The 42,858-nt window shown below is 41.9% G+C and carries 30 protein-coding genes, 1 tRNA gene and 1 CRISPR repeat array (1 of these 32 cut by a window edge); of the genes, 11 read left to right on the top strand and 20 right to left on the bottom strand.

Annotated elements, in window-relative coordinates; translation table 11 throughout:
* Positions 1-433: 433 nt before the first annotated feature.
* From AAEY78_RS09275 to AAEY78_RS09255, 5 genes are all read right to left on the bottom strand, one after another.
* Positions 434-1,417: a hypothetical protein gene (locus AAEY78_RS09275; RefSeq protein WP_352339064.1), complete on the bottom strand. Its 984-nt coding sequence runs from the start codon at positions 1,415-1,417 to the stop codon at positions 434-436.
* 669 nt (positions 1,418-2,086) lie between these two features.
* Complete coding sequence (locus AAEY78_RS09270; RefSeq protein ID WP_352339063.1) at positions 2,087-3,142, bottom strand: Fic family protein; 1,056 nt, start codon at positions 3,140-3,142, stop codon at positions 2,087-2,089.
* A gap of 233 nt (positions 3,143-3,375) precedes the next feature.
* On the bottom strand, positions 3,376-3,969 hold the full coding sequence (locus AAEY78_RS09265) for a hypothetical protein (protein ID WP_352339062.1): 594 nt from the start codon (positions 3,967-3,969) through the stop codon (positions 3,376-3,378).
* The gene (locus AAEY78_RS09260; protein ID WP_352339061.1) at positions 3,950-4,846 is read right to left on the bottom strand and encodes a DUF1376 domain-containing protein; all 897 of its coding nucleotides are present in this window, start codon (positions 4,844-4,846) and stop codon (positions 3,950-3,952) included. The genes AAEY78_RS09265 and AAEY78_RS09260 overlap by 20 nt, the downstream gene beginning before the upstream one ends.
* Positions 4,830-5,186: a hypothetical protein gene (locus AAEY78_RS09255; RefSeq protein ID WP_352339060.1), complete on the bottom strand. Its 357-nt coding sequence runs from the start codon at positions 5,184-5,186 to the stop codon at positions 4,830-4,832. The genes AAEY78_RS09260 and AAEY78_RS09255 overlap by 17 nt, the downstream gene beginning before the upstream one ends.
* A gap of 138 nt (positions 5,187-5,324) precedes the next feature.
* Between AAEY78_RS09255 and AAEY78_RS09250 the strand changes: the two genes are divergently transcribed.
* Positions 5,325-5,975, top strand: coding sequence for a S24 family peptidase (locus AAEY78_RS09250; protein ID WP_352339059.1), 651 nt, complete (start codon positions 5,325-5,327; stop codon positions 5,973-5,975).
* 29 nt (positions 5,976-6,004) lie between these two features.
* On the opposite strand, the gene AAEY78_RS09245 is transcribed toward AAEY78_RS09250, so the two are convergent.
* From AAEY78_RS09245 to AAEY78_RS09235, 3 genes are read right to left on the bottom strand one after another with little or no spacing between them, the layout of a single operon-like run.
* Positions 6,005-9,361, bottom strand: a complete 3,357-nt coding sequence (locus tag AAEY78_RS09245) for a site-specific integrase (protein ID WP_352339058.1) — start codon at positions 9,359-9,361, stop codon at positions 6,005-6,007.
* An 11-nt stretch (positions 9,362-9,372) separates the two neighbouring features.
* Complete coding sequence (locus AAEY78_RS09240) at positions 9,373-11,709, bottom strand: hypothetical protein (RefSeq protein ID WP_352339057.1); 2,337 nt, start codon at positions 11,707-11,709, stop codon at positions 9,373-9,375.
* Positions 11,696-12,229 carry a hypothetical protein gene (locus tag AAEY78_RS09235; protein ID WP_352339056.1) on the bottom strand — a complete coding sequence of 178 codons (534 nt, stop codon included), beginning with the start codon at positions 12,227-12,229 and terminating at the stop codon, positions 11,696-11,698. The genes AAEY78_RS09240 and AAEY78_RS09235 overlap by 14 nt, the downstream gene beginning before the upstream one ends.
* Positions 12,230-12,557: 328 nt before the next feature.
* Between AAEY78_RS09235 and cas1f the strand changes: the two genes are divergently transcribed.
* The 7 genes from cas1f to cas6f all read left to right on the top strand — a co-directional run bounded on the left by cas1f (position 12,558) and on the right by cas6f (position 21,718).
* Positions 12,558-13,553: a type I-F CRISPR-associated endonuclease Cas1f gene (gene cas1f / locus AAEY78_RS09230; RefSeq protein ID WP_352339055.1), complete on the top strand. Its 996-nt coding sequence runs from the start codon at positions 12,558-12,560 to the stop codon at positions 13,551-13,553.
* Positions 13,554-17,042 carry a type I-F CRISPR-associated helicase Cas3f gene (cas3f, locus tag AAEY78_RS09225; RefSeq protein WP_352339054.1) on the top strand — a complete coding sequence of 1,163 codons (3,489 nt, stop codon included), beginning with the start codon at positions 13,554-13,556 and terminating at the stop codon, positions 17,040-17,042. It begins immediately after the preceding gene.
* Between the two features lie 276 nt (positions 17,043-17,318).
* Positions 17,319-17,552, top strand: a complete 234-nt coding sequence (locus AAEY78_RS09220) for a DUF2188 domain-containing protein (RefSeq protein WP_352339053.1) — start codon at positions 17,319-17,321, stop codon at positions 17,550-17,552.
* A gap of 96 nt (positions 17,553-17,648) precedes the next feature.
* Positions 17,649-19,028, top strand: a complete 1,380-nt coding sequence (gene csy1 / locus AAEY78_RS09215) for a type I-F CRISPR-associated protein Csy1 (RefSeq protein ID WP_352339052.1) — start codon at positions 17,649-17,651, stop codon at positions 19,026-19,028.
* Complete coding sequence (gene csy2, locus AAEY78_RS09210; RefSeq protein ID WP_352339051.1) at positions 19,025-19,996, top strand: type I-F CRISPR-associated protein Csy2; 972 nt, start codon at positions 19,025-19,027, stop codon at positions 19,994-19,996. Before csy1 ends, csy2 begins: the two co-directional genes overlap by 4 nt.
* A 75-nt stretch (positions 19,997-20,071) precedes the next feature.
* Positions 20,072-21,097 (top strand): type I-F CRISPR-associated protein Csy3, encoded by a 1,026-nt coding sequence (gene csy3, locus AAEY78_RS09205; protein ID WP_352339050.1) that lies wholly within the window; start codon positions 20,072-20,074, stop codon positions 21,095-21,097.
* 3 nt (positions 21,098-21,100) lie between these two features.
* The gene (gene cas6f / locus AAEY78_RS09200) at positions 21,101-21,718 is read left to right on the top strand and encodes a type I-F CRISPR-associated endoribonuclease Cas6/Csy4 (protein ID WP_352339049.1); all 618 of its coding nucleotides are present in this window, start codon (positions 21,101-21,103) and stop codon (positions 21,716-21,718) included.
* Between the two features lie 182 nt (positions 21,719-21,900).
* A CRISPR array of direct repeats spans positions 21,901-27,752; the repeat unit is 28 nt; unit sequence CTTCATCACCGCTCAGGTGACTTAGAAA.
* Positions 27,753-27,969: 217 nt separating this feature from the next.
* On the opposite strand, the gene AAEY78_RS09195 is transcribed toward cas6f, so the two are convergent.
* The 3 genes from AAEY78_RS09195 to AAEY78_RS09185 are packed head-to-tail and all read right to left on the bottom strand — an operon-like array spanning position 27,970 to position 29,677.
* Positions 27,970-28,257 carry a hypothetical protein gene (locus AAEY78_RS09195; protein ID WP_352339048.1) on the bottom strand — a complete coding sequence of 96 codons (288 nt, stop codon included), beginning with the start codon at positions 28,255-28,257 and terminating at the stop codon, positions 27,970-27,972.
* Positions 28,254-29,450, bottom strand: a complete 1,197-nt coding sequence (locus AAEY78_RS09190) for an Arm DNA-binding domain-containing protein (protein WP_352339047.1) — start codon at positions 29,448-29,450, stop codon at positions 28,254-28,256. The genes AAEY78_RS09195 and AAEY78_RS09190 overlap by 4 nt, the downstream gene beginning before the upstream one ends.
* An 11-nt stretch (positions 29,451-29,461) precedes the next feature.
* On the bottom strand, positions 29,462-29,677 hold the full coding sequence (locus tag AAEY78_RS09185) for a DeoR family transcriptional regulator (protein ID WP_352339046.1): 216 nt from the start codon (positions 29,675-29,677) through the stop codon (positions 29,462-29,464).
* A gap of 117 nt (positions 29,678-29,794) precedes the next feature.
* Between AAEY78_RS09185 and AAEY78_RS09180 the strand changes: the two genes are divergently transcribed.
* Positions 29,795-30,028, top strand: a complete 234-nt coding sequence (locus AAEY78_RS09180; protein ID WP_352339045.1) for a helix-turn-helix domain-containing protein — start codon at positions 29,795-29,797, stop codon at positions 30,026-30,028.
* A 217-nt stretch (positions 30,029-30,245) separates the two neighbouring features.
* Here the strand turns inward: AAEY78_RS09180 and AAEY78_RS09175 are convergent.
* Positions 30,246-30,322: transfer RNA gene (locus tag AAEY78_RS09175), tRNA-Val, on the bottom strand.
* Between the two features lie 237 nt (positions 30,323-30,559).
* Here AAEY78_RS09175 and AAEY78_RS09170 point away from each other — a divergent pair.
* Positions 30,560-30,787 carry a hypothetical protein gene (locus AAEY78_RS09170; protein WP_352339044.1) on the top strand — a complete coding sequence of 76 codons (228 nt, stop codon included), beginning with the start codon at positions 30,560-30,562 and terminating at the stop codon, positions 30,785-30,787.
* A 38-nt stretch (positions 30,788-30,825) separates the two neighbouring features.
* Here the strand turns inward: AAEY78_RS09170 and AAEY78_RS09165 are convergent, their stop codons facing one another.
* The 7 genes from AAEY78_RS09165 to epmB all read right to left on the bottom strand — a co-directional run bounded on the left by AAEY78_RS09165 (position 30,826) and on the right by epmB (position 41,442).
* Positions 30,826-33,039, bottom strand: a complete 2,214-nt coding sequence (locus AAEY78_RS09165; RefSeq protein WP_352339043.1) for a transglutaminase TgpA family protein — start codon at positions 33,037-33,039, stop codon at positions 30,826-30,828.
* A complete protein-coding gene (locus AAEY78_RS09160; RefSeq protein ID WP_352339042.1) occupies positions 33,036-34,067 on the bottom strand; it encodes a hypothetical protein in 1,032 nt (343 codons plus the stop codon). The genes AAEY78_RS09165 and AAEY78_RS09160 overlap by 4 nt, the downstream gene beginning before the upstream one ends.
* A gap of 94 nt (positions 34,068-34,161) precedes the next feature.
* Positions 34,162-35,139, bottom strand: a complete 978-nt coding sequence (locus AAEY78_RS09155) for an AAA family ATPase (protein WP_352339041.1) — start codon at positions 35,137-35,139, stop codon at positions 34,162-34,164.
* Between the two features lie 88 nt (positions 35,140-35,227).
* On the bottom strand, positions 35,228-35,836 hold the full coding sequence (locus AAEY78_RS09150) for a c-type cytochrome (protein WP_352339040.1): 609 nt from the start codon (positions 35,834-35,836) through the stop codon (positions 35,228-35,230).
* Between the two features lie 134 nt (positions 35,837-35,970).
* Positions 35,971-38,067: an EAL domain-containing protein gene (locus AAEY78_RS09145; protein ID WP_352339039.1), complete on the bottom strand. Its 2,097-nt coding sequence runs from the start codon at positions 38,065-38,067 to the stop codon at positions 35,971-35,973.
* Positions 38,068-38,312: 245 nt separating this feature from the next.
* A complete protein-coding gene (locus tag AAEY78_RS09140; protein WP_352339038.1) occupies positions 38,313-40,256 on the bottom strand; it encodes a cyclic-di-GMP receptor FimW-related protein in 1,944 nt (647 codons plus the stop codon).
* Between the two features lie 178 nt (positions 40,257-40,434).
* Positions 40,435-41,442, bottom strand: coding sequence for an EF-P beta-lysylation protein EpmB (gene epmB / locus AAEY78_RS09135; protein WP_352339037.1), 1,008 nt, complete (start codon positions 41,440-41,442; stop codon positions 40,435-40,437).
* Positions 41,443-41,681: 239 nt separating this feature from the next.
* Here epmB and efp point away from each other — a divergent pair, with 239 nt between their 5' ends.
* The gene (efp, locus tag AAEY78_RS09130) at positions 41,682-42,257 is read left to right on the top strand and encodes an elongation factor P (RefSeq protein WP_352339036.1); all 576 of its coding nucleotides are present in this window, start codon (positions 41,682-41,684) and stop codon (positions 42,255-42,257) included.
* A gap of 165 nt (positions 42,258-42,422) precedes the next feature.
* Here efp and AAEY78_RS09125 read toward each other — a convergent pair whose 3' ends face one another.
* Positions 42,423-42,858, bottom strand: the final stretch of a protein-coding gene (locus AAEY78_RS09125) for a GAF domain-containing hybrid sensor histidine kinase/response regulator (RefSeq protein WP_502943730.1). 1,328 nt of this gene lie beyond the right edge of the window; the window shows 436 of its 1,764 coding nt (coding positions 1,329-1,764); the start codon falls outside the window, past its right edge — the gene reads right to left on this strand; the stop codon is at positions 42,423-42,425.

Here is a 42,858-nt window from a genome sequence, read left to right as displayed (position 1 = left end):
CGCCTAACGCAAGTAAGATAGGTAATAGTGTGGCAGTTTTCAATGCTTGTCCTTCATAATTTATCAATATTGTTTAATAAGCAATTCAGAGCAGCGTGTCATTACTCGCCTATCTACTACCTCAAATAAAACTATTTTTCTCAAAAATTGTTAATAATTCGTTCAAACTCCGTGTGACTTTTTAAGCCAGCATAGAGAAATCAATCTCCACCGTTAACGCTTCATGATTATAAGCATCAATGAAACTAGATAGTATAAATGCTTTACCATCTTTTAGGGCATCGCAGCTTTAGAAAAAACCAATATCTACAAGCGAAGGTAGTTGATCTGTCGCCTTATATTTTCTGATCAGACGTGAGCTCTATATCGGTAATTATACAGGTCTTAGTACTCTTATATTTTTCCATGTAAATATGCTTTTATATTTATGAATTTACATTTTCATCATATAATCCCAATGAACATATTCAAGTGCACTATTCTTACCTTGATTGAAATAAAGATCGTTAAAATTCAAACTGCATGATTTAATTCCTACATTAGGAGGCTGTTGATTAGCTTCTTTACTGATCAAACGTGCTCTATAACAAGCTGCGTCATGATCAAAAATCTTGACTGCATCCGAAGATGTAAGACTAGAGTCATTACTCATTATTAGGTTTACAACAGCATCTCTTGCACCTATATCTGCTTTAGCTGCTATATAGGCATTACCTAAGTGTATACATTTACTAAAGAATTTAGATACGAGCTCTTCTCTATAAGCTAAATCATCCAATTTTTGTTTAGTGTGTGGCGTCTGAGTAGGCATACCAAATAAGCTAGCCATTTCATTAGGAATACCATTATCTATTATGCCCGACTCAGGAAGTGACTCAATATAGTCAACTATAGAGCAGGTTATGCAATTTACCCAATTAATAGCTGAGTCGTCGAATTTACCAGCAAGATAAGCAAATTCTGCTAAGGTCTTAAATAAATCAGAACTAGGGTCATCTAATAGTTCACAGTATTGTTTTAAAAGAATATACGCTTGGTTATATTCGCCTTTTAGTTTTAGATCTATCGCTGAACTGTACATCTGCAATATATGGGTAGATTCGTCCATACCTATCTCTAGCTTATCAAGATTAACTTCTGGAGTTAGTGCCTGTTCTTCATGAATTACCTTATCAAGTTTAATTTCTGGAATTAGCGCTTGTTCCTCATCAATGTTAATCTGCTCTTTCGTTTCGTCAATAATGCTCGAATCTTTTTTGCTAAATAGCAGAATAACAACACCTATAGCAACTATTCCAACTAGGAGCAAAAATATTGCTCCTTTGTGATCCCAGACCCAACCTAAAAACATAAATAAAAGCCACAAAAATATTAATCCCAAAACAAAAGTAGCAATTTTCTCGAAAACAGCCTTCATAAACACGCCTTGTTATTTAATATAATGAAAATCAGCTAAATCAATTTCTTCTACAAATGATGAGAAAGCTTATACTTGCTGTATGAAGCCGACACTATATATAGAAACAGCTTATTTATATATCAATATTTGCGCGTGTTGAGGAAGCTGTGTAAGCTCTATTCTGAGCATATACAACAACACTGGGAAGGTTCAATAGAATATGTTTTGAACAACCTTAGATTTTTCAACCAGTACACTGTGAAGTACACTACGATTATCCAAAAAACTCAGATTACTGGTATCACTTGCCTACAGCCAAAGATTCAAATCCTAACTAGAGAACCATATTCTTAGACTGTTTTAAAAATATCTTTTTGGGTATGCCCCACCAAGACCATTCATAGAACCCAAAAAACTAATTTAAAGACCATTCAAACAAGACTACTACAATAGAACTGCTCATACTAGACTTATTCAGATAAAGCATTAAGCACTTCTTGTCCTGAACTCATTATCATTGTATCTGTTGTACACTTTCAATTGATTTTAGAATACTCAATCACTCTGCAAAAAAATTCTGAAAGTAATATATAAGATTAATCTCTTAATTTGATATAGAAGCGTAAACTGCCATCTGCATTATAAACCGCCATAAGTCTTTTGAAGACTAATGTATTGAAATATGCATTAGATTGCTTCTATCTCATAACTGGTACTACGCCCTGAAGACTCAGACTTTTTAAGTATGCCCTTCTCAATCAAATCATTGATATCTCGTAGTGCGGTATCGATAGAACACTTGGTCATGGTTGCCCATTTTTTCGTGGTCAGCTTGCCATAAAAATCAGTGAGTAAAGTATTGAGCATAGTGACCTGCCAGGTATTTAAGGCATGCTGTCGATGTCTCTGCCAAAAATTAGCTTTATTGACGATGGTATTTGTGGTGGTTTGAACCGCAATCAGGGCTTGCTCTAGCGTTTGTAAAAACCAGACCAGCCAATCTGTGATATCCGTATCCCCTTTTTGGGTGCGCTCCAGTACTTTATAGTAATCGTTGCGCTGCTTTAGAATTTGCGCTGACATACTGTAAAAGCGTTGAGTACTGTCATCGCTTTGAGCCAGCACTCTTTCGGTAATGGCATGAGTCAATCGCCCATTGCCATCATCAAAGGGATGGATCGTCACAAACCATAAATGCGCGATGCCGGCTTTGATGACCAAATCTATATAATCCTGCTGATATGGCGGTGTATTAAACCAAGATAGAAACTGCTCTAACTCATCAAATAACCTATCAACACTAGGCGCAACAAAGTGAACCTGCTCACGACCATAACCACCAGAGACCACTTGCATCGGTCCTTGGCTGTCATCGCGGACACTGCCTGCTTTGATACGATAAAGCCCACTATAGCCGTCTGGAAATAACGCCCTATGCCACCCTAATAAATCATCCAATAATAAGGGTTGCTGATAGTGATAAGTGGCGTTGAGCATCATCTCTACCACCGCATCAATTTCACGGGTTGCTGTTGGCATAAACCTATTATCTATCCCTAAATGTCGGGCGACAGACGACCGTACTTGCTCATTATTTAATGCCTCACCCTCAATTTCTGAGGTTTTAACAACTTCTAAAGTGACCGCATCTAATTGCGCCTCGACATTCAGATCAAACCCTAGCGTTTGCAGCTTACCCAGCAAACGTCCTTGTAAGAGGCGCACACGACTGACGAGTGGCAACTTTTTTTATCTGACCACTGCCACTCGGTCCAAGTTGGATGTTCATGGATATAGGTCACGTATTTCATATTTTTCTCAGTAAATGCAGAGAGTAAAGTCTTAATCCCCTTATATTATGCAGAGAAAAACCAAATAAGACAATAAATCAGCTTGAAGAATAAGATTGCAGATATAGCAGGACAATTATTATTTTATCTCATTAGGTTTCATATAACTTCACTCAGAAATTAAAACTAAGCTTTAATCCTATGCTTTCTTCTAAACTTATCCAAAAACGCATCAACACTAGCCGCCATCGGACTATCATCAGCCATCGGTATATGCTTGTGCGTGATTTGTCTGGACTGTGGCATGGCAAAGTCAGTGCCAGTTGTATGCTCGTAACACACTTTAGGATATTGCTGCTGCCAGCGTTTATACGTGACCGTTTCAGGCTTACTTTTTAGATCCCAAAATCCTACTCGACGCGCGGTTTCATATACCACGGCATGGTTATACTTTTGATTCACTGCGGCATCCGTATATGCTTGGTGCATATCCGGATAACACGGATTATTTACTGGTGCTAATGCTAGTAAATCACGGGCTGAGCTTGGTGGCCATTCCTCGAATAATGAACGCTCTTTAGCCTGTTGCCATTGCTCAGCGGTGGGTTGCATATACAGAATTACTTTTGCCCACAATGCTGCCTTTTGAACAGGATAGTTTTTGACAGGTGCTTTATTGCCAAAGTTTAGTTGCCATTCTCCAAACAGTCTTACTATCTCTTTGGTTAACTGACGTAGCCTCTGTTCATTGTCATAATTTTCAGCCTCGATCCATGGCATCAAAATAGCTGTCGACTTCATCATTACTGCGTTCGATGTAGCTGAGTGCACTGTCAAACGCATTTGGCTGACCGCTATCGGCTTTGTGGATGATTTTTTCATGTGGCTGTCCTTTTATTTTTGTATTGACGAGTTGGTATTGGCGATCATTAGTAATCCATGTCACGAGCACGTCACGTCGTCTATCATCAGTCAAAATGGGATTGTTTTTGAGTTCTTGTTCGGCATAATAGGTTTTGAATTTACTGATATGATTCTTATAGGTTCCAGAGTCTAATATGGATGCTGATGTGTGCTCACTTTTAAGTAATGCGTTTATCTCATCTAATGTTGGTGCTCGCCATTGTTTGATAGAAACAATACTTAAACTGCTGCTCATCTGAGAGAGAGAATCTTTATTAGATAATGATGAAGATAACGATAACGGGCATTGCTCAAGCATGCTATTAGTATTGCTTATGCATTGCTTAGACGATGCTTGATTATTGATTGTATTGTTCTCAACTTTGCTAGTGTCACTACCCTCTTTATCCCAACGAGCTTCGGCCGCTTTTTTACCACGCTCCGATTTCATTTTGCGATTTTTAGTTGCTGTCTCTTTTTTATCATCGAGATAACGACTAAATAATATATCGTCATCACTCTCAAAAATTTGAATACTCAAAAGCAGGGTAATAAAGGTTTTGCTTTTCGCATGTGACAGACCAGTAATAGCGGCAATGATTTTGTAATCATGTGGTATCACACCGTTTTTCCAATAATCCATCATTAATAAATAAAAGGCCCCTATTTGTTCAGTACTAAGGCGCGTGGTCATGGCCAACATTTCACCAATATAAACTGGTAGCCAAATGCCAACATCATCTGATTGATTCATCACTTCCTCCTTGATGAATCATTTGCGTCATAAAAAAATCGTCCGCACTATCAAAACGATCAAAGCTGTCTTTGGCCAGATGAAATAAGATGTCAATTTTGTGACGGTCGTAGCACTGCATATGACTGGGTACTACCTTTAGATCACATATCGCCAGTATTGCTGCAAACTGCACGAGACGACTGTCTGTCTGGCTACTGTCCAACCAACGACCAATGGTTGTGGTGTCAACATTAATGTATTGCGCCAGATGACAGCGCTTGTAAGCTGCAGCACCTTGCAAGATATGGGCTTGAATACTGCATGAGTATGCAAGCTGCTCTTTGGATAATGAATGCACAACGCCTCCAATATGGCTTAAATATTAATAAATAATAACAAACGATCATCATAATAACGTTATTACGATATTTTAACAACGCTAAAACGTTATAAATTTTTACCATAATGAGCGATAAGTAACGTTAAGAGACAAGCTATGCTAGATACAGTAGGTGAGAGGCTTAAAAAAGCACGTAAGTATGCAGGGATGACGCAAGTCGAGCTCGCTAAAGCAGTAGGAGCAAAACAAGGAGCAATATCAGACTTGGAGAACGGACGCAACCACAGTTCAACTAAGCTGGTGCAAATGGCAGTATGTACAGGTGTAGATGCGGAATGGCTGTCTACGGGCAAAGGAGAGATGATAAGTAAAGCAAAAAACAATTTATCTCATTCAAAAAACAATAATGTGATTATGTGCCCTATTTATAATTTTGAACAAACAAAAAAAGTTATCAGTAACGATAAGGTTGATAGCATTCTTTTTGAGCCCATTGTCAAACAAGCTAATGAAAACGCTTACTGGCTTATTTTAGACGACCTCAGCATGCAGCCCACCTTTATGGAAAGCCACTTAGTGCTTATTAATCCAGCGCTCACGCCTGAGCCGGGCGACTATGTGATTGCTATGGATGATGCTGAGCAGGTGTTATTTAGAAAATGGCGGGATTGTGGTTTTGATGAAAAGACGGGTCAACACCACACTCAGTTAATCGCTTATAATTCTGACTATCCAACTATAGATAGTAGGTTCGCTTCTTTTACAATCTACGGCGTCGCAACTGAGCATAGAGTTAAGCTAAAATAACTGTTATGGCGGCATAACAGTTAATATATTTACGGTGTACTCTTTGGCAGCTCTTTTATAATGGATAAGCCGTCATCTGTAATAAGCATCATATGTACAAACAAGCGAAGTAATGGCGAGAACTTCCATTGGGTTTTATTGCGTACAGACTTCCTATCATCTGGTGTGGCTATGCCGATATTGATGGTGTTTACATCGGCTTTGCTGATACATCGCATATTGTGGATGTCAATTAAATCAGCGTAGGGCTGGATTAAGATGTGACCGACAACCAGCCAGTTTTTAGCCGGTAGCAGCTGCTTGATAATAGCTATAAAACGTTGTAACGCTTGCGGCTCTTTGTTTGAAAAGGGCATAAATGCTCTGCTGCTAGACAGACGTTGTTGGCATATCGTCATAAACCATTGCCAGTCGTCCATTGAGGTGTGGCGCAATTGCTGGGCACTGTTTTGTAGTGAAGAAAGCAGCCTAAAGTCGCTTTGATATTGAATACTTAGCGGACTAATACCAGTAGCTTTGACAAAGCGAGGTTTACCATGTGTGGACATTATCGCGGCAACTTGTTGCGCTCGCTCAATGAGTATTTGCGCATTATACAAGTCAATATTGGTTGTGATTGCTGCTTGCTTTAGCGCTACACCTTCATCAATTTGTCGTAGCAACGACCAAACACGGTTCAATCCATAGCGCATAAATAAGCTATCAGATAGCGCCGGTGGCTCAATCAAAGGCGAAGTATCATCTATAAAAAACTGCGGTGAGGCGCGCTTATTATGAAAAATACTGCGCGACAATAATGCGCGAATACTGGGCAAACTCACGTCACCACTTTCAATTACAGCTTGGTTTTGTTTGAGCCGTTTATTATCAAAACCAGTAATATTGTTTATAACGCGGCTTGGCAGCTTGATATCAGCAACGCTTAGCGCATAGGTTGCCATCAATATTGCGACATGATTGTAGTATTCAAAACTGCGTTGAGGCGATAGATGTCCAATCACTCCCGATAAAGCATACCAACGATCTTGCGCGTTGATATGCTCACCAACCAAACCTGACTTAATACGGTAAATATCTTGCGCGTCATAATCGGTCAATGCCTCAACCAAATCGAGGTGACCATGTAGTACCAATGATAAATTACTGACTGCCGTATGCCGAAATGCATGGAAGGTATAACTAATCGTAACTTCATTTCCTGAAATATCTTGCAAAATACGCCGCAGTAATTGTAATGGCACATGATCATCAACTGGACTTTGTGCAGAGGATAAGGTAAATATAAAGTTATTGGGATTTGTGCCTATATTGCTTTGCACATACCTCACAAAAAACGCCAGCTCTTTGGGCTTTAATAGTGCAAAAATAAAAATGCGACGATTGCTACTAGCGTTTTTTAAGCTGCGATAGCTATTGTTGCGAACCACCACCGACGGCGTGGGTTCATCGAGCCCTTCTATATCGATATATCTGAGCCCGAGCAGCTCTTTTTTGCGCATACCGGTGCGATAGACTAGAATAAACATCAGTGCAAACATTTCACGCTCTAAAATATCCACCCCATTTAATATTTGCGTGATAATAGCGTCATATACCGGTGGCGATACTAGCTCAGAACGAACACGCCGACCACTCTTCTCATATGAAATCACTACAGCAGGAAAATCATAATTGACACAAGAAAAATTGTGCAAACGCTGTAACAGCTTGGCAGAATAAGAAATATCAGTATTACCACGAGCGACAGTTTTGTACTCTAAAATATCCTCATAGAGCATCTCAAACTCTTCTTCATCCCAGTTATCAATAGACTGACCCATCGTAAAATATAGCCATTCATAGCCGATACTTTTGACGTACTGTAATATAGAGGAGTTTTTTGGCGCTTTGGTTGGTTTGTCTTGTAAGAGCATCAATACCCAATCTAAAAATACCTGTTCGCTGACTGTTGTGTATTGCTGACACCGCTTTTTGATTCTCTCAATCAGCGTAGGCGGTGTGTGTTTTAGCTTTTTTTTCTTAAGACTTTCTACCAGCTTAAAATCTTTTGTAATAGCAGTAATCAGGTCTGAGCACCGTACTTTCTTACCGTGCTTACTCTGAGTGACTATGACTGTTTGCGGTTTTTTGGGTGCATTAATAGAAAGATTTAAGACTTCATCTAAATCATAAGTGCTAGCGGTATTTTTATAAACTGGGTTCAAAAATTGCTCAAAGCTATTTTTAGTCAGTCCTGCGGTATTTTGTCTACCACATAGCACTGCCACTGAAGCTTGATCGATATCAGCGCCATCTAGCATCTCCCAATAGTAACTGGCGTAAGACAACAGCTGGGTAAAGGTGAGCATAGGCAAACCAAGTGGCTCTGCCACTATCGCTAAGGTGCTCATCAGATATTTTTCAGCGCTTTTTTGTGGCGGTTGTGAGAACATCTCATTGCTATTTTCTTCACCATTTTGCTGATGATAGCGTATCAGCCAGCATTGACTCACCATATCAACAATAATTTGCTGTGTATTGTAGAGCTTATTACTGTTAGCATCGCGCTCATTACCATAATGTTTTTGTTCAAAGCGTGGCGCTACCAATATTCGCTGATTGATAAAAGGCTGATACTCTTTATTTAATAGAGCCCTAAACCAACCCTCCAACATCTGCTTGTCATTAATACCGCCATAAATAACGCCTGAAAACAGCAGCCAGCCTAAAATTTCGTCAGGGCTATAATCGATCGTTTGCTGCCAGTGGTCGTGTACAGCACGCACAAGTTTATTGACTTGCTTACCTCGTGTCACCCAATCAGCATTAATAATGAGTGAGTTTGATTTTGTAGGGAATGAGATGACAATATTAGGATAATAGTGCTCAATGAGCATGAAGTGCTTATTTTGATGGTCAATAAAGCGGTTGATGACTCGATATCCCTGTTGGACTAGCTTTTGTGTTCGACAGGTCTGCGCAATGATATCGTTCACATAAAGCTGGAACTCACTGTAACCTTGTGAATTCAATGGTTGTATCTGTTGATATAAATCCTGCTCAAATTGTTGCAAAGCCTGATCCCATCTCAGCCATCGCTCATCAATAACTATGCTGCGATAGCTGACCTTGATGGGTAAAAAAGAATGCTTATTGAATAAGTATGCCTTGCGTTGGTATTTTTTAGTAAGTTTTAGCTTATTCAGATTATCAGGATACGCTTGGCGCAACTGCTCCCATTTGGTTTGTAAAGTAGCAAATAATATAATCTCACGCCGCCTCGCCTCGCCGCTTTTATCAATGACTTCAGGGTAAGGGACATACTGCTTTTTTCTGCCATTAAATTTTGCTAAACCATTAATAATTTTAGGCAGCTCTATATTATCTATGAGTTTGGTAGATTTCATGACAGCGCCTTTTATCTATTTATAGTTATTTTATCTAAGCCAAGCCTAACCGAAATTTGCTCAAACGCCCTACTAACACTTTTTATCTGAGATTTACTTAACGAGGAAAAGCGCCCCAAGCCTTCTTGACGGGCTTTTTCATGACCAATCACAGCATTGATAAGCACCATATCAACCTCCATTTTCTCAAGCTGCGTGCGCACAAAATGACGCGTCCAATAAGGATTGGCATCGATAATTTGTTTGGTCATCTGATAGGCATCGCCACGTTTGATAATGGTTAAGGCGTCAAAATTTTCTGATAGCAATCTCAGTAGCGCCACATCATTACCCAAGCCAATCTCATCAATAGTCGCGCTAATCTCATGTTTTAGCAGATTGTTTAGCTGATAATCAACCAAGTAGTTTCTATAAGCTGTCAAACAATTCAACAGCGTGGGACATAATGGTATCAGCCTATGGTTCTGTACCTGCTTGCTCGGTTTGTCATTTATAACAAGCCAACCCATCTCAAGGTCAATATCACTCATATTGCCAATACCATTGTTTGGTCGTACACCAGTTAATAGACAAAATATAAACCAAACAAAAATACTGGTTCGATTAAAACGTGTATTTGCATCCACACTCTCATTAGCCCAAGCTTCCAAATTAGTCACTATTTCACGTACATAATCAGGCGTGAGCGCAGACCCTGAACCTACGCTATATTTATGCCAAGCGGTGATATAAGACACATCGAAATTATCGGCAATATTAAGAACACTTAACGCTGATTTATAATGAGCAAAAATATCTTCACTGCGGTGACTACTGTAGTACATAGCTGGCGCGTGCGGTGCTGGCGTGCGGCAAATAATATCCGCAATATGGCTATGACTGCCTGATGTATATCGAGAGAGGATGACATGTAATGCTGTTTCAATACGTTTTACTGACAGATACGGCAGTCCAATCGTGGCACGTAAATGAGTTAGATAATCCTGAATATCCTCGTTAAAGGGTAAGTCATATTCTAGTATGGTCTCGATAAGCCCTTGAGGCACTGGAATTTTAATCATATCAAACTGATTTTCGTGTTTACTATCGTCGAATGCCGCCACTCGTTTAGTGATTCCAAGTGAATGCTCGATGTAGCTGCGGTTAACCCCGATAATGAAAATCCTGGGGTGTCCAATATATCCTGATGTCAATAAAGAATTCACCGGTAATGCTGTAATCATAGACAGCAACAACACATTGGCGCAGGTGCGATGTAGGGTATTGGATGAGGATTGAGTGTCTTCGGCAAGCGCTGAAAACACTGCCTGATAGCTTGATTTCGGAAGTACACGAATATTTGAATTCAGCGCTAAATCCCGCTGTGAGATATGATTTTGCTGTAGTGATAAGTCTATATGTTGTAGTGGTACAGAGGTAAATGGTTTGATTGAGGGTTCGGTTAAATTCTCGTAGCTAAAAAATGGTGCTTCGTAGTGATCAATACTCTCTTCAAAGCTTGTTGTAAGCCCTTCATAGCTTTCAGTCAGTGGTGTATAAAATCGATGCTGGATGGGTGGTTCTTTATTATACAACCCATAATCATTTTCTTCCCAATAACTGCTCTCGTCATTCTTTTGTTGCCAGAAATACTTTTCTGCAAGATTAATCGGTTTAATGTGCTTAGCTGGTTTTATTTTTATAAATTTTTTAAAATAATGAGCGTATTGATAGGCTGCTATGATTTTACTGATTTGACTAATCAACGGCGTGATTTGTGCTTCTTTTTTAATATTACTCTCAAGTTCACGCTCTAATGGTTCTAAAATACCTTTTAATGATGAGAGTATATGAGCAATGTTCATCTCTGGATTATCAGCCAGCTCATTCCAAATCCATGTGCGCTTAGGAGACTCTGAAAACTGCGCCAGTTTAAACTGCATGAGTATATTGTTGGTATGGGTTTTTTTATTATGATGTATAAGCACAACGGCAGTATGCATACTAATCGCTAACCATAGTAATTTTTGCTGTAAACACTGTTTTTGATGCTTAACTGCTATGTCTTGCATCAGAATAAGCAGCTGCATGATAAGCGGCTTTTTTGCAAGCGCTGATTTGCTAATTTTCATATCGTAGTATGAAACTGGTCGGGTTCTTAACGTCTGGATGACAACTTCAAGTACCACTTGTATGTTATCAGCACTGTGATAACCATTATGTATGGCAGTAACAATGTCAGATATAGCATTTAGAGCATTCTCACGGTTTTCAAATCGCACGTCATTCTTTAGCCCATTGATGATGCGTATGATGTGTTTCTTATCAAAGGGTGCTCGCAGGTCATACTGAGATTTAAGATTCGGCATTTTCTGCGCCCTTCTTGCAACGCTTATAATAGGTTTGCTCATGGATTTTAATAAGCTTACAAAACGTAGCGGCGGCAAAGATATTCTTACCAAACATCTGCTGTTTCATTTCTAGCGTTAAACATCTATCTAACTGTTCATAAATTGATTTAATATCCAATTTTTTCTGATGTTTGGCTATTATTTCAATCAATTCGTAGAACAAGCTTTGAATGCAGAACTCTTCTTTATTGATTGATACTATCATGAGCTTTTGGCTGAGTAGTTGTTGGTCTATTTTTTCTTTGCAGGCACCTTTTAAAAGACAAATAAGCTCAACATTATTGACCAGCTGTATGTTTTTGTCAGTTTTTATATACAGAGTGAGTCTGGCTAGACTGGCCTTTTGGTGAATAGTTAAAATTTTTGCTGGTTTTATATATGGGCGAATATTTTTTATATAAATTTCACATAGCTTTACGATATCTGGAAAAACAACGACAAATCGCTTTCGTAATTCTGTAATAGAAACACTATCCATTTTATAATCCTTTAATTTATTTTTAACCTCCACTCACACTACATAATTTATCTAACAAATGTAAGGTATAAGAAAACTAACACGACAGCTAGTGACGTAATTGGATTGTAAGTAAATATTTTGAATAATTAATCTTAGTCTGATGTTTTTTATAACACTTTAAAATCTGGATATGAAAAAACCTGCTAATTAGACAGGTTTTGGTGTTCATTAACTACATAGATACGACATCTGTTGTCGCAATAAAATTATCAACCATTGTTTTGCAAATATAACTCCAGTAGAGTAAACCTTATCTTAAGCATGGTTTTACACTACTGGAATTATTATGGCTAAACCAACCAATCCTTATACAGACAATAGCTTTGATTCATCTGATTTAAAAACTATCTTACATTCTAAACGTGCCAATATTTACTACCTATCCCATTGTCGAGTCATGCAAAAAGACGGTCGTGTTTTATATTTAACTGAAGATGATAAGGCAAATCTGTTCTATAACATTCCTATTGCCAATACCACATCACTATTACTGGGTACAGGGACTTCTATCACTCAAGCTGCCATGCGCCTATTATCACAAGCTGGCGTATTGGTTGGCTTCTGCGGTGGCGGTGGTACTCCATTATTTATGGGTGCTGAACGTGAGGTTTATGTCGAATGGATGACGCCGCAAAGCGAGTATCGCCCGACTGAATATATTCAGGGCTGGATGAGTTGGTGGTGGGATGATCATAAACGCCTAGCTGCAGCAAAAATTTTACAGCATGCCAGATTAACTTACTTGCAAACGATCTGGAGCAAGGATAGCGATCTCAAACGTTGGGGTTTTGATCGTAGTAATGCGGCAGTAGATAAGTTACTTACCGATAATATCCGTCAAATTGATCAACAAATGGAGGTCATGCACCTCTTGCAACTTGAAGCAAGATTAACCAAAAGTCTATATAAATTGGCTGCTAAGAATACAGGCTACGATGGCTTTACCCGTGAACACGATGGTATCGACAAGGCTAACGGCTTTCTCAATCATGGCAATTATCTGGCGTATGGACTTGGTGCCACAACCGCATGGACGCTCGGTATTCCGCATGGTTTTGCGGTGATGCATGGTAAGACGCGACGTGGTGCTTTGGTATTTGATATCGCCGATATTATCAAGGATGCGTTAGTGCTACCCCTTGCCTTTATCTGTGCCAGCGAAAACATGAGCGAGCAGGAATTTCGCCAAGAGTGCCTGAATATGTTTACTAAGCATAAGGCGCTAGATTATCAGTTTGAAGTGATTAAGCAGATTGCTATGACTACTGATTGGGAGGCATAAATGATTGTTACTTTCGTCTCGCAATGTGAAAAAAACTCACTCAAGCGTACTCGTAGAATTTTGGACGCTTTTGCTAATAGGATTGGCGATAATGTCTGGCAAACCGCTATCACGGAGGATGGTCTTAAAACGGTTAAGCAGCTCTTACGTAGTTCAGCCACTAAATCGACGGCGGTGAGCTGTCATCGTAATAAGACTCGCCAGCTAACTGAGCTGGTCTGGGTGGTGGGGAATAAGCGTAAATTTAATGAGGTTGGGGTAGTTCCTGTGAACCGCACCAAACGAAACATCCTACATAGTGAATGGGAAAACGAATGGAGCTACGCCAGTAGTATTCAAATCATCGCCACCATATCCGCCCTACTTCACGACATTGGCAAGTCAACGATTGGTTTTCAAAAAAAACTTATTGAAGGCAGCAAACAAGGTGATTCTTATCGTCATGAGTGGATATCATTAAAACTGTTCGAGCTAATGATTGCTGACTGTACTACTGATGAGGCATGGCTTGAACGTTTGATGCAGTTAGATAAGTGGTTAGCAAATAATGATATAGAAAAATTACTGGCTAAATCCAATCAAAATACCGTCAATATAAAAGCGATGCCGCCCCTCGCCCAGTGGGTCGCTTGGTTAGTTGTCACCCATCACCGTTTGCCACCTGCGGATAAAGTATTTCATTCTTTTACTGCTATTCAACGTATGCAACAGCCCAAAGAGACACTAACTTATAAGCAAGATTTGCAACAGTTTTATAGCAAGTTAACGCCTTTTGACTACTGGGTTAAAAACCCTAAATCTTTAGAGGAAATGGGTAAAGCACAATTAAGAGACTTTTGGCAATTTGAGCATTTAGTGATTAATAGTTCAGCTTGGCAAAAAAATATCAGGCGCTGGTGTAAAAAAGCACTCAATGATCCTGCGTTAATGCAAATTAGTCAGCAAGCAATTGATGATAAGAAAGCTATTAGTGATCCGTTTTTACTACATTTATCTCGGCTATGTTTAATGGTGGGTGATCATAATTACTCCAGTCTTAAGGAAAACGACTCACGCTGTATAACTATTAATAGCCAATTCAAAAACCTTGCAGCTAACACAGATCGGACGGCTAGCATACCAACCGTTAAACAATCTCTTGAGGAGCATTTATTAGGCGTTGGTACTTTTACCGCTCACTTTTGCCGTGCGCTACCTATTATTGCTAGCGAGATGCCAACACTACGCAATCATGACCCACTGGCCAAGCCTACCGGTATAGAGCGTTTTAAATGGCAAAACCATGCTTTTAAGATGACCTATAGCTTGCAAGAAGCCACGCGTGAGCATGGGTTTTTTGGGGTAAATATGGCATCGACAGGCGCAGGTAAAACCATCGGTAATGCTCGTATTATGTATGCTTTAGCTGACCCTAAAAAAGGTGCGCGTTTTACCATTGCATTAGGACTGCGGATTTTAACTTTACAAACAGGGCTGAGCTTTCGTAAAGACTTGAAGTTAAAAGGCGACCAACTAGCCATATTAGTTGGTGGCAGCGCCAATAAAAAACTGTTTGAGCTCGCCTATGATAATAAGACTAACGACATTACCGATATCATCGGTGAGTATGCAAAAGACAGGGAGCCTGATAATGAATCTACAAGCTTTGGTAGTGAGTCTAGCGAGGATTTGTTAGATGAGAGTGTCGATAGCGATATTGATTATCAAGACTATGAGGCGCTAAATCTCGATACTGTCATCGCCAGTCCTAAAGCGCGTGATTTGATATTTGCGCCTATCGTGACTTGTACGGTTGATCATATTATTCAGGCCAGCGAGTGCAAACGTGGCGGTAAATATATCGCGCCTATGCTGCGTCTGCTAAGTAGTGATTTGATACTTGATGAGCCTGACGATTTTGACCAAGCGGACTTGCCTGCGCTTTCTCGCCTTGTGCATCTTGCTGGACTCTTTGGCACACGAGTGCTGCTATCTTCTGCCACTTTGACACCTGATTTAGTCACAGGGTTATTTGAAGCTTATATGGAAGGGCGAAAACTATTTAACCAAAGTCAAAACAAGCCTGTGCCAAAAGTAGTCTGCGCATGGTTTGATGAGCAGCCTAAAGCGATGATGTCTGAACAATGCGCCGATGTGAATAGGTTTCAAGATAATCACAAACAATTCTGTGATAAGCGTGCCAATTATTTAGCCAAGCAGCCTGTTAGGCGTCAAGCAGAAATACTACCCTTTTCAGCCCCTTATACTAAAGATACAGCAACACAGTTTTATAGCGCTTTGGCACAAACGCTAGTCGATGCAGCTGTCAATTTGCATGATAAGCATCATGAAGTGCTACCTAGTTCTAATAAGAAAAAGTCTACTCAAAGTACACAAGTGAGTATCGGACTGGTGCGCGTCGCTAATATCAATAACATTACTGATATTGCGATGGAATTATTTAAAGCAGACAGCATTACTGTACCAGAGAATACCATGTTGCATGTGGTGTGCTATCACGCCAAGCAGCTATTGCTACTACGCAATGCTTTAGAAAATAAGCTTGATAGAATATTAGATCGTAGTGACTCAAAAACTAATGTTTTTAGTCATTCTGAAATCAAGCAAGCCATTGCCAACTATACTGCTAAAAAGCATATCTTTATGGTATTAGCGACGCCCGTCGCTGAGGTTGGGCGCGATCATGATTATGATTGGGCAATCGTCGAACCTTCTTCTATGCGTTCTATTATTCAGTTGGCTGGTCGTATCTGGCGGCATCGTCCTGATAAAATCGCTAATGAGCCTAATGTTTTACTATTGCAATACAATATCCGCTACTTCAAACACCTCAATGCTCAGCGACCTATCTTTACGCATCCAGGGTTTGAAACCACACTATTCAAGCCACCAAGCTATGATTTGAATAAGCTAATGACGCAAGAGCAGCTAGCACAAGTCGATGCGAGACCTAGAATTGAAACTTCTCAAAATAAAACTATAGAGACGCTAAGCGATCTTGAACATCGAGTCATGCGGCACTTGTTAAATAGCCCTAAGCTTAATTATGTCAATGCTTACTGGGATAGCAAGGCGACGGCTAATCGTACTCATACGTACTTACAGCAAATCAGTCCGTTTCGAGCAGGAATACCACAAGAAGATTGGTTACTAATTCCGCGCATGGTCAATGATGATGAAGATACTGATATGCCAAGTATAGGTTTTGACGCGTACTACGCTGAGGACATCTTTGAAAAAGGTTTAACCAAATCTACCCCTCAGAATAAAACCATTCAACCACTAGCCTTTAGTTTTGAGCATGAACAAATAAAGCCTTGGTTGATTACTTCATTGAATGACGTCTTACAAGATTTGCAACACTCACATTCTGATAAAAGTATACGGTCATTAGCGATTACTTATTCATCTGTCTCGCTTGATAGCATCAAGTCTAGCAACAGCAGTGGCTGGATGTTTAATGAGTTTTTTGGCTTTATTCGTGGATAAGTTTTAGCCAATTGATTACTGACATAAAAAAGCACGGCGTTAACCGTGCTTTTGATAAAAGCCACCTGTGCGGTGGTGAAATTTAAAAACGTTATACACATTTTCTAAGCCACCTAGATGATGGGTGGTTATTATAGCAATTTAATCACTGTTATTAAAAAATGTTATTCACATGGTTGTTATTAACAAGACATTATGTTCTAATGCTTTTAGATACTACATAACATTTATACGTGTATAGCTTGTTTTATAAAATTAACAAAAGGGAAATATCTGATGACAAAAGAATCGCATCATGTCGTACCGAACAAAGATGGTGGTTGGGACGTTAAGAGGGGTGGTGGCGAACGCTCCATTAAACATCATGAGCTTAAAGCAGATGCCGTCGGTCATGCACGTGACATCAGTCGTAATCAAAAGTCTGAGCTAGTCATTCATAATAAGAATGGCAGAATCAGTAATGCTGATAGCCATGGTAATGACCCTTACCCTCCAAAAGATAAGCGATAAGCTTTTTATTTATTGAAAGCAAGTATAGCGTATAAATACTTTCCATCTATACGCTACGTTTAGCAATATCACTAATCGCTATCTAGGATACTAGTAATGAATAACATAACCCCAGAACTAGCAAGCGGTGCTGTCAAAGACTTTCTTATCAGTCAATACGATAAAAAAACAGACACTGAGCAAAAGCAGCTTGCTAAAGCAATCGAGAGTAATGATTTTGACAAGATTACAGAATTAAAAACCACTTTAGCAGAAGCTAAAGAAAAATATAGTGTCGCTAACTGGATTCCTGATGCTGCAACGCGTATGGCAAAGCAATTGAACTTCGGTACGCATATCTCAAAAGGTGTGCATCCTGATGCAAAAGGCGATAACGTTAGCTTTAATATGGAGAATAGCTTACCGCAGACTATCGTAGGTACTCGTTCAATAGACAGTAGCTATATTGATGCTAATGGTAATGCCGCTGCACTGCCCCTTGCTGCCTTTTTTGACTTTGAGGTAAACGAAACAACTAAAATACGTGATCTCATTTTAGCGGACAACCCTGACTTTATAGCTGCGCTTATAGGCGACGAAGCTTTGGCAATGATGTATCAGCAGACGTTTAAAAATGCACTGCAAAATATTATTACAGATCCTGTAACCCATGAACGTAATAAACAAACGCTATGGGTCACTAATGCTTACGAAGGCATGAACGTTGATTCGTTTGATTATATTAATGTAATACCCCTCTACCCCTCCGTGCTTACTCATGAAGTTTACCAGCATATCAATCATCTTAAGTTTTCTGATGAAAATAAAGCTGCTCGTGATAATCGTTTTAAAAAATCTGTTGAACAGCAGCCTTATATTACTTTGAACGACTTAGCGACCCTTCAGCTTGGCGGTACGAAACCGCAAAATGTCAGTTTACTAATGAGCAAACAAGGTGGTCGCAACTATCTACTTCCCTCGCTCCCACCAATTATTAAACAAGAACGCTCGTTTAAACTATCCAAATCTGCCAAAACTATTTTTGGTACAGCTATGGAATACAACGCGCGTGAGGCGATTCAAAGTATCTTTAAATCTATCAAAGATACTCGCAATATTGTCGATGTCAGAGATGCGCGCAAACGTGCGATTGATGAGATGTTGTATCAGATATTTGATACCGCAGAAATAATACGCAGCACTATGCCTGCGGGCTGGTCAAAGGATTATGAGTTTGATTACTGTGAGCAACTTTGGCTCGATCCCAAACGCGCTGATCTTGATGGTGAAGAAGAATTTGAAGCGGATCGTGAAGAGGATGACTCATGGCACAGCCAAATCGTTCATCGGTTTGCCCGTTGGCTTAACACTTTGATGCAAGCTGAATTTAAAGAGATCGCTAGCGATTTTGGTGATGCGGAGCATTTGGAATGGGAGCGTGAGATTGAAGATATGAAAAAACGCTATGAGCGCGCAGGCAAAGGAGTATTTTTATGAGTCGTATAGATGATGATAATGATATTGGCGTGGTAGGTTATTTGCTGTTTAAAAAGGTCATAATTGATGGGGCAAATACTATCTCAAGTCCATTGACCTATGGCTTTCCGGCTATCACTGGATTCTTGGGTAGCTTTCATGCTATGTCACGTAAGATGGCCGATGATACACAGTTATCTGAGGTATCACTTGGCGGTGTGTTACTGGCCTGTCATGACTGTCAGCCGCAAATGTATCGTCCCAATACCTATAATAACTACACCTTTAACCAAACGCGAAACCCTATCAAAAAGGACGGTAAAACTGCTTCTATCATTGAAGAAGGCAAATGCCGCTTAGTCATGAGCTTTGTAGTTGAAATACTGGCAGAAACTAGCTTAACGGCTGAGCAGCAAGTGTCTGCTATCCAAGAAACAAAGCAGTGGATTCAGCAACAACGTATGGCTGGCGGAAGTGTGCATGGACTAGCTCGCTTTGAACCCGTACAGTTTTTTGATAGTAGTGATATTAGTGCCGTCATACCGCAGCTGTTACCCGCTTTTGTACTAATGGATGCGCAAAACGAATTTGCGCAAATTATAAATGAGGTACAAAAAGACAATCCAGATGCAACGCCTTTAGATGCCTTGATAGACGTTTGCGCATTACATCATATTCCAGAAACCCAAAAAAACGGCGATACCAAATGGCTGACGACCTCACGTAAGAGTGGTCATGGCTGGCTAGTTCCTATGCCCATAGGCTATCAAGGAATATCTGACTTATATGATTCAGGTGTGATGCAAAACGTGCGTAACCCTAAATATCCTAGCCAATATGTCGAGGCGATATACAGTCTTGGCAAATGGGTTTATCCCCAGCTTTTAAATCGAATCGGCGGTGAGCATGATATTGCCAATGCATTTTGGCGTTACCACTATGATGCTGATAACTCGCTATATTTGGTTACTCAGCAACAAGATTTTTAATACCACTTCTAATCTTTAGAACTGATCAACTTTTAAGATAGATTCACTTTAACTTTTATTCTCATGGAGAAATTTATGTCAAAATCAGCCCTAAAAACTGCCTCAGTCCTTGCCTTTGAGCGCAACCTAGACGTGTCAGATGCCTACCTCTGGCAGACTGATAGCCAAGCAGTCGATAAAACAGCAATGCCTTCGCCTGTGGTTATCAAAGAAAAATCAGTTCGCGGAACGATAAGCAATCGTCTAAAAAACACTATTACTAATGACCCTGCCAAATTAGATGCCGAGACTGAAAAAGCCAATTTACAAAAGGTAGATTCTGCGTCATTAGATGAAAACAACGATACGCTTATCGCTCGTTTTAGCATGAAAGTATTGCCTTTCACTGGCAAACCTAATGTCTGTAACGATCAAGAGTATCAGCAAGCCTTGCAGCAAGTAGTCACTGATTATATTAATACTCAAGGTGTCGATGAATTGGCGCGCCGCTATGCTATTAATGTATTAAATGCGCGTTGGTTATGGCGTAATCGCGTCGGCACTGAAAGTATCAAGGTCACCGTCAAGTGCAATGGAAAAACTATCACCATTGATGATGCAAAAGCTTATGGACTAAAAGGTTTTGATAATGATGATGCTAATATTAAGCAAGTTACGGACTGGATCAAAGCAGGTCTAAATGGCGATGAATTTATTATTCTGTATATCGAAGCACAAGCTATCATCGGTTATAGTCAAGAGGTCTATCCTTCACAGGAGCTAATCCTTGATACAGGTAGCAAAAAGAGTAAAGTGCTTTACCGCGTCAGTGACCGTAAAGGCTCTGAAGATAATGCTGGTATGCACTCACAAAAAGTCAGCAATGCTATTCGTACTATTGATGATTGGTATCCTGATGCCCAGTTTCCTATCGCGGTTGAGCCATATGGCGCAGTGACCACACTAGGTACAGCGTTTCGTCAGCCTAAAGCTAAGATGGATTTTTATACCCTATTTGATAATTGGGTACTAAAAGGCGATGCACCAGATATTGAGCAACAACATTACGTGATGGGTGTACTTATCCGTGGCGGCGTGTTTGGTGCCAGTGGTAAGGAGTAAGTTATGACTGACTCAAAAAGCCTGAACTATTTCCAAGAAATAACCATAATCCCTGACCCTGAGATTGCGCCCTACTTTATTTGGGGCAAATTATTTACTCAGCTGCATATAGCGTTGGCGGATGTAAAAAACAATCATAAGATTGACTCCATCGGCATCAGCTTCCCTGACTATCATTACGATGATAAAAATGAGCAGTCATCTAAGCTGGGACTAAAACTTCGCGTCTTTGCTCCTAATCAAAAAGACTTAGAAACGCTAAATCTTGATAACTGGTTATCTAGACTGACAGATTATGTGCACGTCAAAGGTATTAAAGAAGTACCTAGAGATAAAATAATGGGTTATGTCAGCGTACACCGCTATCGTTTTAAACCGATAGAGGTGCAAGCACAAACATTAGCAGATAAGTTAAAGGTCTGTTATGAGGAAGCAATGGCGATAGTTGTTAAACGCAAAGCCGAATTAAAGCTGCCTTTTATCAGAATGTTTAGTGAAAGCAATAAAACCCATTATCCATTGCAAATTTTACAACAACCTAGTGAAGAGGACGTAACTGGTGGTTTTAATGTATACGGTATGAATGGCATGCGCGATAGCGTTACTGTGCCGCAGTGGTAGTAGATAAAATTAAAGAGTAATGACGAATTACCCTTTAATTGGGTATAAAAACCCTTTTTTTAATCTATTTAAAAACTTGCAATAAAATCAAATAGTTACAACAAGGTAAAAACTGGAGGGTAAATTAGGGTATTTTGCCCTCCGCGCCTTGTTGTAGCTGATTTTTTTGAGGTATAATTCCTCTTCATCACCGCTCAGGTGACTTAGAAAGAAACACCTAGTCATGAATTTAGTTAAAACTATCTTCATCACCGCTCAGGTGACTTAGAAATTAAACCCCTGAAAAAAGAGTTAGCCGAGCTTCTTCATCACCGCTCAGGTGACTTAGAAATTTGACAGCTTGGGCGTGTAGCTCTTGTAAATCTTCATCACCGCTCAGGTGACTTAGAAAACTCTATTTTTGCCTATTCAGACAAAGGTATTCTTCATCACCGCTCAGGTGACTTAGAAAGCTAGGGCGTTAGTCTTTTAAATCTAAAACACCTTCATCACCGCTCAGGTGACTTAGAAACACTCCCTAGCGGTACGTCCATCTTTGCGACTCTTCATCACCGCTCAGGTGACTTAGAAAAAAATGGCGTTAAAAAGACGGTGATTTCAAAGCTTCATCACCGCTCAGGTGACTTAGAAAATGATAAGGGGTTACTACGCCCTCAAATCATCCTTCATCACCGCTCAGGTGACTTAGAAAGCAAATCAAGGCGGAGGTCGATGCACAGATCGCTTCATCACCGCTCAGGTGACTTAGAAAGGATAATATAGCGACACCTTGGCATCATCGACTCTTCATCACCGCTCAGGTGACTTAGAAAACCTAGAGATAGACGACCCAAGCCACAACGACCTTCATCACCGCTCAGGTGACTTAGAAAATTTCCGTTTTCCTGTTCCCTGCTTTTGGTTTCTTCATCACCGCTCAGGTGACTTAGAAATTAGTTATCAACAGCCAAAAGGTTTTTAATGTCTTCATCACCGCTCAGGTGACTTAGAAAGAAAACGAACCGCAGACAGTGCAAGAAGCGCACTTCATCACCGCTCAGGTGACTTAGAAACACTGCTCACGGATTGCCTTTAGTTCTTCTCTCTTCATCACCGCTCAGGTGACTTAGAAATTTTGACGCTGGGCTAGCTCTGTTCTTAGAGGCTTCATCACCGCTCAGGTGACTTAGAAAAGTAAGCTCTACTAGTCCCGCTGGTCAAAACTCTTCATCACCGCTCAGGTGACTTAGAAAGTCAACGGTGAACATGTCTGCTGTGTTTACATCTTCATCACCGCTCAGGTGACTTAGAAAATCAACCCGAAAAATGGCGCGAGATAACCAACCTTCATCACCGCTCAGGTGACTTAGAAAAAGTGTCCAATCAGGGTTAGCAAGGTGTGCATCTTCATCACCGCTCAGGTGACTTAGAAAAAACGCCCAACAGGGTTATCCTCGTCAATGTCTCTTCATCACCGCTCAGGTGACTTAGAAACCTCTACAGAAATCGGTCATACTGCAAACTAACTTCATCACCGCTCAGGTGACTTAGAAATAACTGATTGTCGTTTAACCCTTCAACGGTAACTTCATCACCGCTCAGGTGACTTAGAAAAACCCCATTGACCCCAAACGCAAACGCCTGATCTTCATCACCGCTCAGGTGACTTAGAAATTCAGTTAAAATTGCAGTAGCAGCCCCTAATACTTCATCACCGCTCAGGTGACTTAGAAATGCATTGGTCGCAACAACAATCAGTAACTCTACTTCATCACCGCTCAGGTGACTTAGAAATAATACTTGAAAAGCTGTAGATAGACCTATAACTTCATCACCGCTCAGGTGACTTAGAAAATCTAAAGCTTCAACATGGCAGACGTCAGTAGCTTCATCACCGCTCAGGTGACTTAGAAACCAATCATCGCATTGTCATCTGTGCTGATGACCTTCATCACCGCTCAGGTGACTTAGAAATATGCACTACTACAACAAGGACAGTAAACAGACTTCATCACCGCTCAGGTGACTTAGAAAATTTACTCTTAATCCCTATCATTGGTTTTTCCTCTTCATCACCGCTCAGGTGACTTAGAAATGCTAAATTGGTGAATGAGGAAGATACAAGCTCTTCATCACCGCTCAGGTGACTTAGAAAGCAATCGCTTAATTCGTGGTCTGCATTACTGTCTTCATCACCGCTCAGGTGACTTAGAAATACTACATACTCTTTCAATAACTGAGGCGCTACTTCATCACCGCTCAGGTGACTTAGAAAACTCTAAATCGCAAGCGCTTACCAATAAAGAACTTCATCACCGCTCAGGTGACTTAGAAAAACCGCCGCGCCCTTCATGCTTGTTCGCTCCCCTTCATCACCGCTCAGGTGACTTAGAAAGCAAATCAAGGCGGAGGTCGACGCACAGATCGCTTCATCACCGCTCAGGTGACTTAGAAAATGGAAAGTTCCACGGAAAAACTCTAACGAGCCTTCATCACCGCTCAGGTGACTTAGAAAAACCTCGCCGTTGGGTGTTACGCGCCAATCAGCTTCATCACCGCTCAGGTGACTTAGAAAGAGCAAGCAGCTAACAGAAGCTATTAGGGTTTCTTCATCACCGCTCAGGTGACTTAGAAATGCGTAATGCGTAGCACTCGCTGCGTATCATACTTCATCACCGCTCAGGTGACTTAGAAATATATCTCAAACTATTGCGCTTGACGCTAAACCTTCATCACCGCTCAGGTGACTTAGAAACGCGGACTACAAGCAGACAAACTCGCAGCACTCTTCATCACCGCTCAGGTGACTTAGAAAGTCATCATCGCGTGATTATTCCGTGCAGCCGTCTTCATCACCGCTCAGGTGACTTAGAAAAGACGGTTAAACAAGCTGCTGCGCGGGGTGCGCTTCATCACCGCTCAGGTGACTTAGAAAATCATGTCAGGCGGCATCTGCTGCATATCGTCCTTCATCACCGCTCAGGTGACTTAGAAAATTTAAAGATGTGGGCAGTTTAAACCACCCAACTTCATCACCGCTCAGGTGACTTAGAAAAATCAGCCAATCAGTACCGCTTGGGATGCCGTCTTCATCACCGCTCAGGTGACTTAGAAAACCCAACTATTATAGCTACAGGGGGTAAGACTCTTCATCACCGCTCAGGTGACTTAGAAAGCTGACTGCTTTATCATCGTGACATGATTCTTCTTCATCACCGCTCAGGTGACTTAGAAACTTCATACACGCGCATAAATGCTAAGAAATATCTTCATCACCGCTCAGGTGACTTAGAAAGCCTTTGACGCTTTAACGGTTAAGGGCAAATACTTCATCACCGCTCAGGTGACTTAGAAAGTTAAGCTCTCGCTTTAACTTAATGCGCTCGGCTTCATCACCGCTCAGGTGACTTAGAAAACTAAATTATTTATTGAAGACGCTCGGTTATGCTTCATCACCGCTCAGGTGACTTAGAAAGTAGAGATTCAGTGCAGATAGAAGCTTGGCATCTTCATCACCGCTCAGGTGACTTAGAAAAAACAAAGCGGTCAACGCTATGTAGCAGCTGACTTCATCACCGCTCAGGTGACTTAGAAACAAAAAGTATCAACAGGGTAATCAAGCTCAGGCTTCATCACCGCTCAGGTGACTTAGAAATGGTGAAGAGTTTGAAGTATTATCGCGCATATCTTCATCACCGCTCAGGTGACTTAGAAAAATGTTTAAATACTGCTGGGTGTGGGAAAAGACTTCATCACCGCTCAGGTGACTTAGAAATTGTTATTCAACGCCTTAAACTCAATTACCCACTTCATCACCGCTCAGGTGACTTAGAAATTTCGCCCCTCACTTTGACGGTCAATTCTAATCTTCATCACCGCTCAGGTGACTTAGAAATTGAACCAAACCTTCCACTTCTGAAACAAATTCTTCATCACCGCTCAGGTGACTTAGAAAAAGAGTCGCAAGCCAGCCATGATATATACCGCCTTCATCACCGCTCAGGTGACTTAGAAAAGCAACGCAATTTTATGTGCCGTCTCAAACGACTTCATCACCGCTCAGGTGACTTAGAAATTCTTAGGGACTAATCTAACTCAGTCAAGTATCTTCATCACCGCTCAGGTGACTTAGAAATGCCAATGCTCGTTATCTCTTTGGGCTGCGTACTTCATCACCGCTCAGGTGACTTAGAAATTAAAGCCCACGCGCTGCTAAGAACTCATCATCTTCATCACCGCTCAGGTGACTTAGAAAAGTGATAGCCCATGATTTGAAACGCACCCCATCTTCATCACCGCTCAGGTGACTTAGAAAATGCTGCTTGGCACCGTCGTTCATACTTTGGTCTTCATCACCGCTCAGGTGACTTAGAAAAACTGGTAAAGCGTATCTTGCGCGTACTCAATCTTCATCACCGCTCAGGTGACTTAGAAAAATGACGACTATCACGCCATGCCTGAGTTGAGCTTCATCACCGCTCAGGTGACTTAGAAAGTATAGCTGCATCGGGTCGGCTGTGACTGGCTCTTCATCACCGCTCAGGTGACTTAGAAAAATGGCAGGCGTACCGCTTACTGGTACACCGACTTCATCACCGCTCAGGTGACTTAGAAAATAAGACGCTGTTCCGTTAGCAGTTGCAATCACTTCATCACCGCTCAGGTGACTTAGAAAAATGACACGCAAGAAGTTGCCGACCTAAAATCCTTCATCACCGCTCAGGTGACTTAGAAAGGTCGATAGCGACGAGTACGAACCTGATTATTCTTCATCACCGCTCAGGTGACTTAGAAATTGATGTTGGCAGCTTGGCTAAGAAAATGGTTCTTCATCACCGCTCAGGTGACTTAGAAAGTAGTGAAGCCATACAAGGCATCAATACGAGTCTTCATCACCGCTCAGGTGACTTAGAAATGAACGAGAGTTTGTAGCGCGGTGCTTGGATACTTCATCACCGCTCAGGTGACTTAGAAATCCTGGCTCTTATACCAACTCTCAAGCCCCACCTTCATCACCGCTCAGGTGACTTAGAAATGAGCAGCGCAAACGGTCACTGGCAACCAATCCTTCATCACCGCTCAGGTGACTTAGAAAACTCCCTCATTTTTCCAGTGAGCGCCCAGCACCTTCATCACCGCTCAGGTGACTTAGAAAAGCATTAAATAACTTTGGCGGTGGGTTTCTCTCTTCATCACCGCTCAGGTGACTTAGAAACAAAAAGCCAAGTCATACGCAACAAGTGCTGCCTTCATCACCGCTCAGGTGACTTAGAAACTTGATTTCTTCTTGATCGGTTCGACCTGATTCTTCATCACCGCTCAGGTGACTTAGAAAATTATCTAAGGCTGGCGTGCTAGGCGCTGGCTCTTCATCACCGCTCAGGTGACTTAGAAATTAAAAAGAACATCATTGACGATAATATAACGCTTCATCACCGCTCAGGTGACTTAGAAAACCAAGCGACTTCATGAATGATTATGTTTACACTTCATCACCGCTCAGGTGACTTAGAAAACAGCCTGACGATATGCAGCAGATGCCGCCTGCTTCATCACCGCTCAGGTGACTTAGAAACTTTACCCAGTTTTATGATGGTCAAATGTAATCTTCATCACCGCTCAGGTGACTTAGAAAGCAAGATATGCCAGTCGATGATGGAGGTATGACTTCATCACCGCTCAGGTGACTTAGAAAATGACATTGACCGCCATACTGTTGCCTAGTGCCTTCATCACCGCTCAGGTGACTTAGAAAAGTGTCAGCCACCAAAGAAATGGCTAAACATGCTTCATCACCGCTCAGGTGACTTAGAAAATAACCAATACAAACGATTGGTTGCCAGTGACCTTCATCACCGCTCAGGTGACTTAGAAATAAATCCTCGGTCAATCGACTCGCAATAAATCCTTCATCACCGCTCAGGTGACTTAGAAAACCAATGGAAGATGGTCAATCTTTTGCTGATTCTTCATCACCGCTCAGGTGACTTAGAAAGCAAATGCTGCCCAATTTTTGGCACGCAATGCCTTCATCACCGCTCAGGTGACTTAGAAAGAATAATACTAATGGCGTTATTAATTACTTTACCTGTGCCAAAAAACCAGACAACGTCAAGCTGTCTGGTTAATAGTAATCATTGTTCCTGATCAACTATGATGTGCTCACCACAATGCATTCTATACACTTCAAAAGAGTAACTTATCATTGAGGTTATCTGATTAATATCTATTAGTACCTTAATTGGACAACAAATCCTCCAATGTTTATAGAATTAACAACCATAATGCTGTGGTAATATTCCGTATAATTTACGCTCAAGCTGATAGAATATATCCTCAACCATATAGCTTGGTTGTTTATCTAGCTGTCGTTGCACCCAAACTCTGAGCGCGCGATGGTTGTCAAAGCAAATCTCCACCTCTAAAAACCGTGCTAAACCTGAGCCATTCTGTATATGCATATCATTAATCAAACGATTGGCAATAATATTCGCATCAGCACTCAGATGTCCGCTGCGTTTATGAGACTGTAAAAGCGTATCATAATCAATGATTTTCATTGTGACGTCTCCTTATCAGCAGATAATTGATTAGCCTGACTACGATTTAATAATGCCTCAAATGCGCTACCATCTTGACGAGTCATATTAGGCACATAGCGACTATATGTGTTAAATAGCATCTTGGTCGTGGAGTGCCCCATTTGGCTGGCAATCCACTCAGGACTCTCTCCTGCTGCTAACCAGAGCGTCGCTGCCGTATGTCGTGTCTGATAGGCATTACGTGTCTTCAGTCCTAAAAGCCGCAGCGTAGGATGCCACACTTGCTTATTGATATTATTATAATCAAGCGGCGAACCAGTATGAGCACAAAACACATAATCTGAGCGCTCATAAGTGACTTTATGTTGCTCTTTTAATGCGTCATACACCCAAGGTGACATTTGAATCGCTCGATAAGACTCTTGCGTCTTAGGGGGAACTATTTTGCCTTTAACGAGTGCCTGCTTGATCACGATTTCACGGCGACTAAAATCAACGTTATCCCATGTCAGCCCATCAATCTCACTGGTTCGCATACCGGTAAAAAAACGTACCAAATAATAGTTACGATAATCTTCTCTTACACCATTGATGAACTTCCAGACTTCCTCTAAGGTAAATGGCTGAATATCCGTCTTCGGCTCTTTGAGAGACTTAATGTCATCATAAGGATTATCAAACTTATAGCGTTTTGCTGCCTCTTTTAGTATCATACCTAAAGGTACCATTATCGAATTGATGCGTGCCGCTGACAGATGTTTGCTAGCTTTTCCGTACGTTACTTTGGCGAGCGATGAACGGAAGGCTAACACATCTGTCTTTTTTATGAGATGAATGGGCTTAGACCCAAACTTAGGAAGCAAATACATATCAATAATCTCCTGTATTTTGCGCTTATAAGTATCACGCCATTCAATTTCCTTTTCAGAAAACCATAGCGTGGCAAATTTTTTAAATGAAGGAAGGCTTGTATTGATACATTCCTTACGATCGTTTAGCGCGACCATCTCATCACATCTATCACTTTTAGGAAAATACTGGGCATAATTGAAAATACCTAAAGTAATCTCCACCTCCATTTTCTCGATTGCTTTTTCAAGCTTTTTGCGATTGGCAGGGGTGTCGACTAGATTGGTCGTTTCACGACAACGAACACCCATGTAGCGAAAGTCGACGACTAGTTTGTTATAACGGCTTCTGATGCTAGCCATTTTATTTCTCCTTATTGTAGTACCATGGCATTGACGCTACCTTTAATACTGGTGCGCATGTCTTTTTCAATTTCTTCCCACACATACAAAATCTTGCGACCGCCAAATGGACGAATATAGTGAATCCCTTCAATGAGCACGGTATCCTTTAAATCATTACGAATAGTGCGCGGGTTGTATTTGATACGCTCAGAAAGCTCTTGGGTGGTTAGGTAGGTGTGTGACATAATAGGTTCCTTATATAAAGTTTAATCATAATGGTACTTTTAAATACCATAGTTGTAATTTACCACATATTTATAACTATGCAAGTACTTTTTATAACTATAGTTGGAGTTTACTTAATGATAGTTAATCACCTTCCTACCTTATTAGCGGAACGAAGGCTAAAGGTAGCGGATGCCGTAAGAGCAACAGGTATAAGCAAAACAACATTACATAAAATTTACAACGATCAATCATCAAGGATCGATTTTGAGACTATAGATAAGCTTTGTGAGTATTTGGAAGTAGGAGTAGGAGATGTTTTTGAATATGTAGATGAAGTCAAAAAAGATTGTAATGACAAAGAGGATTAAAATTTAGAGTAGAGGTCAAAAAGAAGAATTGAGGTAGTCATTTTTTTAAAGGGTGGTCACGTTTTGGTCACCTTCTGGTCACCGTCCCTTTTTTAAGCCATTATAGATGTGAGTAAAAATGAAAAATAAGGACAGGTAAAAGTGAGTGAAAATCGCTACAGCCCATATTTTACAGGCAAAAAAAAGCCCCAACCTTAAGATTGGGGCTTTCTAAATTTGGTAGGCATAAGCAGACTCGAACTGCTGACCTCTACCATGTCAAGGTAGCGCTCTAACCAACTGAGCTATACGCCTATTTAGGTTGAGTATTCTATCAACTTTCTACTACTTTGCAAGCATTTTTTCTAAAAAGCGCTCATTATTATGTACTAGCGATTGCAGACGGTGATTATCTTCATAATTAAGCAACTTACCGTAGTATTTTATGCTAATTTACTATTTTTAATGACTACCCTATCTATTAAATATTGGCGAATCCACTGTCATTAATACTAGCTCTTATTCCTTATATTCTATCTAGGACACCACCGCATGAAATCTATATTATTATCCTTAACTGCTGTATCGCTTTTATCGACCAGCGTTGCGTATGCGTGCGATGCCCATAATAATACTAACCAGCAAGCCCCAAAACAAACCATTACTGCCAAACACAAAGCCAAAATTCATACTACTGTAACTAAAAAAGCAGTTACCAGTAAAACCCAGCCGCAGAATCTAAATCAAAGCATCAAAACGGTTAGAAAGGTAATAATTTAAATGAAGCGATATTATAAATAACGGGTAACATCCGCAGCTTATTTTAGTAGGCGTACTGTTTTCTTCAGCTGTTGTAAGGTTTGCTGATACTCTAGATGATGAGTATCAAATGTGCTTAATCGCCCATAACGCAGCTGACGATAATTGTGTTTGATATCATGAATATGTTGGATATGCTTTTCAGTAAGTTGGCTGTCTTCAGAAGTCTGCTCATTGTTTGAAAAAGCAGCATTTGAAGTAAAGGCAGTAGCTACCCTATCTAACCATGCCAGCGGATCTTCATAATCATGGCGAGCAAGCACTTTATCATGCTTACTTAATGACTTTGATAACTGCGCTAATGGCAAATCAACTGGATGATAGCGCCTGCGTCTGAGCTGCCAAATAGTCAGTGCCAAGATTGAGAGTACAGTAATGGCGCTCCCTGCTAGCCAAATAATCTGCTGCGTTACTGAGCTAATATTGAGCCATTTTAACAGCGAGCCTGCTTGTTTATCTTGGTCGTAACCAACGATGTCTTTTTGCCAATAATAGCTGGCTTGATCCGATAACCGGCGTAGGTTTTGTAGCATTTGATACTGTTGATAGCTGATTTGCGCGCTAGCCCCATCGCCAAATAATGCCGCCCCTTGCGCTTGGGTCATCGCATTCATGCCCTGTTCTACCCGCTCAGGCGCGACAAAACTGGTCGGATCGACCCGTACCCAGCCTTGCCCATCCAGCCAAACCTCAGTCCACGCATGCGCGTCCATTTGTCGCACCTCCCACACCTGACCACCCCGACTGGGCGCACCGCCCTGATAGCCTGCCACTACTCGCGCTGGAATGCCAGCCGCACGCAGCATAAAGGTAAAACTTGAAGAATAATGCTCACAAAATCCGGCTTTGGTTTTAAATAAAAACTCATCAATGCGATTATTATTCAGGCGTGGCGGCGATAAAGTATAGCGAAACTCGGTCTGATGAATCCAATTTTCAAGCGCCTTTATGTAGCTGATGGGATCAGAACCTGATTGGGCAAATAACTCCTTAGCAAGGGCACGTGCTTGCGGATTGCCACTATTTGGCAACGCTAGATTAAGCTGCCGCGCTGATGCATCAAGCGTGCTATCAATAGCCATTGGCGCAAATCGCAGAGCATCATAGCGCAGCTGCTGAGTGACCGGCTCAGATTGTAATAAGGTAAAATCTGACGTCAGGCTAATATTCTGACTTTGAGTTAAAGGGTAATCTAAGCCAAATAACCAACGCTGCTGAGTGGGTTCTAGTATCACCTCATAGCTAATAGGTATGCTTTTATTGTCATCAGGAATGGTGGCAAAAGCCGACTGTGCCCAAGGCGGTGCTGGCAATGTCGTTTGCCATAACTGCTGCGTGGCACTCGGACGCCACGTTACCCCATCAAAGTCACTAAATACCAATCCGCGCCAGTATAAGTCCTCTCGCGGTGGGCGATTATCGCCAAACTGTACTCGGAATGCCAATGCCGTCGATTGACCTAAACTGGCAAAATCACCCGGTGACATACTATCTGACACCCCAGTTGTCGCTTGTTGCCCTGATAGCTGCACCGACCATAACGGCGGCAAGCGCGGAAAAAATAAAAATAAGACCACGAGTAGAGGAATAGCACCAATGCCTAAAACCCTTAACGTCCGCAAGCGCCCTTTACCATCAATATTGCCATCATCATTGAGCGCAATAAAGGCTAATAAAACAATCGCTGTACCTAAGATAACCTCTAAGGTAGTCACCAGCCCTTGGTCCATTAAGAACAGCGCGGCAAGCACAAACAACGAGAGGTTCAATACCACATAAGCATCGCGTCGCTTGTACAGCTCCCACAGCTTACTGATTAAGCATAACACTAAAAACGCCACGCCCATATCCAGCCCAAACGTACCGTTATAGGTCAACCATAGCCCAGCCAGACCCAATAAAAATCCCAGCATTTGCATGCCTTGATACACGCGTTTTAACTGCTTGGTACGACGAAATTTCGCCTTAATACGGGGTAGCTGCGCGCAAATACTGATAATGGCAAACCCTATTAACCATAACGGCAAATGAGCGGCATGCGGTAAAATCACAAGAACTTGAGCAATAAGTACCCAGTAATATGCCGGAAGCGCCAGCAATTTACGATACCATTTACGATTTGGAGAGGCGTTAGCACTCGCCTGAATGCTTTGACCTAGCGCCAATGTCTCAAACGACTGCGCACTGGAGCGCTGAGATAAGTTTATGGTCATGGTGATTTTGCCAACTTTAATAAGCACGTTTGAGCAAAGGCATCGCCTTGTCCAACCACCGCCGAAGATGGCTCATTGGGCAAGCGCATGGCAAAGGGTACACCAAGCTGACTAAGATTCATCGCGCCATAGGCTAGTTGCGCCAGTTTTTGCTCATGATGGGCTGCTGGCATATCCCCATAATCCAAGATCTGCTCGTGCCCGATAGGATCAGCAAAATGTTTGGTCAACATCCCTTGACCACGTGCCACATGCGCCCAAGAAACACGCGCCAATGACTCACCTACTATATAGTTATCTAGACGCTCAAAGTCATCTTGACCTTGCTGATATTGAGTATATTGACCGCCTATTGGCATATCTTCATTGCTCAGCGCCAAATATTGCATCTGACCTTCAAAGGCTTCAGGTTTCGGGTATACCCAAGCAGTACGTGCAAAATATACATAAGACCAAGCGCGCATAATGCCAAGCGGATAAACCGTCTTAACTTGTAATCGTGGCAGTATAAGCTCACCGCGCTGCGTGGTTATAATCGGCAACCGAACAATCTGCTCGCCGTGCAAATGCGCTAGCAACAGCTGCTTGCCATCTATATTGTCTTTATTTTTTTGAGCGGAGTCTTGATAAACGCTGTGCTCAAAACCTAATAATAACTGCCGCCGCGGTTGCCTGCTATCACTACGTAGCTGTAGCGTTACCCACACAGGTGCACCCACTTCTGCCATAGTGACTTCTAATAATTGGATTTGCAGACCGGATATATGGGCAAAAGTGACATGAAAGCTGACCAGCCACACACTCACCAGATAAAAACATAGCCCCAATACCAAATTATTACCATAATTAATACCAGCAATAAAGGTAATGACTAATAGCAAGGCAAAAAGCAGCCCTTCACGACTAAAAAAAATATAAATATTGCGCAGATTTAAAGTCGCATGGTCACTTCTTGGCGCACGTTTGGCAAACCAATGCGCAAGCGCTGTCGCTATAGGAAGGGTTAACTTGCGAGGTAAAATACTCATGACAACCTTGTCTATACTATCGGTATTCGGTTATATCAGATTCATTATAATAAAGGCTATTAGCCATTAGAACCTACCAACAAAGTATCAGTGCTTAAACCAACACCGTCACTTCTGCCATAATACGTTGTGCTATCGTCTGCGGTGCTTGCCCACTGACGACGTGTGCTGGTACAAACTGCTGTCCCAAACGATGATCGGTCACCGCTGCAAACACCGCTTGAATATCTTCAGGCGTCACTTCAGTATGTCCAGAAACATAGCTATAAGCTTGTGCCGCTCGCTGCAATGACAGCACGCCACGTGGTGACAGACCATGATATTCTTGACTTGCACGCGTTTTAGCAACCAAGCGTTGTAAATAATCTAACACCACATCAGCAACATAAACTTGATGCACGCCTTGCTGCGCCAATTGTACAGCTTTCGTATCCAGTACCGCCGTCAAACCTTGAAGCAACTTACGCCGATCTTGACCCTGCAATAGCGCACGCTCTGCCGCTTGAGATGGATAGCCAAGCGATAAACACATTAAAAACCGATCCAGCTGAGATTCAGGCAAAGGATACACGCCCGCTTGCTGTAATGGGTTTTGGGTGGCTATCACAAAAAAAGGTTGCGGTAAGCGGTACGACTGACCGTCTTGGGTAACTTGCCGCTCTTCCATCGCCTCAAGTAGCGCGCTTTGGGTTTTGGGGCTGGAGCGATTAATCTCGTCGGCAAGCAATAATTGAGTGAATATAGGACCAGAGCGAAACTCAAACGCCAGCTTTGCAGGATCGTAAATACTCATACCTAAAATATCAGCCGGCAACATATCATTAGTAAACTGCACCCGACTAAACGACAACCCTAAAAGTTGCGCTAGACCCTGTGCCAATGTCGTCTTGCCCATACCCGGCAAATCTTGCAGTAATAAATGCCCACCTGCCAGCACACAGCTGAGTGCCAGCTTGACTACCTGCGGCTTGTCTAAGACGATGGTGTTTAACTGTGTTAATAATTGCGTAATTTGCTGCTGATTATTTTGATAATCGATGCTACTGGGTGTAGAGAGAGGCGTATCAGACATAATGAGTTACCGTCTTATTTTTATTATTAAAAACATACTTATAGCACTATCAAAATGGTATAAATAAAAATATTATTTAGCCATTAATTTAACGGAAATCTGCGGCTGGTTTTTGCGCTGGATCAGAGGATATTTCAACCGGCTCATTACTCATTTGTGTGGGCTGACTTTTTATTGCTGTAGATTGGTCACTTTTCCCGTCAACAGGCGCGCCTTTTAGAGGAAACCCTTTATCATCAAGCGGTGGAATAGGCGCACGCAAGGTGGATAAATACGCAATCACATCGGCGCGCTCGCGAGCATCTGGCATCGGGTCAGCGAGCATTTTTGAGCCCGGCATGGCTTTTTCAGCATCGGAAATATACGGATCAAGGGTTTTAGCATCCCATATCCAGCCTGAAGCAGTCAGCTCGTCACTATAGGTATAGTCTGCCAAATCAGCCGCCGCCGCGCCATAAATATTCATCAATTGCGGACCTTTTTTATTGCTGCCCGGGATTAGCCGATGACATTGCTCGCACGCTTCTTCATAAATCAGTGCGCCATTATCCGCATCACCTTCGGTATATAAAGGGGCGCTAACAGGCGTGCGGAAATCTGGCGGCGTACGCTCGCAAGCGCTAAGCGTTAGAATTGATATAGCGATGGAAACCATAATAATGACGCTGCGATATGACATCTGACGAATAATAAACATAAATAGGGGGCTTATAATTAGAACGTATAATGAAGGATAGCTTACTTTCCTAACGAAAGGTCAACACAAAACAACCTAGGTTACTATGAGTATCACTTTAAATACAGCATACGTTATTATTCTCATGATTGTTGCTATTGTTGCTCTACAGTCACCGTCATGGTTTTACTTGGCTCTTCTAAATAATAACCTTGTAAATAGCGCGCACCTACACTCCAAGAGGCAGACATTATCGCAGCCTCCTCAATATAAGGAATCAGTACATTACTATGCAGCGCTTTAACCCGTGCGATTAGCGTCTTAACGGTGTCCAATTCGTCAGCATTATTCAGACTGTTGACATAAGTGCGCGCCAACCTGACCATATCAGGTTGTACAAAACCTGCAACCTCAATAGATTTGGCAGTAGTGCCAAAGTTATGAATACTGACCTGACATCCGGCTTGTTTAAGCGCGGCAAACTGCAATTTAGCCACCGTCAAGTAGTTGACGACATCTTGCTCATTAAACTGTAATGTTAGCGCACCGGTCGCGCCACCTAGGGCATTAATCAGTTGGCTTGCAATATTTGGCAGCTTTTTATCCACCATAGAACCACTGGTCAGTGAAACTATAATTCGCGCTTGTGGGTGCAGTTTACGCACTTCACTGAGCTGTTTGCAGGCATTGATTAATAGCCAGCGGTCTATTTTTTCACGTAAATTATGGACACGAGCGACCGCCATAAAGTTATCTGGGGTTAATACAGTATTGTCAGCATCATTCAATGGCAAACGCAGATAGACTTCAAAAAAATCACTACGGTCAGCATCAATATCATAGATTGGCTGATAGAGTAATTCAAAGCCATTGTGGCTGATAGCATTATTCAGTGATTCTGCTAACGCTGTATCATCACTACTGGCATGCTCATTGGGGTCATACAGATGATAAGCATCCCCTTGATTGGGGCTTTCTGTTTTAATACGGCTAATCGATTCAATAGCCCGCTCAAGTAAAATCTTTGGCTCAGTGCCATTAGGTTCGATTTTGACAATACCAATGCTGGCGGTAGTATTCGTGGTACGCGTATCAACTTCAATATATAGCTTACCTATCACCGCTAATATCTGCTCAGCCAACGCTATTAACATCTGCGTGGTCAAATCCTCAACCAATACGGTAAAGGCGGTATCACTAAAACGGCTGATATGACCGTCAGTTATCAGCTCCTCGAGCACATAACCGACCTGCTTGATGGTAGCATCAATACCCTGCAAACCTAAGCTGCTACTTATTTTGCCAATATTATCTAGCTGAATATACAGTAATGCTGAGCTGAGCTTATCTTGGACGGCGCGTTGATATAGCTGCTCTAAACGCTCTTCAAACCCACGTCGATTGGACAAGCCCGTTAGGCTATCTTGACGCTCAGCGGCAGCCAGGCGCTCAGCAACCTCGGCACTATTGGCGTTATTCTGCTGAATAATGACTTGGGTCACCGGTGCGCCCTCTAATGTCGCACTTGCCAGCTGTAACTTTGCCGCAAAAGTTGTACCATTAGGTCGTAAGCTTTCGAACATGAACTCGACTTGCGTCCGACTCCCCTTATTAAAATTACTCAAGAACTGCTTAAAGGCTTTCACATTATCGCCACCGGCGATCATATCAATGACCGGCACACCGATAATATCATTACTATTCTCAAAACCAAATAATTCAAGATAAGGGTCATTGGCAAAAATATGAATACCTTGGTCCAGATAAGCCACCGCACTTTTAGAGTTTTTAATCAAAATATTGGCGCGTTGTTCTGCCTCTAATAACACATGGTGCAGGCTTTTTAAGTGCTGACGGCTGGTCAAATTGGCATGCAGTAAACAGATAGCCATTACCACCTGAGTGTCCTTTTCTGCCAGTATCGCTTTGACCATAGTGCCGTTAAGGACTGCCGGCAATCCATCGGCATTACGCCCCTGACTTGCAAGCTCATCACTCATCAATCCGATAATGGGCAGATCTATCTCATGCTCTTGGACAATCGCCACCACTTCCGTGAAACTCATATCATAGGCGCGACCAAAAACCAGTACATCCCACTGATGGCGCAGTGCTTTTACCAGCTCTTCTTGATCATCCAAAAATCCTAAATTTACCTTATCGTAATAGGAAGACAATAGACCAACCAGACGCTCAGCGTAGAGCTGATCGTCATCAATGACCAATAGATTCAATCGTGCATTGTTTAGCATAGCAGACCTTTGTTGTTATATCCCAGTATCCAGTTGAGCTGATAGCCATATCAATTATAAGGGTACAATTTTTTTAAGCCAGCAATTATGTCACTATATGTTGAGAAATAAAAAAACAATTAGGTAACAAAGGCGTCATCACTATCAAAAATCTACTCAACAAAACCACTGGTTACAAGTCTATGCTGATATATCAATACGCATTCATATAAAGCTTGGCGTAAGATTAAGCAGGCAAAGCTGAATTAAAGCACCAGTACTTCATATTGAGTAAATTCCTCAGTGGTTAATAATACCTCTTGTAAACGTAGTGATTTTTGTTTGTCATTGAGGCGAATAATTACTTTGTCATTGACCTTAAAATCAGCGTTGGACACCAACAGACTAGAAGGCACTTGTAATTCACTCACTGCCGCTAGTAATAAAGCGGGGACAAAGTTCTCGCTACGATTGTCACGATTGTCAAGGCGCAGCGCACAAGCGGTTGGATGATAACCCAGTATCTGACTCTCGGCTTCTACATACTCATCCTCTACAGTCAGCCAACGAATAATACCCAGCTCCTCTATTTTCTGAGCTTTTGCAGTCTCTTGATCCAACTGCGTAGCCGATAGCGGGGGCGTCTGTCGCTTTTCGTTTTTTAAGTTGCTTTGTGGCTCTGATGCCTCTTTATGCGCCATGAGTAAATACAAACTCATGATACGTAAAATCGGTGGCGCCGTTGCTAATATGCGCTCCTTGACGTTCTCATTGTTTTTTTCTGCCTCTGCCAACGTGATGGGCTCAAATATCTCATTGAGTGGTGGCACCACTATTCTATTATTATCAGTACTGGTATTATCACTACTGGCGTTGTGTTTGCGGTGTTTTGCGCTCAACACACTTTGCTGGGCGACCAAGTCTTGTGCGGTCAATAGGCGTAACGTTCTAAAATGGAAGATTGACTCTGTATCGTCATTGATCTCAATCTCAAACACAGGCGGCGTACTGTCTTTTCTCGGTACGGTATCATAGCGCGGCAGATAATCAATAGATAAGTTGGGGGCGGCAACCATACTCATCAGCCCCCGTTTACCAGCAACATGGTAGTGGATATCGTTAAATCCCGTAATGAGCGTAGCCCGCTTTCTTGGGCTATATTTTGTGATGGTAGTTGGCTCACGATTAATATAACGATGGCTAATCGCCATTAGGATTTTGGTCACCAAGCGATATTCGTTCAAAGCGTTATACTGCACTAACAGTTCACGTTGACGCAATGACAAAAAGACAGCTAGAGGTTCAAGCTCAATAAACAGACAATCTTCTGTATCTTCATAAGGGTTGACTGGGGTAATAGCGGTTAGATACTGCGGCGGCTCATCACTATTTAAATCAATAAAAACGCGGGTTTTGGTTTTTGGCTCAAGGGTTGCGGCGATATGATTTGCCCATTCTGGCAACAGACGCTGTATTAACAGCATGCTTGGACGGCGCATTGCCATTACATTCAGCAGGCTGTACAAACAAATCTGGCAATATAATTGATGAATGGTATTGGCTTGACGCGTCACTGTATGAGTGCTCAAGTCCATTTTGGTAATATGGTGCTGACAGGCTAAAAGATACAGCTGGTTAAGGGACAACCACATATTACGTAGCGGCTTTTGATAACAAATGGCTTTTTCGTACAATAAGTTTTGATAGGTTAATAAAGCTTGGTACACTGCCACGGCTAAGGTGATGGGCGGCACTGGCGCTGGCGCTAATAACCGTTGCCAAAAACCGGAGGTTACCATCTGCTGCTGTTGGTACTGATATTGCAGCCTCAAACTTTCGCGCTGCACAATGGCATCGTATACCATGACTGCCAAATAATATAGTGACTCTACCTGATAGACGGTATCCATCTGCTGACTGCTCAGCGCCCCAACTTCATAAATATACTGCTTACGCAAAGCAGCAATAAGACTCTCCATCGCCATCATAACAATCGCCAGCAGGCGCAGACGTAGAGCATCGTCCATATCGGCGACGCTAATCTTGGTGAGCATTTCCTCTAACTGCTCGACCTGCGCCTCCTCAGATTTTACAGGCAAACTGGCAATCTTCTTGATCAACTGCTGCTCATCTTCATTGATATAATTGCGAGCAGGCATAGCTATAGGTGGCTTTGCGATGAGATATTCTTGGAAGTTCGATATTTTCATTTTTTACACTCCTTAATAGCTACGTATCAATACAGATTATAGATATAGAGTGTGCTTCATCAATAATGTTACTTATGACTCGTTTTATTATATTTCACACTATAAACAATATCTTAATCAGAATCACTCTAGCCATAGCAACACTAAATAATATTCTGTTTATATAATAGTGACGTCTCTAACGCGATTTGTAAATGTCAACCGGCACCTTAAATGGTCTATTCGGCACCTCTTTGACCAATTTTGGCATTAAATAGCCGGGCAGTGCCGCCAGTAACGACCAATAAAGCGCGCACGCTGCCCGTTCGTCGCAATCAAAGTGGGCGGCACCTGCTACCTTGTCCAAGACATGCAAATAATAAGGCAGCACACCGGCACTAAATAGGCGCTGGCTGAGTGCCACTTGTACTGGAACACTGTCATTAATACCGGCTAATAATACGGTTTGATTGAGTAAGGTAATGCCCGCTAGTCGAGCTTTGTGTAACGCGCGCGCCGTTGGCTCATCAATCTCATTAGCATGGTTACAGTGAATGACCATAACGATTTGGCAGCGACTCTGTGCCAATCGGTTAATCAGCTCATCATCTAGGCGCTCAGGTATCACGATAGGCAGGCGCGTATGCAAGCGGATGATGGTCAGTTGCGGAATGGCTTCTAACAGCTCAAGCCATGCAAATAGGCGGCGGTTGGTGACATTTAACGGGTCGCCACCGCTTAAAATCACCTCATTAATGTCAGGATGGGCAGTAATATAGTCAATAATATCGGCTTGCGCCTTTGGCGTTGGCATATTAGCGCTATAGTCAAAATGCTGGCGAAAGCAGTAACGGCAGTGAATGGCACAAGCACCTGTCAGCGTGAGTAATACGCGTGACTCATACTTGTGTAGCATGCCTTTGATAGGATTTTGCGCATTTTCTGCTAAGGGATCAGTAACATAGCCGGTGACCTTGATTTGCTCTTGTTCATCAGGTAATACTTGTTTTAATAGTGGATCATTGGCATCGCCCACAGTCATTTTTGCCACAAACGCACGCGGCACGCGCAGCTCAAAATGCTTGGATAGATAGGTCGTCGATTTTAAATGCGGTAACTCAAGGATAGACAGCAACTCATCAACAGAGGTAATAGCCTCGGATAATTGTGTTTGCCAGTTTTTTTGTGTGATTAAATGGTTTATCATGACAGCCTATGACGTATGCCTAAAAGGCAACATTATACGCTGTTCGTCCACCCTCTATCAAAACATGCCAAACTTCATCATTCAACCCTATTTATTACTGATATGATGGTCGCACCCTGTACACGCGTTTATGTTTGGTGGCACAACGATAATTCATGATGAATTTACTCTGATAATGATGAACTTACTCTCATACTGGTGGGCTCATACCATTACCAGCAACCCTTAGGAGTCTTTTTGTGGCAAGTTTTTCTACTAACGAATTTAAAGCCGGTTTAAAAGTAATGCTTGACGGCAACCCTTATTCCATCGTCGAAAACGAATTTGTAAAGCCGGGTAAGGGTCAAGCCTTTAACCGCGTTAAAATGCGCAATCTACGCAGCGGTCGGGTGCTTGAGCAAACGTTTAAATCAGGCGAGAGCTTGGAAGCTGCGGATGTGATGGATACAGAAATGAACTATCTGTATAACGATGGTGAGTTTTGGCACTTTATGCACCCTGAAAGCTATGAGCAGTTGCAAGCGGATAAAACAGCGGTTGCCGATGCGATCAAATGGCTAAAAGACGATAGCAATGCCTTATGTACCATTACCTTGTTTAATGGGGTGCCACTGACCATCACTCCACCAAACTTTGTTGAATTACAAATCACAGAAACTGATCCTGGCTTGCGCGGTGATACCTCAGGCGGCGGCGGCAAGCCTGCCACATTAGAGACCGGTGCTGTGGTACGTGTGCCCTTATTTGTACAGCAAGGCGAAGTGGTACGCGTAGATACCCGTACCGGTGACTATCAAACGCGCGTGAGCCAATAGCTCAACGCTGCTATTTTTTAGCTACCCTTGTTTAATGATATTAAAAAAAGCTCAATCTATAATCAGATTGAGCTTTTTTAGATTTAGGAACTTGGTATTATTAATTCGGTGATTCATTAACACAGTTATTTATCCGTTAAGTCCTCTACCCTCTCTGCTTGCGCCTTATTCTTGCATGGCTTGCTTATACATCAGCCAATATTGTACCAAGGAGTTTAGCTGCTCTTTTTTAAAGGGCTTAGTACAATAATCCTGCATCCCAACTTGCAGATATTTTTCCCGCTCGCCGTCCATCGCATTGGCGGTCAGCGCGATAATCGGTGGTAAGCTGCTTGCCGCATACAGCTCATGCAATCTAATGGTTGCCTGCATGCCATCCATAATCGGCATATAGTGATCCATCAAAATCAAATCATAACGTTTAGGCGCGGCAATAAAAGCATCTACTGCCTGCTGACCATCAGTGACGTGGGTCACAGTATGCCCACTACTCTCTAGCGCTTTTTTGGCAATAATTGCATTGACCGTATCATCTTCGACCAATAGCACATGACCCACATTTTGTGCAGCCGCCTCAGGCTCGATACGCTCAGAATAGTCC

Origin of the sequence: Psychrobacter sp. 16-MNA-CIBAN-0192 (genome assembly GCF_040309565.1) — a bacterium.
Lineage (GTDB): Bacteria > Pseudomonadota > Gammaproteobacteria > Pseudomonadales > Moraxellaceae > Psychrobacter.
The sequence above is the reverse complement of the archived record's forward strand: the minus strand, read 5'-3'. Positions and strand labels throughout refer to the sequence as shown.

Excerpts from the sequence above, each read along its gene's own strand:
- AAEY78_RS09160 (WP_352339042.1), bottom strand. The coding sequence starts at position 34,067 with ATGAGTATTTTACCTCGCAAGTTAACCCTTCCTATAGCGACAGCGCTT.
- AAEY78_RS09150 (WP_352339040.1), bottom strand. The coding sequence starts at position 35,836 with ATGTTTATTATTCGTCAGATGTCATATCGCAGCGTCATTATTATGGTT.
- cas1f (WP_352339055.1), top strand. The coding sequence starts at position 12,558 with ATGGCTAAACCAACCAATCCTTATACAGACAATAGCTTTGATTCATCT.
- AAEY78_RS09240 (WP_352339057.1), bottom strand. The coding sequence starts at position 11,709 with ATGCCGAATCTTAAATCTCAGTATGACCTGCGAGCACCCTTTGATAAG.
- epmB (WP_352339037.1), bottom strand. The coding sequence starts at position 41,442 with ATGATAAACCATTTAATCACACAAAAAAACTGGCAAACACAATTATCC.
- AAEY78_RS09260 (WP_352339061.1), bottom strand. The coding sequence starts at position 4,846 with ATGAATCAATCAGATGATGTTGGCATTTGGCTACCAGTTTATATTGGT.
- AAEY78_RS09180 (WP_352339045.1), top strand. The coding sequence starts at position 29,795 with ATGATAGTTAATCACCTTCCTACCTTATTAGCGGAACGAAGGCTAAAG.
- AAEY78_RS09190 (WP_352339047.1), bottom strand. The coding sequence starts at position 29,450 with ATGGCTAGCATCAGAAGCCGTTATAACAAACTAGTCGTCGACTTTCGC.
- AAEY78_RS09250 (WP_352339059.1), top strand. The coding sequence starts at position 5,325 with ATGCTAGATACAGTAGGTGAGAGGCTTAAAAAAGCACGTAAGTATGCA.
- AAEY78_RS09170 (WP_352339044.1), top strand. The coding sequence starts at position 30,560 with ATGAAATCTATATTATTATCCTTAACTGCTGTATCGCTTTTATCGACC.
- AAEY78_RS09265 (WP_352339062.1), bottom strand. The coding sequence starts at position 3,969 with ATGCCATGGATCGAGGCTGAAAATTATGACAATGAACAGAGGCTACGT.
- AAEY78_RS09140 (WP_352339038.1), bottom strand. The coding sequence starts at position 40,256 with ATGAAAATATCGAACTTCCAAGAATATCTCATCGCAAAGCCACCTATA.
- csy1 (WP_352339052.1), top strand. The coding sequence starts at position 17,649 with ATGAATAACATAACCCCAGAACTAGCAAGCGGTGCTGTCAAAGACTTT.
- AAEY78_RS09245 (WP_352339058.1), bottom strand. The coding sequence starts at position 9,361 with ATGAAATCTACCAAACTCATAGATAATATAGAGCTGCCTAAAATTATT.
- csy2 (WP_352339051.1), top strand. The coding sequence starts at position 19,025 with ATGAGTCGTATAGATGATGATAATGATATTGGCGTGGTAGGTTATTTG.
- AAEY78_RS09185 (WP_352339046.1), bottom strand. The coding sequence starts at position 29,677 with ATGTCACACACCTACCTAACCACCCAAGAGCTTTCTGAGCGTATCAAA.
- AAEY78_RS09195 (WP_352339048.1), bottom strand. The coding sequence starts at position 28,257 with ATGAAAATCATTGATTATGATACGCTTTTACAGTCTCATAAACGCAGC.
- cas3f (WP_352339054.1), top strand. The coding sequence starts at position 13,554 with ATGATTGTTACTTTCGTCTCGCAATGTGAAAAAAACTCACTCAAGCGT.
- AAEY78_RS09220 (WP_352339053.1), top strand. The coding sequence starts at position 17,319 with ATGACAAAAGAATCGCATCATGTCGTACCGAACAAAGATGGTGGTTGG.
- cas6f (WP_352339049.1), top strand. The coding sequence starts at position 21,101 with ATGACTGACTCAAAAAGCCTGAACTATTTCCAAGAAATAACCATAATC.
- AAEY78_RS09165 (WP_352339043.1), bottom strand. The coding sequence starts at position 33,039 with ATGACCATAAACTTATCTCAGCGCTCCAGTGCGCAGTCGTTTGAGACA.
- AAEY78_RS09145 (WP_352339039.1), bottom strand. The coding sequence starts at position 38,067 with ATGCTAAACAATGCACGATTGAATCTATTGGTCATTGATGACGATCAG.
- AAEY78_RS09275 (WP_352339064.1), bottom strand. The coding sequence starts at position 1,417 with ATGAAGGCTGTTTTCGAGAAAATTGCTACTTTTGTTTTGGGATTAATA.
- csy3 (WP_352339050.1), top strand. The coding sequence starts at position 20,072 with ATGTCAAAATCAGCCCTAAAAACTGCCTCAGTCCTTGCCTTTGAGCGC.
- AAEY78_RS09235 (WP_352339056.1), bottom strand. The coding sequence starts at position 12,229 with ATGGATAGTGTTTCTATTACAGAATTACGAAAGCGATTTGTCGTTGTT.
- AAEY78_RS09155 (WP_352339041.1), bottom strand. The coding sequence starts at position 35,139 with ATGTCTGATACGCCTCTCTCTACACCCAGTAGCATCGATTATCAAAAT.